General features: G+C 63.7%; 42 protein-coding genes (1 of these 42 cut by a window edge). 22 read left to right on the top strand and 20 right to left on the bottom strand.

Annotation, left to right across the window (positions count from 1 at the left end; all coding sequences use genetic code 11):
* Positions 1–95: 95 nt before the first annotated feature.
* Complete coding sequence (locus tag ACP7AD_RS05155) at positions 96–1,568, bottom strand: cryptochrome/photolyase family protein (protein WP_426146085.1); 1,473 nt, start codon at positions 1,566–1,568, stop codon at positions 96–98.
* 132 nt (positions 1,569–1,700) lie between these two features.
* On the opposite strand from ACP7AD_RS05155, the gene ACP7AD_RS05150 reads away from it, so the two are divergent.
* Genes ACP7AD_RS05150 through ACP7AD_RS05125 form a run of 6 tightly spaced genes read left to right on the top strand, consistent with a single transcriptional unit; the run spans position 1,701 to position 6,339 of the window.
* Positions 1,701–2,291 (top strand): YqgE/AlgH family protein, encoded by a 591-nt coding sequence (locus tag ACP7AD_RS05150; RefSeq protein WP_426146083.1) that lies wholly within the window; start codon positions 1,701–1,703, stop codon positions 2,289–2,291.
* Between the two features lie 34 nt (positions 2,292–2,325).
* A complete protein-coding gene (gene ruvX, locus ACP7AD_RS05145) occupies positions 2,326–2,754 on the top strand; it encodes a Holliday junction resolvase RuvX (RefSeq protein ID WP_426146099.1) in 429 nt (142 codons plus the stop codon).
* Entirely contained in the window at positions 2,747–3,265 is a 519-nt protein-coding gene (gene pyrR / locus ACP7AD_RS05140; RefSeq protein WP_426146082.1) for a bifunctional pyr operon transcriptional regulator/uracil phosphoribosyltransferase PyrR, read from the top strand. The genes ruvX and pyrR overlap by 8 nt, the downstream gene beginning before the upstream one ends.
* A gap of 27 nt (positions 3,266–3,292) precedes the next feature.
* Positions 3,293–4,255 carry an aspartate carbamoyltransferase catalytic subunit gene (locus ACP7AD_RS05135; RefSeq protein WP_426146080.1) on the top strand — a complete coding sequence of 321 codons (963 nt, stop codon included), beginning with the start codon at positions 3,293–3,295 and terminating at the stop codon, positions 4,253–4,255.
* Positions 4,252–5,547 (top strand): dihydroorotase, encoded by a 1,296-nt coding sequence (locus ACP7AD_RS05130; protein ID WP_426146078.1) that lies wholly within the window; start codon positions 4,252–4,254, stop codon positions 5,545–5,547. Before ACP7AD_RS05135 ends, ACP7AD_RS05130 begins: the two co-directional genes overlap by 4 nt.
* Before the next feature lie 54 nt (positions 5,548–5,601).
* Entirely contained in the window at positions 5,602–6,339 is a 738-nt protein-coding gene (locus ACP7AD_RS05125; RefSeq protein ID WP_426146077.1) for a lysophospholipid acyltransferase family protein, read from the top strand.
* A 13-nt stretch (positions 6,340–6,352) separates the two neighbouring features.
* Here the strand turns inward: ACP7AD_RS05125 and ACP7AD_RS05120 are convergent, their stop codons facing one another.
* A complete protein-coding gene (locus tag ACP7AD_RS05120; RefSeq protein ID WP_426146075.1) occupies positions 6,353–7,507 on the bottom strand; it encodes an ABC transporter ATP-binding protein in 1,155 nt (384 codons plus the stop codon).
* A 110-nt stretch (positions 7,508–7,617) separates the two neighbouring features.
* Between ACP7AD_RS05120 and ACP7AD_RS05115 the strand changes: the two genes are divergently transcribed.
* Both ACP7AD_RS05115 and ACP7AD_RS05110 read left to right on the top strand, forming a co-directional pair.
* Positions 7,618–9,243 carry an ABC transporter permease gene (locus ACP7AD_RS05115; RefSeq protein WP_426146073.1) on the top strand — a complete coding sequence of 542 codons (1,626 nt, stop codon included), beginning with the start codon at positions 7,618–7,620 and terminating at the stop codon, positions 9,241–9,243.
* Positions 9,244–9,522: 279 nt separating this feature from the next.
* The gene (locus ACP7AD_RS05110) at positions 9,523–10,092 is read left to right on the top strand and encodes a hypothetical protein (protein WP_426146071.1); all 570 of its coding nucleotides are present in this window, start codon (positions 9,523–9,525) and stop codon (positions 10,090–10,092) included.
* Between the two features lie 177 nt (positions 10,093–10,269).
* Here the strand turns inward: ACP7AD_RS05110 and ACP7AD_RS05105 are convergent, their stop codons facing one another.
* Positions 10,270–11,280 (bottom strand): Stealth CR1 domain-containing protein, encoded by a 1,011-nt coding sequence (locus tag ACP7AD_RS05105; RefSeq protein WP_426146070.1) that lies wholly within the window; start codon positions 11,278–11,280, stop codon positions 10,270–10,272.
* 411 nt (positions 11,281–11,691) lie between these two features.
* On the opposite strand from ACP7AD_RS05105, the gene ACP7AD_RS05100 reads away from it, so the two are divergent.
* Positions 11,692–13,956 carry an ATP-binding protein gene (locus ACP7AD_RS05100; protein ID WP_426146068.1) on the top strand — a complete coding sequence of 755 codons (2,265 nt, stop codon included), beginning with the start codon at positions 11,692–11,694 and terminating at the stop codon, positions 13,954–13,956.
* Positions 13,957–14,114: 158 nt separating this feature from the next.
* Here ACP7AD_RS05100 and ACP7AD_RS05095 read toward each other — a convergent pair whose 3' ends face one another.
* From ACP7AD_RS05095 to gspG, 12 genes are all read right to left on the bottom strand, one after another.
* Positions 14,115–14,300 carry a CsbD family protein gene (locus tag ACP7AD_RS05095; RefSeq protein WP_426146067.1) on the bottom strand — a complete coding sequence of 62 codons (186 nt, stop codon included), beginning with the start codon at positions 14,298–14,300 and terminating at the stop codon, positions 14,115–14,117.
* Positions 14,301–14,466: 166 nt separating this feature from the next.
* Complete coding sequence (gene gspF / locus ACP7AD_RS05090; RefSeq protein ID WP_426146065.1) at positions 14,467–15,705, bottom strand: type II secretion system inner membrane protein GspF; 1,239 nt, start codon at positions 15,703–15,705, stop codon at positions 14,467–14,469.
* A gap of 219 nt (positions 15,706–15,924) precedes the next feature.
* Positions 15,925–17,334, bottom strand: a complete 1,410-nt coding sequence (locus ACP7AD_RS05085; RefSeq protein ID WP_426146064.1) for a GspE/PulE family protein — start codon at positions 17,332–17,334, stop codon at positions 15,925–15,927.
* A gap of 6 nt (positions 17,335–17,340) precedes the next feature.
* Positions 17,341–19,548 carry a type II secretion system secretin GspD gene (gene gspD / locus ACP7AD_RS05080; protein ID WP_426146063.1) on the bottom strand — a complete coding sequence of 736 codons (2,208 nt, stop codon included), beginning with the start codon at positions 19,546–19,548 and terminating at the stop codon, positions 17,341–17,343.
* A gap of 6 nt (positions 19,549–19,554) precedes the next feature.
* Positions 19,555–20,364, bottom strand: a complete 810-nt coding sequence (locus ACP7AD_RS05075) for a type II secretion system protein N (protein WP_426146061.1) — start codon at positions 20,362–20,364, stop codon at positions 19,555–19,557.
* A gap of 7 nt (positions 20,365–20,371) precedes the next feature.
* Positions 20,372–20,872: a type II secretion system protein GspM gene (gene gspM, locus ACP7AD_RS05070; protein ID WP_426146059.1), complete on the bottom strand. Its 501-nt coding sequence runs from the start codon at positions 20,870–20,872 to the stop codon at positions 20,372–20,374.
* A complete protein-coding gene (gene gspL, locus ACP7AD_RS05065; RefSeq protein ID WP_426146057.1) occupies positions 20,869–22,101 on the bottom strand; it encodes a type II secretion system protein GspL in 1,233 nt (410 codons plus the stop codon). The genes gspM and gspL overlap by 4 nt, the downstream gene beginning before the upstream one ends.
* A gap of 35 nt (positions 22,102–22,136) precedes the next feature.
* Positions 22,137–23,135 (bottom strand): type II secretion system minor pseudopilin GspK, encoded by a 999-nt coding sequence (gene gspK, locus ACP7AD_RS05060; RefSeq protein WP_426146056.1) that lies wholly within the window; start codon positions 23,133–23,135, stop codon positions 22,137–22,139.
* Entirely contained in the window at positions 23,135–23,860 is a 726-nt protein-coding gene (locus tag ACP7AD_RS05055; protein WP_426146054.1) for a PulJ/GspJ family protein, read from the bottom strand. Before ACP7AD_RS05055 ends, gspK begins: the two co-directional genes overlap by 1 nt.
* Positions 23,861–23,862: 2 nt before the next feature.
* On the bottom strand, positions 23,863–24,240 hold the full coding sequence (gspI, locus tag ACP7AD_RS05050) for a type II secretion system minor pseudopilin GspI (protein WP_426146097.1): 378 nt from the start codon (positions 24,238–24,240) through the stop codon (positions 23,863–23,865).
* The gene (locus tag ACP7AD_RS05045; RefSeq protein WP_426146053.1) at positions 24,240–24,695 is read right to left on the bottom strand and encodes a prepilin-type N-terminal cleavage/methylation domain-containing protein; all 456 of its coding nucleotides are present in this window, start codon (positions 24,693–24,695) and stop codon (positions 24,240–24,242) included. The genes gspI and ACP7AD_RS05045 overlap by 1 nt, the downstream gene beginning before the upstream one ends.
* Positions 24,696–24,848: 153 nt before the next feature.
* Positions 24,849–25,298 (bottom strand): type II secretion system major pseudopilin GspG, encoded by a 450-nt coding sequence (gene gspG, locus ACP7AD_RS05040; RefSeq protein ID WP_426146052.1) that lies wholly within the window; start codon positions 25,296–25,298, stop codon positions 24,849–24,851.
* Between the two features lie 65 nt (positions 25,299–25,363).
* On the opposite strand from gspG, the gene ACP7AD_RS05035 reads away from it, so the two are divergent.
* From ACP7AD_RS05035 to ACP7AD_RS05000, 8 genes are all read left to right on the top strand, one after another.
* Complete coding sequence (locus ACP7AD_RS05035) at positions 25,364–25,777, top strand: type II secretion system protein N (RefSeq protein WP_426146050.1); 414 nt, start codon at positions 25,364–25,366, stop codon at positions 25,775–25,777.
* A 215-nt stretch (positions 25,778–25,992) separates the two neighbouring features.
* Entirely contained in the window at positions 25,993–27,729 is a 1,737-nt protein-coding gene (pilB, locus tag ACP7AD_RS05030; RefSeq protein WP_426146048.1) for a type IV-A pilus assembly ATPase PilB, read from the top strand.
* 85 nt (positions 27,730–27,814) lie between these two features.
* On the top strand, positions 27,815–29,032 hold the full coding sequence (locus ACP7AD_RS05025; RefSeq protein WP_426146046.1) for a type II secretion system F family protein: 1,218 nt from the start codon (positions 27,815–27,817) through the stop codon (positions 29,030–29,032).
* Positions 29,033–29,049: 17 nt separating this feature from the next.
* Entirely contained in the window at positions 29,050–29,889 is an 840-nt protein-coding gene (locus tag ACP7AD_RS05020; protein WP_426146044.1) for a prepilin peptidase, read from the top strand.
* Between the two features lie 3 nt (positions 29,890–29,892).
* Positions 29,893–30,504, top strand: a complete 612-nt coding sequence (gene coaE, locus ACP7AD_RS05015) for a dephospho-CoA kinase (protein WP_426146043.1) — start codon at positions 29,893–29,895, stop codon at positions 30,502–30,504.
* Between the two features lie 37 nt (positions 30,505–30,541).
* Positions 30,542–31,297, top strand: a complete 756-nt coding sequence (gene zapD / locus ACP7AD_RS05010) for a cell division protein ZapD (protein ID WP_426146041.1) — start codon at positions 30,542–30,544, stop codon at positions 31,295–31,297.
* 60 nt (positions 31,298–31,357) lie between these two features.
* Entirely contained in the window at positions 31,358–31,564 is a 207-nt protein-coding gene (locus ACP7AD_RS05005) for a DNA gyrase inhibitor YacG (RefSeq protein WP_029527645.1), read from the top strand.
* Positions 31,565–31,646: 82 nt separating this feature from the next.
* A complete protein-coding gene (locus tag ACP7AD_RS05000) occupies positions 31,647–31,910 on the top strand; it encodes a hypothetical protein (RefSeq protein ID WP_426146039.1) in 264 nt (87 codons plus the stop codon).
* Positions 31,911–31,965: 55 nt separating this feature from the next.
* Here the strand turns inward: ACP7AD_RS05000 and grxD are convergent, their stop codons facing one another.
* The 4 genes from grxD to hemA form a co-directional block, all read right to left on the bottom strand.
* The gene (gene grxD, locus ACP7AD_RS04995; protein WP_426146038.1) at positions 31,966–32,295 is read right to left on the bottom strand and encodes a Grx4 family monothiol glutaredoxin; all 330 of its coding nucleotides are present in this window, start codon (positions 32,293–32,295) and stop codon (positions 31,966–31,968) included.
* 112 nt (positions 32,296–32,407) lie between these two features.
* Positions 32,408–33,268 (bottom strand): peptide chain release factor N(5)-glutamine methyltransferase, encoded by an 861-nt coding sequence (gene prmC, locus ACP7AD_RS04990; protein WP_426146036.1) that lies wholly within the window; start codon positions 33,266–33,268, stop codon positions 32,408–32,410.
* Positions 33,269–33,364: 96 nt separating this feature from the next.
* A complete protein-coding gene (gene prfA / locus ACP7AD_RS04985; protein WP_426146034.1) occupies positions 33,365–34,486 on the bottom strand; it encodes a peptide chain release factor 1 in 1,122 nt (373 codons plus the stop codon).
* A gap of 93 nt (positions 34,487–34,579) precedes the next feature.
* On the bottom strand, positions 34,580–35,869 hold the full coding sequence (gene hemA / locus ACP7AD_RS04980; RefSeq protein WP_426146033.1) for a glutamyl-tRNA reductase: 1,290 nt from the start codon (positions 35,867–35,869) through the stop codon (positions 34,580–34,582).
* A 112-nt stretch (positions 35,870–35,981) separates the two neighbouring features.
* On the opposite strand from hemA, the gene ACP7AD_RS04975 reads away from it, so the two are divergent.
* Entirely contained in the window at positions 35,982–36,272 is a 291-nt protein-coding gene (locus ACP7AD_RS04975; protein WP_426146031.1) for a hypothetical protein, read from the top strand.
* 67 nt (positions 36,273–36,339) lie between these two features.
* On the opposite strand, the gene ugpQ is transcribed toward ACP7AD_RS04975, so the two are convergent.
* A complete protein-coding gene (ugpQ, locus tag ACP7AD_RS04970; protein WP_426146030.1) occupies positions 36,340–37,116 on the bottom strand; it encodes a glycerophosphodiester phosphodiesterase in 777 nt (258 codons plus the stop codon).
* A gap of 106 nt (positions 37,117–37,222) precedes the next feature.
* Here ugpQ and ACP7AD_RS04965 point away from each other — a divergent pair, with 106 nt between their 5' ends.
* The 4 genes from ACP7AD_RS04965 to ubiE all read left to right on the top strand — a co-directional run.
* Positions 37,223–41,140, top strand: coding sequence for a DUF3683 domain-containing protein (locus ACP7AD_RS04965; protein WP_426146028.1), 3,918 nt, complete (start codon positions 37,223–37,225; stop codon positions 41,138–41,140).
* Positions 41,137–41,565, top strand: a complete 429-nt coding sequence (locus ACP7AD_RS04960) for an HIT family protein (protein ID WP_426146027.1) — start codon at positions 41,137–41,139, stop codon at positions 41,563–41,565. Before ACP7AD_RS04965 ends, ACP7AD_RS04960 begins: the two co-directional genes overlap by 4 nt.
* 39 nt (positions 41,566–41,604) lie before the next feature.
* The gene (locus tag ACP7AD_RS04955) at positions 41,605–42,018 is read left to right on the top strand and encodes a gamma-butyrobetaine hydroxylase-like domain-containing protein (protein WP_426146025.1); all 414 of its coding nucleotides are present in this window, start codon (positions 41,605–41,607) and stop codon (positions 42,016–42,018) included.
* Positions 42,019–42,130: 112 nt separating this feature from the next.
* Positions 42,131–42,318, top strand: partial view of a bifunctional demethylmenaquinone methyltransferase/2-methoxy-6-polyprenyl-1,4-benzoquinol methylase UbiE gene (ubiE, locus tag ACP7AD_RS04950; protein ID WP_426146023.1) — the 5' end (the start) only. It continues 544 nt past the right edge of the window; the window shows 188 of its 732 coding nt (coding positions 1–188); its start codon is at positions 42,131–42,133; the stop codon falls past the right edge of the window.

Here is a 42,318-nt window from a genome sequence, read left to right as displayed (position 1 = left end):
CTGAAATACCGGTTTTTCTGAATCACGATAGGAACTTAGCTTAGCTGTCGATAAGCTCTGGTTCCTAAGCCCCTAAAGAAATAGCGTTAAAAGCCTCAGCCTTTTTTTATAACCGCGTAACGCTGCAGGGTCAGCGCCCGCGCTTCGGCATGGTCGACCACCGGTTTCGGATAATTGCCGCCCGGCGTCACGTCTGCAGCCATCAGTTCCACTGCATTCGCCAGCCAAGGGCTGTGCAGCGCAGCCTTGGGCAGCCGGGCCAGCACCGGCAGATATCTGCGGATGAACTTTCCGTCGGCGTCGAACTTCTCGCTCTGGCTGACCGGGTTGAAGATGCGGAAATAGGGCTGGGCATCGCAGCCCGTGCTGGCCGCCCACTGCCAGCCACCGTTGTTTGAGGCCAGATCGAAATCGTTGAGCTTTTCGGCAAAGTAACGCTCGCCCCAGCGCCAGTCGATGCCAAGGTCCTTGACCAGGAAGCTGGCCGTCACCATGCGCAGGCGATTGTGCATGTAGCCGGTCTGGTTGAGCTGGTTCATGGCGGCGTCGACCAGCGGATAACCGGTCCGGCCTTCGCACCAGGCAATGAAAAGCGACTCGGCCTTTTCGCCGCGCTCCCATTGAATTGCATCGTATTCGGGTTTGAAGGCATTGCCGGCAACACGCGGAAAGTTCGACAGGATCTGGGCATAAAAGTCGCGCCAGATCAGCTCGCCGAGCCAGGTGGCCGCGCCTTCATTGCCCGTTTGCTGCTCCAGTGCACAAGCCGCCAGTTTTCGGATCGAGACGGTTCCGAAGCGCAAATGGACGCTCAGATAACTTGGGCCCCGGATGCCGGGAAAATCGCGGGTTTCCCGGTAATCTTTCATTCGAATCAGGAAGTCTTCGAAAAGCGCATTTCCGCCCTGGCTGCCGGCCGGTAGCTTGAGTGCAGACAAGTTGGTGGCCTCAAACCCCAGTTCGGCCAGTGATGGCACGTCAGGCGTTTCGTTCGCGGGCAGGGGTGCCAGTGCAGCGCCGTAGGTTTGAACCGGATAGGGCTTGAGGTAAAAGGCATCGACCTTTTTCAGCCAGGCATTTTTGTACGGCGTGAACACGCTGTAGGGCTTGCCGGCCAGCGTCAGCACCTCCTGGCGTTCAAAAATGACATGGTCCTTGAAGGTGTGAAATGCCACGCCCTGGCCTTCGAGCGCGGCCTGCACCTGGGCGTCGCGCGCCAGGCCGTAGGGCTCGTCGTCGTGGTTGGTGAAAACGGCATCGGCCGACACTTGCCGTGCCAGCGCGGGCAGGGCGCTGCTTGCCGCCTCGTGCCGCACCAGCAAACCGGCGGTAGGCGCCGGTTCTGCGGAACGCAGTTGCGCCAGCTGGCCGTTCAGATCCACCAGCGATTCGCGGATAAATTCCACCCGCCGGTCTGCCCTGGGAAGCGCGTCCAGAATGGAGCGGTCAAAAATGAAGGCGCAATACACCTGTTCGCACGATTTCAGCGCATGGTAAAGCGCCGCATTGTCCTCGGCCCGTAAATCCCGTCTGAACCACATCAGGCCTGTCTTGTATTTCTTTTGCATGCAGCCGATGGTAGAGAAAAGAATCCAGACCTGAAGCCCGCATGCCTTTTCACCGGGAAAAATGATCTCGAACCCCGGATTCATGCAATTGGCGTGCTTCGCCCGCTGCAAGGCAACGCGTAAAATCCACAAATGGCCACGGAAACCCCACCTTCGATGAACCTCACGCACCACTTCCTCATTGCCATGCCCGGGCTGGAGGATGAAGGCTTTTCAAAAAGCGTGATTTATATGTGCGAGCACAGCGAGCGGGGTGCTCTGGGCCTGATCATCAACAAGCCCAGCGACATCAATGTCCAGGGCTTGTTCGACAAGGTCGAACTGACGCTGCGCCGCGAAGACCTGACAACCACCCCGGTGTTCCAGGGCGGGCCGGTGCAGACCGAGCGCGGCTTTGTGCTGCACGAATCCATGATGCCGGGCAGCGAATCGGTCTATGCCTCGACCATGTCGATCCCGGGCGGCCTGGAAATGACGACATCCAAGGATGTGCTTGAAGCGCTGTCCACCGGCGCCGGCCCGCGCAAGGTGTTTGTCTCGCTTGGCTATTCGGCCTGGGGCGAGGGCCAGCTGGAATCGGAACTGCTCGACAACAGCTGGCTGACGGTGGCCGCCGACCTGGGCGTGATTTTCGACACGCCGGTCGAGGAACGCTACGACAAGGCGCTCAAGCTGCTGGGCCTTGAAAGCTGGATGATTTCGCCCGTAGCCGGACATGGGTGAGCCGCAAGGCTTGGTGGAAACCGAGGGTTTTCAAATGGGCGAGCGGCAGGCGCCCGTGCCGCACCGGGTCGTGCGCCCACAGACCTTTCTGGCGTTCGATTTCGGTCTGAAGCGCACCGGCGTGGCGTCGGGCAACAGCCTGACCTGCACGGCTTCGGCGCAGGCGACCATCAACGCCGAAGGCGCAGCGCGTTTTCCGCCGATTCAGGCGCGCATCAAGGAATGGCAACCCGATGCGCTGGTGGTCGGCGTTCCGTTTCATCCCGACGGCGCCAGCCACGACAATACCGTGCGCGCGCAAAAGTTTGCGCGCCAGCTGCGCGGCCGCTTCGGCCTGCAGGTGTTCGAGGTTGACGAGCGTTACAGCACCACCGAGGCGCTGGCCAGCGGCGCCAAAGACGCCGATGCCGCGTCGGCCTGCATCATCCTGGAACAATTTTTAAGGAGTCTTCCCCATGAGTAGTCTGGTTCTCGACGCCGAGGCGCTGTATGCCGACTTGCTGCGCGGCATGCGCCAGCAGCTGGCCGCTTCCCAGCAGCCGCCGCGCTTGGTGGGCGTGGCGTCGGGCGGTGCCTGGCTGGCAGAGCGCCTGCAAAAAGACCTGGGGTTGAGCGAGGAAATCGGCATCTTGTCGTCGTCCATGCACCGCGACGATTTTTCGCAGCGCGGGCTGTCGTCTAGCGGACAGACCGTGCTGCCCTTCGATGTCAATGGCGCGCACCTGATCGTCATCGACGATGTGCTCTACACCGGCCGCACGATTCGCGCCGTGCTCAATGAACTGTTTGACTACGGCCGGCCCGCCAGCGTCCGGCTGATGGTGCTGGTGGACCGGGGCGGGCGCGAGTTGCCGGTGCAGGCCGACCTGGCCGTGGCGCGCGTCACCTTGCCGGCGTCGCAGACGCTGGAACTGGCGCGCACCGACGATGGCCTTTTCAGATTCCGGCTCCAGGACCAGTCCACCGCATCTTGAATTTAAAGCGAAACAGGAATTAACAGCGTGTTGTACCGACGAAACCCCCAGCTCAACAAGAACGGCGAACTGATCCACCTGCTGTCCACCGAAGGCCTGTCCAAGGCCCTCCTGACGCAGATCCTGGACACCGCCGCCAACTTTGTCTCGGTCAGCAGCCGCGACGTGAAAAAAGTCCCGCTGCTGCGCGGCAAGAGCGTGTTCAACCTGTTCTTTGAAAACTCCACCCGCACCCGCACAACGTTTGAAATCGCCGCCACCCGGTTGTCGGCCGACGTGATCAACCTGGACATTGCCCGCTCGTCGGCGTCCAAGGGCGAGTCGCTGCTCGACACCATCGCCAACCTGAGCGCCATGGCGGCCGACATTTTCGTGGTGCGCCACAGCGAATCGGGCGCGCCCTACCTGATCGCCCAGCATGTCGCGCCGCATGTGCATGTCGTCAATGCCGGCGATGGCCGCCATGCGCACCCGACGCAGGGCCTGCTCGACATGTACACCATCCGCCACTACAAGAAGGACTTCAGCAACCTGACCGTCGCCATCGTCGGCGATGTGCTGCATTCGCGCGTGGCGCGCTCCGACATTCACGCGCTGACCACGCTGGGCTGCGCCGAAGTGCGCGTGGTCGGCCCCAAGACGCTGGTGCCGTCCGACATGGCGCAGATGGGCGTTCGCGTCTGCAACACGCTTGAAGAAGGCATCAAGGACGCCGACGTGATCATCATGCTCAGGCTGCAGAACGAGCGCATGACCGGCGCGCTGCTGCCCAGCAGCCAGGAGTTTTCGAAAAGCTTTGGCCTGACGCCCGAAAAGCTGCAACTGGCCAAATCCGACGCCATCGTCATGCACCCCGGCCCGATCAATCGGGGCGTTGAAATTGACTCGGCCGTGGTCGATGGCGCGCAAAGCGTCATCCTGCCGCAGGTGACATTTGGTATTGCAGTCCGCATGGCCGTGATGAGCATAGTTGCAGGAAATGAGTCATGAAGTTGTTGATTAAAAATGGCCGCATCATCGACCCGGCTACTGGCTTCGACCAAGTCGGCGACCTGGCGATTGCCGCCGGGCGCATCGTCTCGCTGAACGGCGGGCTGGCCGATTTCACCCCGAATAAGACGATTGACGCCACCGGCTGCATCGTGGCCCCCGGCCTGATCGACCTGTCGGCCCGCCTGCGCGAACCTGGCCATGAGCATGAAGGCATGCTGGAAAGCGAACTGGCTGCCGCCGTCGCCGGCGGCGTGACCAGCCTGGTCTGCCCGCCCGATACCGACCCGGTGCTTGACGAGCCTGGCCTCGTGGAAATGCTCAAGTTCCGCGCTGAAAAGCACCACCAGTCGCGTGTCTTTCCGCTGGGCGCCCTGACACGCGCCTTGAAAGGCGAAGCGCTGACCGAGATGGTTCAGCTGACCGAATCGGGCTGCGTGGGCTTCAGCCAGGCCGAGGTGCCGCTGGCCAACACGCAGGTGCTGATGCGCGCCATGCAGTACGCCGCCACGTTTGGTTACTCGATCTGGCTGCGTCCGCAGGAGCTGCACCTGGGCAAGGGCGTGGCCGCCAGCGGAGCATTGGCCACGCGCCTGGGGCTGAGCGGCGTTCCGGTCGCCGCCGAAACCATTGCGCTGCACACGATTTTCGAGCTGGTGCGCGCCACCGGCGCCCGCGTCCACCTGTGCCGCATCAGCAGCGCGGCCGGCGTGGCGCTGGTCGCCCGGGCCAAGGCCGAGGGCCTGAACGTCACCTGCGACGTCAGCATCAACAGCCTGCACCTGACCGACGTAGACATTGGTTACTTCGACAGCCGGATGCGCCTGGACCCGCCGCTGCGCCAGCAGCGCGACCGCGATGCGCTGCGGCTCGGGCTGCTCGACGGCACCATCGATGCGCTGGTGTCCGACCATTCACCGGTCAGCGCCGATGCCAAGACCCTGCCGTTCGCCGAAGCCGAAGCCGGCGCGACCGGCCTGGAACTGCTGCTGGGCCTGGCCTGCAAATGGGGCCAGGACAGTGGCGCGGACATGCGCCGGGTGCTGGCCGTGCTGACCAGCGAGCCGGCGCGCGTGCTCGGCCCGGCGCTGGGCACGCTGCAGGCCAGCGCGGGCCGGCTGGTCAAGGGCGGCGTTGCCGATGTCTGCGTGTTCGATCCAGGCAGCGAATGGACGGTCGAACCCGCCGCCCTGCGCAGCCAGGGCCGGCACACGCCGTTCTCGGGTTATGCGCTGCCCGGCCCCGTGCGCTACACCCTGGTCGGCGGACAGCTCGCCTTCGAGCGTGCCTGAGCGTATGCGGACCACTTGTTTTGTGCGCAACGGCATGACGGCTGCCAGCGCCCGATGAGGGGCGTGCGCGCTGTCTGGCGCTTGTTGCGCATCCTGGGTCACATCCTGTCGGGCGTGTGGGTGGCAGCGCTGCACCTGCCACGCATGCAGCCGTCACAGCAAAGCGCACGGGTGCAGGTCTGGGCGCTGGCGTTCCTGGCGCATGCCGGCATCACGCTGGAAATACGCGGCCAGCCGCCAGTCACCGGGCCGGTGCTGCTGGTGGCCAACCACATTTCCTGGCTCGACATACCGGTGATGCATGCCGCCCAGCATTGCCGCTTTGTCTCCAAGTCCGACATCAAGGACTGGCCCCTCGTCGGCACGCTGGCGGCGGCGGCCGGCACGCTGTACATCGAGCGCAGTTCGCGCCGCGACGCCATGCGCGTGGTGCACCTGATGCGCGATGCGCTGCTGGCCGGCGACGTGCTGGCGGTGTTCCCCGAAGGCACCACCGGCGATGGACTGAGTGTGCTGCCCTTTCATGCCAACTTGCTGCAGGCCGCCCTGTCGGCCGATGCGCCGGCCCAGCCCGTGGGCCTGCGCTTCATCGACAAGGCCAGCGGCCAGCCCAGCCTGGCGCCGATCTATGTGGGCGATGACTCCTTGCTGGGCTCGATCTGGCGCACCTTGTCCGCGCCGCCACTGGTGGCCGTGGTGCATTACGGAGAGCCTGAACAGGCTGCAGGGCGCGACCGGCGTGCCTGGAGCGAGCAGTTGCGCGCCAGGGTCGATGGCCTGCGCAAGGGCTGACGCTTTGCCTGAATCAGGCGTTGCCGGTTTTTGCTGCTAAATTTATAGCTGTCAGCGCAGGTGGAATATGCGCAAAAGGCATATTTCGTTCTGAATTCGCAGCGGTTTCGCGAACGAAGGTCACCACATGGTCCACCTCGGCCCGGATGCCGACCCATTCGCCGACTGCATGGTCGTGGTGGCTGGGCACATGGGCCAGCAGCGCTTCGCCGCTGGCTAGCTGCATCGTGTACAAAAACTCCGAACCGCGAAACGCCTTGCGAACGATCCGCGCCTTTACCAGCGCGCTGTCGTCGTGCACGATGTCGTCGGCGCGCAGCAGCACGTCGCATTCGCCGTTGGGGTAGCTCGACGGCAGCGGGCATTCGTCCAGCCCGGCCAGGTCGCCCAGCGGGGTGCGCGCCACCACGCCGCTTTCCTGGTGCATCAAGGTGGCCGGCACAAACACGCCGTGGCCGATGAAGTCGGCGACGAATCGGGTGGCCGGCCGGTGGTACAGCGCATAGGCGTCGTCCCACTGGTGCAGATGGCCTTCGTGCATCACGCCGATGCGGTCGCCGATGGCAAAGGCTTCGAGCTGGTCGTGCGTCACGAACAGCGCGGTGGCGCCCGCCGCTTTCAGGATGGCGCGCACCTCATGCGCCAGCCGCTCGCGCAAATCGACATCGAGGTTGGAAAACGGCTCGTCGAGCAACAGCAGGCGCGGCCTCGGCGCCAGCGCTCTGGCCAGCGCCACGCGCTGCTGCTGCCCGCCCGACAGCTCATGGGGAAAAGACTTGTGGGCATGGCCCATGCCGACCAGTTCGAGCACCTCGTCCACGCGCCGGCTGCGGGCGGAAGCGCTCAGGCGGCTCAAGCCGAAGGCCACGTTGCGGGCCACGTCCAGATGCGGAAACAGCGCGTAGTCCTGGAACACCATGCCGATCTGGCGCGACTCGGCCGGCAGGTGAACCTGCGGGCTGCTGACGATTTGCCGGGCCAGCCGGATGCTGCCCGCATGCGCGCGTTCCAGCCCGGCAACGGCGCGCAGCAAGGTGGTCTTGCCGCAGCCCGACGGGCCGATCAGCACGCCAATCTCGCCGGCCTGCAGGTTGAAGGACACGCCATCGACCGCCGCATGGCGGCTTCCTGCGTATTGCACACCGAGTTGAGTGACTTCAAGAAACATAGGCTAATTGTAGATGCTTACAATTCTCATTTGCAGTGAATGGCTGCAGACACCACGGCGCGAGCGGGCAGGGCAGGAGCCGGCCGGCAGCCACCTTCTATCGGGTTTCAATGTTTCGCCGACTCTTTTTTCGCTTTGTTCCTTCCGCCTTTTTGCTCCTGCTGGTGGCATTCCTGACGCTGCCGGTGCTGGCCGTGGTGCTGTCCTGGCTCGAATTCGACGCCGGGGCGCGCTCCATCCTGGCGCAGATGCTGCAGACGGTGCTGCCCGACTACGCCTGGACCTCGCTGCTGCTGTGCCTGCTGGTCGGCGCAGGCGTCGCTGGCGTCGGCATGGCCACGGCCAGCGCGGTCACGCTGTTCGAGTTTCCGGGCCGCCGCACGTTTGAATGGGCCCTGCTGCTGCCGCTGGCCATGCCGGCGTATGTGGTGGCCTATGCCTACACCGACTTCCTGCAATACGGCGGGCCGCTGCAGACATGGCTGCGCGCGGCCTTCGGGCTGCAGGGGCGGCTGCTGCCTGAAGTGCGCAGCCTGGGCGGCGCGGTGCTGGTGTTCACGGTGTCGCTGTATCCCTATGTCTATTTGCTGGCGCGCACCGCGCTGTCGGAGCGCGCCGCGCACCTGATGGAAGCGGCCCGGCTGCTGGGCGCGCCGCTGTCCCGGCGTATCCGCGAGGTGGCCCTGCCGCTGGCGCGTCCGGCGGTGGCGGCCGGCGTGGCGCTGGCGCTGATGGAAACGCTGGCGGACTTCGGCGTGTCCAGCTACTTCGGCATCCAGACCTTCACCGCCGGCATCTACAAGGCCTGGCTGTCGATGGACAACCGCATGGCGGCCGCGCAGCTGGCAACCGTGCTGCTGGTGTTCGTCGCGGTGCTGCTGCGCATCGAGCACAGCGCCCAGCGGCGCATGCGCTTTGCCGCCGGCCGGGGCGCGCGCGCCGGGTCCGCTGACGCCGCCCCGGTGCAGTTGCGCGGCGGGCGGGCGGCGTTGGCCTGGGGCCTTTGCGCCGCGCCGATTGCCTTGGGCTTTGTGCTGCCGGTGCTGTTCATGCTGCGGCCGCTGGTGCTGGGCTGGGACAACCTGCTCTGGGACCAGTTTGCCAACTGGACGCTGAACAGCCTGTATCTAGCCTCCTTAAGCGCCGCGCTGGCCACCGCGCTGGCCCTGGGCCTGGCGTTCGCCGTGCGGCGCCAGCCCGACACGCTGACGCGTGGGGCGGTGCAGCTGGCCAGCCTGGGCTATGCCGTTCCGGGCGCCGTCATCGTCGTCGGGCTGCTGCTGCCGGTGGGCTGGCTGCAGGCGGCCGCGCCGCAGACCGGCGCGGGCTACTGGGTCACCGCCACCGTGCTCGGCGTGGTCTGGGCTTATTTGGTGCGTTTCAGCGCGGTGGCGCTGCAAAGCATCCAGAGCGGCTATTCGCGCATTCCGGCCAGCTTTGACGACAGCGCCCGCATGCTGGGCACCACCGGCGCCGGCCTGCTGGCGCGGGTGCACTGGCCGCTGCTGAAACGCTCGGTGGCGGTGGCCGGCCTGCTGGTGTTTGTCGATGTGATGAAGGAGCTGCCCGCCACGCTGGTGCTGCGGCCCTTCAACAGCGACACCCTGGCCGTGGTGACCTACCAGCTGGCGCGCGACGAGCGCCTGGGCGAGGCGGCCCTGCCGGCGCTGGCGCTGGTGCTGGTCGGCCTGCTGCCGGTGGCCTTGCTGAGCCGCACCTTGCGCGCCAGAAAATAGCCGCTTCAGACGCAGCCCAGCCCGGCTGTAGTCATCAGACTACCGCTTGAAAATCCGCCGGCCTACTCCTTTGCAGTGCTGCAGTGGCTAGCATCTTCCTTCTGGAAACAGGGACGGTTTCGCTTGCGGAGCGTCCAGGAACGCCAGACAGAGGGATAGGGAGGGCCCTTGGCACGACGGCCGGCTGGCAATTTTTTCTAGCCTTGCTGGACTGTCATCTGTCATCTGTCAACTTACCTGTTGAAAATCTAAAACCATCACACCTTCCAAGGAACCATCATGAAAACCAGACTTCTCATGCTCAGCGTCGCCATGTCATGCATTTTTGCCGGCAATGCCATCGCCCTGACCAAGGCCGAATACGACACCCAGAATAAGCAGATCAGCGCCGACTACAAGGTCAACCGCGACAAGTGCGGCAGCCTCAAAGCCAACGCCAAGGACATCTGCGTGTCCGAAGCCAAGGGCGCCGAAAAGGTCGCCAAGGCCGAACTCGAATCCCAGTACAAGCCCAGCGCCAAGCACACCCGCGATGTCGCCCTGGCCAAGGCCGACACGGCTTACGACACCGCCAAGGAAAAGTGCGATGACCTGGCCGGCAATGCCAAGGATGTCTGCGTGAAGGATGCCAAGGCCGTGCATGTCAAAGCCAAGGAAGACGCCAAGGTCGTCAAGGCCGCCACCGACGGCAGCGCTGACAAGACCGCCGATGTGAACGAAGCCAAGAAAGAGGCCAGCGCTGAAACACGCGAAGCCCAGTACAAGGCCGCCAGGGAACGCTGCGACAGCCTGTCCGGCAATGCCAAGGACACCTGCCAGGCTGATGCCAAAGCCAAGTTCAGCATGTGATGCTTGCCTGAGTGCAGGCCAGGGCAGTCTATGCCCGGGACGCCAATACCTTGAAAATCCCTGAACTGTGCAAACAGGCCGGGATTTTTTTGTTCGCAACAAAGACTCATTTTTTGATAGCTGGAACCGCACATGGAGCAAGCGCGCAAGGCTGTTTTGGTCAAGAATCCTGGCGGTTCAGGCGGCCATGCGCTGCTCGCCCGCCCATTCAAACGATGACGGATCGGGCAGCAGTCTTTCCAGCGTTTGCGCAATCCTCAGCAGGCGCGGATCGTCGCCCGCCGCTTCGTCGCAGGTGTCGTTGATGCAGAAAAACGGCAAGCGGCCGAAGTTCTGCTCCAGCGCGTCAAACTGCTGCGCCGCCTGGGCATCGCCCGTATCGATGTAAAGCGGATTGAGCACCTGCTGCTCGGCGTAGCCCATCTGCACCATCCAGCGCGGCGCCAGGTCGGGAACGATGGGTGGAATTCGCCAAGAGCGAAACACGGTGGATCTGACCTGCGCAAACCAGTCCTGCGCCAGATGCTCAAGCTCATGCATCACGCTTTTGCGCATGGCGCGCGGCGTGTGCGAATACACCTGGGCAATGTGCCGGTAGTGCGGATAACGTTCGCTGAGCCAGCGCCCGGACTCGATCGACGCATTGACCAGCGCCGTCTCGCCCGGATGCAGCGCCTCGGGGTGCGCCGCCGACGCAGGCTCCAGAAATACCTTGAGCCGGCCTTCGAACCACCAGGCCGGATTGACCTTCTGGCCAAAAAACACGTCGTCGTTCAGGTAAATGAAACGCTCGGACAGGCCGGGAATGTGGTGCAGGTAGGACTCGATATGGCCCGAGTCGAACACCTCCGGCGACGCCGGGGGCAGCAGGTGGCGGTGGTCCACCAGCGTCACCCGGCTCGAGGGCCGCAGCCAGGCCGGCGTTTGCCCGTCGGTCACGATGTAGACATGGCCGTGGTCCGGGAAAAAAAGTTCCAGCGCGCGCAGGTTGAAAAGCAGTTCCGAATTGTCCCGGTAGCGGCCGGCCACGTTGCCAAACGCCGCCAGTTCTTCGCCGTTCCGGCGCATCCAGGCGGCATAGGCGCTGTGGCGCTTGCTCAGCCAGACAGGATCGGCACCGTTCACCCAGAGGTAAACAATATCGATCCGGCCGGCATCTTCAGCTGGGCCATTGAGCGGATTTTTCAATTTTTGCTTGTCCTTACCATGGAGGGCGTGAGTGCGTTCGGCATTTTTGAAGGGGGCCGTGGCTTGGGAATGCCGGAGATTTTCGTCTAGGCCGTCATCCAGTAGAATTTGATGATCAGATATGCCTTTTGCGCTTGTCCTGCGTGCGTAAGCTGCTATTTAAATAATAGCAATTAATGCTGCCAGATTTTTCAATCCCGGCAGCGTTACATTTTAAGCAGATTTGATACATCACCATACTTGGTGACCAGGCGTCAATTCGATGCATCGTTGTCTGGCGACGAAATCCGGCCCGAAGGAAGGAATGTTTCAAAGCCAACAACAGAGTGAATAAATGTCACTATTGATGCAAAATGGCATTTGTCAGTCATCCTGAACAAGCCCCTGGATCAAAACCAACTCTTGTCTCGCATGCCCAAAAACTATCAAAATGACCCGGCAGATACGTCGCAGATGCCCGCTTTTCTGGCCAATGGCGGCGAAATGGGCGCACTGATCAACGCTCAGGACTGGCGCGGCACCGCTCTCGGCCCACCGGCCCGCTGGCCGCCCACCCTCAAGACCATGCTGGCCACGCTGCTCAGCAATCCCCAGCCCATGATCATGGGCTGGGGCCCGGAATTTCTCTCGTTTTTCAACGACAGTTACCGCCAGATGCTCGGTTCGCGCTTTAGCGGCCTGTCGGGCGTGCCTGCCGCCGAAAAGTGGAGCGATTCCTGGTTGAAAATCGAGCCTATTGCAACGAAAGCGCTTGGCGGCGAGGGCGCGTATTACGAAGACATGCCCTTGACCCTGACACGCAAAGGCTACAGGGAGCCGACCTGGTGGCGGCTCTTGTTTCTGCCGTTTCGCGACGAAACAGGGCACGTCGCTGGCGTGTACTGCCTTCTCGTCGAAACCACTGAAAAACGGCTGGCGGAACAGCGCCGGGCGCAAGCGCAAAAGCAGCAGGCTTTCCAGGTCGAGATCAGCGATGCCTTGCGCGATGCCCTTGACCCCGAGTCCATGATGACGCTGGCGGCGCAAAAGCTGGGCCGTTATCTCAACGCCGCGTGTGCCGGCTATGCCGAGGTTGACGAAGCGGGCGAATGGCGCCAGGCGGAGCCGATGTGGTCCGCTGGCCGGTTTTCCAGCCTGGCCGCAAGCTATCGGCTTGACGCTTACGGACCGGCCATGATTGCAGAACTCCGTTCGGGACGCACTGTGGCGGTCAACGACACGGCTGTCGCTCCACTCACCGCCGCAGCCGCCTGCGAGGCCGGCGACAAGCTCGTGCATGCCAGTGCCTTCATGGGTTCGCCGCATATTGCGAACGGCCGGCTGGCAACGGTGCTGTTCGTGGTCGATTCCCGGCCGCGTGTGTGGCTGGACTGCGAGAAAGCGCTGATCGAGGAAGTCGCGGCACGGACCTGGATTTCACAGCGGCGGATGCTGGCGGAAAACAACCTGCGCCTGACGAATGCGATGCTTGAACAGCGCACGACCGAACTGCTGCGCAGCGAGACGGCGCTGCGCCAGTCGCAAAAGCTGGAGGCGCTGGGGCAACTCACCGGCGGCGTCGCCCACGACTTCAACAACTTGCTGGCCGTGATCAACTCGTCGGTCGAGCTGCTGCGCAGTCATCGGCTCCCTGCAGAGCGTTGCGACTATTACCTGGACCTGATCCACGACACGGTGGGCCGCGCTGTCAAACTCACGCGCCAGTTGCTGGCCTTTGCCCGCCAGCAGCCGCTCGTCCCGACAGTGTTCGACGTTGACCGGCAGGTGCAAAGCGTGATTGACCTGGTCAAGCCGCTCATGGGGGCACGGATAGAAATTCTTCACCAGTCTTGCCGACCGGAGTGCTGCTTTGCGCTGGCCGACGTCAACCAGTTTGAAGCCGCCTTGTTGAACCTGGCGGTCAATGCCCGCGATGCCATGAATGCCAGCGGCCAGTTCATCATCGCGGTTCAAAAGGTTGACAAGATACCGGCCGGTCCAGGCAGTGGCCCCCGGCAGGGAAATTTCATTGCCATTTCGGCCAGCGACACAGGCTGCGGCATTGCTGCTGAAAAACTGGAAGTGATTTTTGAGCCTTTTTACACCACCAAGGAAGTCGGCAGGGGCACAGGGCTTGGCTTGAGCCAGGTTTTCGGTTTTGCCAAGCAATCGGGCGGAGAGGTGACTGTCAGGAGCGAGCCCGGCAAGGGCTCTGTTTTTACCCTCTACCTGCCACGCGCTGAAAGGACCGCCGAGCCGCAAGCACCGGTGGCAGCGCCAGAAGCGGCAATTTTTCATGACGCCATCGAAGTGCTGGTCGTGGAGGACAACGAAGCCCTGGGTCAGATCACCTGCGAGATTCTTGAGGTGATGGACTACCGGCCGGTCTGGGCTGCCAGCGCCGCCGCCGCGCTGAAAATTCTGGCCGATGAAGCCGGGCGGTTTGGCCTGGTTTTTTCCGATGTCGTCATGCCCGGCATGGATGGATTCGAGCTGGGTGAACAGGTGCGGCGCCAATATCCCGGCCTTCCGGTGGTGCTGACCAGCGGCTACAACTCGATCATGGCGGATGGGGGCCCGCATGCGTTCGAACTGATCCTGAAACCTTACACGTCAGACACGCTGGCGCGCGTGTTCCGGCAGGCCATTGCCAAGCAAAAAACGACTGGCTTTTTGTCCCCCGGCACTACTGGCTGAAACAAAAAACCCCCGCCATGCCCATGAGCATGCAGGTTGCAGGTGTCCGCACAAATCGCGGATTGGCCAGTACCCCGCCTTTCAGCGTTTTCTCATGGCCTAAAAAGCAAAGCGGCTGGTTCCAGGACCAGCCGCTTTTGTTCAGGATTGAATCCGAATCAGATTTTGTCGACAGCGTCTTTCAGGACTTCCTTGACGTCGCCAACGTTTTTCTGGATTCGTCCTTCGGATTGCTTTACAAGACCTTTTGCTTCTTGCTCGGGGCTGTCGATCAGTTCGCCAGTCTTGGATTGAACCTTGCCAGCTGCTTCCTTGAGCGCGCCCTTGACTTGATCTGTGTTCATAACTTAATCCTTTTGAGTTTTACGATGAATGACAAGGCTACGTTAGTGCCATCGGCACAGCATGGAAAGCGGTGCAAAGCTCAAGTAGACGTGGGTTGGTTCCTACATGCCGATTTTGCGCACGATGCATTTTCGGCAATGCCATGCCATGCCACCGGTGTCCGGTTTACCGCGCCAGCTGGTTGAGCTGGATGATGGGCAGCAGCACGGCAAGAACGATCAGCATCACGACCAGGCCCATCGCCACGATCAGCAGCGGCTCCAGCAAGGTGGCCAGTTGCATCGCGCGGCGCTGCACTTCGGTGCCGAGCTGTCGGGCTGCGCGGTCCAGCATCACCGGCAACTGGCCGGTTTGCTCGCCCAGGCGGGCAAACATGCTCAGCAGCCCCGGAAAACGCTTTTTATGCCCGATGGCTGACGCCAGAGGCGTGCCTTCGCGCACCAGCACCAGCGCATCCAGCGCGTCAGCGCGCATGGCCCGGTTCGACAACGTGTCGGCCGCTGCCTGCAAGGCTTTCAGGATGGGAACGCCGGCGCCCGCCAGCATGGACAGGGTGCCGGCAAAACGTGCGGCGTTGTAGCCGCGCGAGAGCTTGCCCAGCACCGGCAGCGTCAGCCAGGCCGCATCGAACCTTTCACGAAATGCGGCGCTGGTCCAGGCCAGCCGGAAGCCGCCCGCCACGGCGGCCAGCGCCAGCAGCACCAGCCAGCCCTGGTTGCGCACGAAGCCGGCCAGGCCGAGCATGATGACGGTCAGCACCGGCAAGGCTCGCTTGCTGCCGGCAAACACCTGCGCCACCTGCGGCACCACATAGCCCAGCAGGAAGGTCACGATGACAATGGCCACCAAGGTGACGATGGCCGGGTACAGCGCCGCGCCCACCAGCTTGGCCTTGAGTTCCTGGCTTTGCTCCAGGTCGTCGGCCAGCCGTTCCAGCACCATGCCCAGGTTGCCGCTGTGCTCGCCCGCGCCCACGACCGCGCAATAGGTTGCTGAAAACTCGCGCGGGTGCTGGGCCAGCGCGGTGGCAAAAGCGGTGCCGCCGTTGACCTCGGCGCGCAGGTTGGCGACCAGGTGGCGCTGGGGAATGTTTTCGGATTCGTCGGCCAGCGCCGTCAGCGCCCGCTCCAGCGGCAGGCCCGAGGTGACCAGACCGGCGATCTGGCGCGTCCAGATCGCCAGCGCGGTAGCATTGAAGACGCGTTTACTCCACAGCGTAGTGTTCCAGCCCGAAGCGCTGGCGGACTGCGCGCCCTTGCCCGGCGCGCCAACCGCCTGGACCGCCAGCGGCACCAGCGCCTGGGCCCGGAGCATGCTGCGCGCCGAGCGGGCGGTGTCGGCCTCGATGATGCCCTTGCGGGTCGCGCCGTCGGCGCTCAAGGCTTCGAATGAATAGGCAGGCATGAAGGCTCTCTTTAGACGCCCACCGGCATTGCATGCCAGTCAGGGCCGCGGAACCGGCTTTGCCGGGCCGCAGGCTGTAGGCTGCGGCTCCAAGCCCGCCTGCGCGGGCTTGGACAGCCTGCAGATGCGCCGCCTCTGGCGGCGTGGCGCCCTGCAAGGGCAGTGGCCCCCCCGGGGGGCAGCGCATTACACGAACTGAAAAGCGTGGGGGCCATATTTCTAGTCGCGTGTCACGCGGACCAGTTCTTCGCGCGTCGTGATGCCGCTTTGCACCAGCCGCTCGCCATCGTCGCGCATCAGCGTCATGCCGTTCTTGAGCCCCGCTTCGCGCAGGTCGGCTTCCGACGCCTGGTGGTGAATCTGCGCGCGGATGGCGTCGTTGGTCGCCAGCAGTTCGAACACGCCGGTGCGGCCTTGGTAGCCGGTCTGGCCACAGGTGGCGCAGCCGGCGCCCTGGCAGTGAACGCAGACCTTGCGCACCAGCCGCTGCGCCAGCACGCCGAGCAGCGACGAACTGAGCAAGAACGGCTCGATGCCCATGTCGGTCAGCCGCGTGACGGCGCTGGCCGCGTCGTTGGTGTGCAACGTGGCCAGCACCAGGTGGCCGGTGAGCGAAGCCTGGATGGCGATCTGCGCGGTTTCAAAGTCGCGGATCTCGCCAATCATGATCACGTCCGGGTCTTGGCGCAGGATGGCGCGCAGCGCCTTGGCAAAGGTCAGCTCGATTTTCGCGTTGACCTGCGTCTGGCCGACGCCGGCCAGTTCGTACTCGATCGGGTCCTCGACCGTCATGATGTTCTGGCGCCGGGTATCCAGGCGCTCCATCGCCGCGTACAGCGTGGTGGTCTTGCCCGAGCCGGTCGGGCCGGTCACCAGGATGATGCCGTGTGGCTGCGCCACCAGGTGCTCGAAGCTGCTCAGCACATCGCCCTGCATGCCGACGGCCTCCAGGTTGAGCCGGTCGCCGCTCTTGTCCAGCAGCCGCAGCACGGCGCGCTCGCCGTGGGCGCTGGGCAGCGTGCTGACGCGCACATCGACCGCCCGCGTGCCGATGCGCAGCGAGATGCGACCGTCCTGCGGCAGGCGTTTTTCGGCAATGTCGAGCTCGGCCATGATTTTCAGCCGCGAGATCAACGCGGCGTGCAGCGCACGGTTGGGCTGCACCACGTTGCGCAGCGAACCATCGACCCGAAAACGTACGCTCGAATGGCGCTCGTAGGGCTCGATGTGGATGTCGCTGGCGCCGTCGCGCGCGGCCTGCGTCAGCAGGGCATTGAGCATGCGGATGATGGGCGCGTCGTCCGACGTTTCCAGCAAATCCTCGATGGCCGGCAACGCCTGCATCATGCGCGACAGATCGACGTCGCTTTCGACCTCGCTGATGACGGTGGCCGCGCTCGATTCGCTCTGCGAATAGGCGGCGCTGATGCGTTGCTGGAGCAGCTCGGGCGCCTCGATGCTGATGCGCTGGACCTCGAACTTGCGCATCACTTCGCTGATGGCACCTGCCGTCGCGGGTGTGCCCAGGCTGTGCAGCCACAGCGTCAGGTCGCCGCCGAAGTCTTCCAGCAGCAATTGCTGGCTGCGGGCAAACGCATAGGGCAGGGGGTACTGGGCCGGATGTTGCATGGCTTGTCAGTTGGTGATCGGAGACGGCGATTCCGGCTGGAAAAGCTGCTGATTCACCGGCTGGGCAGGCGTCTGCGCTGGCCGGGCGGGAGCGATAGCGGGCAGCACCGGCGATTCATTGACCGGCACCAGGCTGCTGTTGACCGGCTGCGACTGCTGCTGGCTGGTGCGCATCAGGTCGTAGCGGTCCATCGACAGGGCGTTCGTCGAGGCACCGTCGCGCACCACCACCGGCCGCAAAAAGACCATCAGGTTGGTTTTCTTGCGGCTGCGGCTTTCGGACTTGAACAGGTTGCCGAACACCGGCACGTCGCCCAGGCCCGGCACCTTGTCCTGGTTGCCCGAATACTCGTCCTGCAGCAGCCCGCCGAGCACGATGATCGCACCGTCCTCGACCAGCACATGCGACTCGATCGAGCGCTTGTTGGTGATCAGGCCGGTGGCCGAATTGACCGAGCCCGGCTGCACGCTGGAGACTTCCTGGAAGATCGCCATCTTGACCGTGCCGTTTTCGCTGATCTGCGGCTTGACCCGCAAGGTCAGGCCAACGTCCTTGCGCTCGATGGTCTGGAAGGGGTTGACGCTGCCGTTGCTGCCGCCGCTGCCGGTGTTGGTGAACTGGCCAGTGACAAACGGTACGTTCTGGCCGATGATGATCTTGGCCTCTTCATTGTCCAGCGTGATGAGGTTAGGCGTTGACAGGATGTTGCCGGCGCCCGAGGTCTGCAGGAAGTTGGCCAGGAAACCGAGGAAATACACGCCATTGCTGCGTGGCGCCACGCCCAGGTTCAGGCCGGTTCCGGGCGCCACGGGCGTGCCGCTGGCAGCACCCAGGGCCGACTGGATGATGTTCTTGCCGCTGGCGCCAAAGTTGGTGCCCAGCAGCCCGATCAGGCTGTCGCCCTTGCCGCCGATCGGTCCTTGCCACTGAATGCCGAACTCGGCCGCCTTGTCCATGTTGACTTCGGCAATCAGGCTTTCCACGTAGACCTGCGCCCGCCGGGCATCTAACTTTTCAATCACCGCGCGCAGTTGCCGGTATTGCGGCTCGGAGGCGGTGATGATGAGCGAATTGGTCGCCGGGTCGGCCTGGATCTGCCCGCCGGTCGAAGGACCCGCGCTCGGCGTGATGGGCGCGGTCGCCGCGCTGCTGGGCTGGCCCATGCCGCCTGCCGTGCCCATCTGTCCCCCGGTGTTGATGGCCTGTGCATTGCCCATCTGCGGCGTTGCCGGGCTGGCCGTGTTGCCGCCGCCGGTCCCGGCCATGGAGGCGCGCAGCACCGTGGCCAGGTTGGTGGCGTCGGCATTCTTCAGGTAGACCACGTAGATGTTGCCGGCGTCGCCGTTCGGGCCGTTCATGGTCGGCGTGTCCAGGGTCCTGAGCAATGACTTCACCAGCTCCAGCCGGGCGCCGTTGGCGGCACGCACGATCAGCGAATTGCTGCGCGGCTCGGCGAGCACGGTGGTCTTGTAGCTGGCCTCGGCGACTGCCACGCCGCCGCCAGCGCTGTTGTCGAGCAGCCGCGTCAGCAGGGGCGCGAGGTCGGTCACTGACGCATAGCGCACCGGGATCAGCTCGACATTGGTGGCGTTGGACACGTCCAGCGCGGCAATGATGCGGCCCAGCCGGTTCAGGTTGTCGGCATAGTCGGTGATCACCAGCGAGTTGTTGCCGGGGTTGACGTTGATGGTGTTGTTCGGGCTGATCAGCGGCCGCAGGATGGGCAGCAGGTTGTTGGCATTCTCGAAACTGAGCTTGAAGATCGTCGTGGCGATCTGGCCGCCGCCGACCGGCACGTTGGTCGACACGGCGCCGCCCTGCAGCTTGGCATCGGCCTCGGGAACGATCTTGTCCAGGCCGGCGGCGTTGACCACGGTAAAGCCCTGCAGGCGCAGGATCGCCAAGAACTGGCTGTAGGCCACGGCCGGGCTGACCGGGCGTTCGGTCGTCAGCGTGATCGTACCCTTGACGCGCGGATCGACCACCACGTTGCGGCCCGTCAGCGTGGCCATGGTGCGGGCCACCGCGTCGATGTTGGCATTGACGAAGTTCAGCGTGATGGCTTCGCCGCGCCGGCCTTCGGCTGCCGGCGACGCGACTTGCGGCTGGGCCTGCAAATTTGAAGAAAAAAGGCCTGTTCCGCAAGCCAGAAGGGCACTTCCAGCTATTGAAAAAATAGCAAGCTGGTGTGGTTTGAAGTTCGGATGTTTCATGCGGCGTTAACCTACTTTGATGACGGCCGTTGCGCCGTTGCGCCGCCCGATGATGTTCAAAAGATTCGAGAGCGCGTCAACGCTCCCGGGCGTGGCGCTGGCAGCGCCATCGAATACCAGCCGCTGGCCGATCCACCGGCCCTGGCCGGTCAGCAGCAGGCTGCCGTCAAGGGTGCTCAGCTCCAGCGTGGACGGACTGCCGCCCGTCAGCGTGAGGCGGTAGCTGCCCATGGGCTGCAGCGTGGAAAGTCGCGAGGAAATCCGCACGGCGTCAAGCTGCAGTCGGCCAGCCAGCGCCAGCCGGCCCTGCGCCCAGCGGGCATTGAAGCCCTGGGTTGAAGCCGCCAGCTGGCCTTGCGCCTGTACCGTGTTCCACGGCGTTCCCAAGCCTGAGAGCAGGGCGGCGGGCCATTGCGACTGGCTGTCGGACAGCGCCAGCTGCACACCGCCCCAGCCCGCTGGCCTGGCCTGAAGCCGCCAGGCCTGTTGCATGCAGCATTCGGCGTCGAGTTGAAGGTCCAGTCCAGTCCAGGCCGGCCGGATGCGCCAGCCCACCAGCCCGGGCAAGGCCACGGCGTCGAGGCTGCCTGCGCCCCCCGACAACACCAGTTGCGCCGAGCCCTGCCAGAAACTGCCCCGGGGTGCCACCAGCACGGCATGACCGCCGCTGGCCTGCAGGACCAGCGCCGCTAGCCAGCGCGCCGGGGCAAACAGGCCCAGGGACAGCACCAGCCCGCCAAGCGCGCCCGCCGCTGCCCAGCGCCATGGGGCAGTGGCAAAGGCAGGGCTTGCGGCGGTGGGCGTCGGATAGGACATGGTCTGGCTAGCGGGCCGGCAGGCCCATCACAAGCACGCCATTCCAGACCGGGCCGCCTGGCGTCGAGGCACGCACGATACGGGCCTCGATCAGTGCCGAGCGGGCATTCAGGCGCGCCTGCGTCAGCCACTCCGCCAGCGCATCGGGGCTGGCGTCCTTGACGGTGATGCTGGCGCGCTCGCCTGCCAGCACCAGCTGGGCGCTGGCCCCCAGCGTCTGCTTGGTGGCGGCGGTCAGGGCGCGCACCGCCTCGTCAAAGGCCAGCGCGGGCTGCTTCTGGACGGCCTGCGCCTGAAGCTGCATGGCCTGCATGGCCTGCATCTGCGCGCCCAGCGCCCTGGCCTGGGCGTTGGCGGTGCGCAGCGTGCCCAGTGCCGGCCCGACACTGAATTGCCAAAGCAGGAATGACAGGACCAGCAGGCCGGCCAGCCGGATGCCGTTTTTTTCACGGCCCGGCAGCCCGGCCCAGCGCGCTCGCAGCGGCTCCAGGGTGGTCGTCAGGCTCATGGAAAACGCTCCTCTTTCATCGTCAGGCCATCGGCCTCCATGCGCAGGCTGTAACCCCGGGGCTGCAGCCGCGCCGCGATGGCGGCCAGATCGGAAGGCGAAGGGGCAGGCCCTTTCAGACGGAGTTCATTTGCTATGAATTCAATAGCTTCTGGCGCCGGCGCATCGGGCGCTGCAGCCTGAAAATGCCCTAACATGGTTTCCATGTCGGCGGACGAGGCGACGCCGTTGCGGCGTTGCAGGTCGGTCAGTGCGCGGGCCATCTGCACCGGCGCATCGACGACCACACGCACGTCAGGAAAGGTGGCGGTCAGCAGGTTGCGGATGGCGGCGCGCTGGGCGGCCTGCGCGGCCTCTTCTTTCCAGGCCCAGGCCTGCAGGCCCACCAGATTGGCCAGCACCAGGGCCACGCTGGCCCAGCGCGCAGCGCGCCAGCGCGGCGCCCTGAACAGCGAGGAAATCATTGCCGACAGGTGCTTGCGGGTGCGCGTGCCTCGGGTGTAGAGCAGGTCGAACTGTGCCAGGTCCCAGTCCGACTGCGCCGCCGCCAGCCAGCGTTCAGGCGGCGTTTGCAGCCGGGCGGGACGATTGAAGAAATGTTCCGCCAATGCGGCAACGCCGGGTTCGGCCAGCACTTCGGCTTCTTCCGGCCAAGCCATCAGCGCGGCGCTGGCCACCGACAGCGGCAGCAGCGTCACGCCCTCTGGCCCGGTGCGCATCAGCTGGGCCTGGTCGGGCGTACCGGTGACATGCAGTGAGGCGGGTGCATCGCCGGAAGGTGGCGCCAGTTCGGGAACGATGCGGCTGACCGGCCGGCCGGCCTGCGCCAGCAGCGCCAGCCAGGCATGCAGCCAGGCTTTGTCGCAGGCTGCGACCCACACGGGCTCGTCGGCGCGCGGCGCCGGCTCGATGGCGAAATGCAGCTGGCTGGTCTCGTCAAGCACGCTGTCTTCCAGCAGTCCGTCGAGCACGGCGCGCAGTCGCCCGGCATTGTTGCCATCCTGAAACAAGCCGCTCTTCAGCGCGCCCCGGGGCAGGGTCAGCCGGTGCCAGGACAGGCGGCAGGCGGGAACCACCGCCACGATGTCGGCGCCAGAGGGCGCGGGCAACAGCGCTGCGGGCGCCTGGACGGCGCGCGAAACGGTACGCCCGTCATCGCTCAGCACGCCTTCGCAAAGCATGGTGGCAGTCGGAAGCGCCCGGGAAAGGGTGACGATCAGGGTAGTCATGCTGGAATTAAGGGGGCTATTGTAGGGGGGTCATGTCAAGGCGCCGGAGCGCCCCGGTCGCGCCATAAGGTCTTCACCTCCGGCCCGTCGCGCTGCACCACCGAATGTTCCTCGACCACTGCCTGGTCCAGCCGCAGCCGCCCCTGGATCTCGAAGAAACGTGAATTGACGCTGTACTGCGCGAGGTCATCGAGCTGTACGGCGGTCTGGCCAAGCTGCTTTTTCACATCGTCCAGCGTCTTGAAGTGGTTGGCCTGGCGCGCGTTCACCAGCTGCTGGGCCTGCCCCATTTCCAGCGAGGGAATGCAGGCTGACAACACCGTGGCGCTGGCGGTGTTCAGGTTGACCGGGGTGCGCACCGGCAGCAGCGTGATGTAAGGCCGCAGGACGGCCAGACTCGGCGGCGACAGCCCCAGCCAGACCAGCTGGTCGATGCGCTGGGGCAGCAGGGGCGCCTGCGGGTTTGCCGCATTTTCAGGGCTGGCGTCCCGCGCGAGCCGCAGGTTGTCCACCAGCACCTGCAGTTCCCCGGGGGGAAGCCCGAGCAGTTCGAACAGTTTGGCAAAGGCTTTCACCGAGGGCTCGGACACCTTGCCGTCGCTTTCCACCAGGTTGGTGACGTTCAGGCGCGACTGCAGATCAGTGATCAGGCCCGACAGGAAGGTTTGCGAAGCATTGGCCTCGTCGTCCGGGTCGCTTTTCTTGTCGGTCGCCAGAAAGGTGGACAGCCGGGCTTCTTCCAGCGGCACGGCCCAGGGTTCGGCCAGGTAGTCGGCGCCGCCAGAGCGGGAATCCTCGCGCAGGATCAGGCGCGCCCAGTCGAGCGCCCCGGTCAGCAGCCAGAGCGACTGCACGCGCGCGCGCTCGGCGGCCTCGACTTCCACGCTGCGCCACTGCTGCCACAAGGCGCCGGCCGCCAGGCTGGCCACCAGTGCCACCGTCAGCATCGCCGTGAGCAGGGCCGCGCCGGCCTGGCGGGCATGACTTGCAGCCGCTGCCGCGCCGCGACGCGCCGGAGAAATGCCAGCCAGCATCACGACTTGGCGCCCGACAGCGCCGGACGCACCCAGTCGCGCGTGAGGGTGCCGTTGATAGCTTCGCCAGCGGGCAGCGTCAGCACCAGCCTGATGCCGTCGGGCAGCGCCAGGTCGGTGTCCACGGCCTGGGGCGCGCTGCGAACCGGTGCCACCGGCGTGTTGGCATTGTCGCTGGACAAGGGGTTGGTCCAGGCATTGCCGCGAAAGTAGAAGATCTGCCACTGTTCAAGCGGCGTGATGCGCACTTCGTCCCTCTTCTCGGCATCGCCCGGGTTCTGTGCCCACTGGGCGGCACGCTCCCACGCGGTTTGCAAGGCCCCCCGCGAAAACTGCGGCGGCGACTGCCAGCGCAGCCATTGGTCGGTGCCGTTCACACTGCGCCGTGACCACGCCACCACCAGCAGGCCGTCGCCAGGCTGTGACGTGCTGCGGCGGACAATCCGCAGCCCTCGCCCGTCCCAGTCCAGCGTTGGCGTGCGAGGCAGCTGCGCCAGTGCGTCCAGGTCGGCAGACCACTGCGTGAGGCCGGCCTGCAGGGTGAGCACCGCATCGGCCCGCTGCTGGATCTGCGCCTGTGCCCGCGTCATGCCGTCGAGCCCGCGCCAGCTCAGGCCGGCCATCACGGCCATCGCGGCCAGGGCCACCAGCAGTTCGATCAGGGTGAAGCCGCGCGCCTGCGCAGGGCGCGGACAACGGCGGAAAGCGGCACGTCGAAGCGCCATGTTCAGTACCGCCCCACGATGGTTGAAAGCGCGAGTATTCGCGCCGCGCCGTCCATCACCTGCGCTTCAACCCGCAGAAAATTCGGATTGGGCGTGGGCTGCACCCAGAGCCGCACGGAAAGAACGCGGCCGGCCTGTTCGCAAGGGCTGGTGTTGTCGCCAACCGCCGGCATTTGCCGCGATAGCCGCACATCGACCAGTGCATTTTCAGCGCACAGGTGGGCCAGCAGCAGGTCGGACTGGCGTTCTGAATTGCGCATCAGCGAGCCTGTGGCCCGCACGCCGGCCGCCAGCGCGACCGCCACGATGCCAAGCGCGACCAGCACCTCGATCAGCGTGAAGCCGCGAGAACCAAGGCGCCTGAGCCGGCTGCGCAGCATCATTGGCCACCGTCCGTCAAAACCGAAAAGGGCCGGATGCCGTCCGTGGCCAAGGTCAGGCTGCGCGAAGGGTCCGAAGTGGACACCAGGCGAATTTGCTGCGGCCCGATGACCGGTTCCGGTCCCAGCACCACGACGCTGGTGACGGCTGCGCGCACGTCCGGGCCAAGCCAGGCGGAAGGAAAGGTTGAGCCCTGCGCCAGTCCTTCAAAAACAAAGCCGGTGTCGGTCGGACGCCAGCGCACCGGATTGGCGGTCATGCGCGACTGCGCCCGGGCCGAATCGAGCAAGACCGCCAGCCGCTGCGCCTCGCGTTCCAGCGCCGTTCCCGACGTGTCGCGCAGCGCCAGCCCGACGCCTGCTGTCGCAATGGCCATGATGGCTACTACCATCAGCAATTCGATCAGCGTGAAGCCGGCCTGGCGAATCCGCGAGAACGACGAACCATGCCTCATGGCACCTCCGGAAGGCAGCGAACCCACATAGCCAGAAGCGTGGGCATGCCCGTTCCAAACCAGCCGGGGCCGAGGAACTGGCTTTGCCAGGCCGCAGGCGCAGCGGCCCCCTTGGGGGGCAGCGCAGCACACGAAGTGGCAAGCGTGGGGGCGTTATTCCCAGCTGCCAATATCCGCATTCTTGCCCTCGCCCCCTGGTTGCCCGTCGGCACCGAAGGACATCACGTCGATTTCGCCCTTGATGCCAGGGTTCAGGTACTGGTAGGGGCGGCCCCAGGGGTCGTTGGGCAGCTTGTCCACGTAGGATTTCCAGTTGGAGGGAATCGGCCCGGTGGTCGGCTTGGCCACCAGCGATTGCAATCCCTGCTCGGCGGCAGGATAGCGCTGGTTGTCCAGCCGGTAGAGCTTGAGCGCCTGCATCAGGTTGTTGACATCGGTTTTGGCGGCCGTGGCGCGCGCATCGTCCGCGCGGTCCAGCACGTTGGGCACCACCAGCGCGGCCAGCACGCCGATGATCACCAGCACCACCATCAGTTCGATCAGGGTAAAACCTGCGGAAAGGCGCCGCCGAAGGGACGGGGAGGGAGGGTGTTGTGTAGTCATATAGTCGCTTCAATGATAATCCTGCCATGCAGACAGATGCCTATCGCCTATGGTCCACCAGAATTGTGACATTCGCCATCTCCGCGCTGGCCGCTGCCAGCGTGGTGTACTGGGGTCTGAAGGTCTGGGGTCTGCCCACGCCGGCCGTGCCTTCCGCCGCGCTGGTCGAGCAAATGCCTCCTGTCAGTTCACAGGCCATTGCCCGAGCGCTGGGCGGCGGGATGGCCCCCGTTGCCATGGCGTCAACCGCAGCACCTGCGGCCAGCCGCTATGACCTGATTGGCGTGGTGGCAGGGCGAATTCGCGCCGGTGCCGCGCTGATTTCGGTCGATGGCCAGGAAGCCAAACCGGTTCGCGTAGGTAACCTGGTTGACAATGAGATGGTGCTGGAATCGGTAAACGGTCGGAATGCAGTATTGTCTTCGAGCACAGGAACCTCGGCAAAACTGACGCTGGAGATGCCCAAACTGACGCAGTAATACTGCTGTTTCAATAGCATGCAGTGCCTGATCCATAAGCTTTTCAAGGCTATCGGTATCGAAACAGTTCAGGCCGAAGTCGCCAACCACGGTTTGTTGCGTTATTGATTATTTTGTGAATTGTGTGCAACACGGGGACACTGTTGCCAAAACTCCAGGTTTACACCCTGTAATCATTAAGCGATGATTCTTTCTTTGACCCCGTATTGAACACCATGTCCGTTACCGAGACCGCGCTAAAAAATCCAGCCTCCACGGCATTGCCCGGACTCGGCAGAGCTTTGGTGTCGGCCGGCAAACTGGGCCAAAAGGCAGCCGAGGACATTTTTCTGAAGGCTCAGGGCAGTCGAAACAGCTTCATCGCCGAGTTGACAGGGTCTGGCGCGGTCTCGGCGTTCGACCTGGCGCACATCATGTCGACGTCCTTTGCCGCACCGCTGGTGGACATGGACGCCATTGACATGCAGCGTTTGCCCAAGGATTTGCTCGATGCAAAAATTTGCCTGGCCTGCCGCATCGTGGTGCTGGGCAAGCGCAATAACCGGCTCATCATTGCGACGGCTGATCCGTCTGACCAGGGCGCGGCGGAAAAGATCAAGTTTTCCACCCAGCTGGGCGTGGACTGGATCATTGCCGAATACGACAAGCTGTCCCGGCTGGTCGATGCGTCGAGCGCGACGGCGTCCGAGGCCATTGAAAACATCATCGGCGAGGATTTCGAGTTTGACGAGGATCTCTCGGAGGCTGCGGCTGCACAGGAAAATGAAGCGAGCGTATCGGAGGTTGAAGACGCGCCGATTGTCAAATTCCTGCACAAAATGCTGGTTGACGCCTTCAACATGCGGGCGTCCGACCTGCACTTCGAGCCTTTCGAGCATTCCTACCGGGTTCGATTTCGCGTGGACGGCGAACTGCGTGAAATTTCTTCTCCACCGGTGGCCATCAAGGAAAAGCTGGCCGCGCGCATCAAGGTGATTTCCAAGCTGGACATTTCCGAAAAACGGGTGCCGCAGGACGGCAAGATGAAGCTCAAGATCGGCCCCGACCGCGTAATCGACTTCCGGGTCAGCACCTTGCCGACCATGTTCGGCGAAAAAATCGTCATCCGTATCCTGGACCCGAGCAGCGCCAAACTGGGCATTGACGCGCTGGGCTACGAGCCGGTCGAAAAAGAGCGCCTGCTCGAAGCGATCAAGCGGCCCTACGGCATGGTGCTGGTGACCGGGCCGACAGGCTCGGGGAAAACCGTCTCGCTCTACACCTGCCTGAACATCCTGAACACCGCCGGCGTGAACATTTCCACCGCTGAAGATCCGGCCGAAATCACCCTGCCCGGCGTGAACCAGGTCAGCATGAACGAAAAGGCCGGAATGACCTTTCCGGTGGCGCTCAAAGCCTTCCTGCGCCAGGATCCGGACATCATCATGGTGGGTGAAATCCGCGATGTTGAAACCGCCGACATCGCCATCAAGGCGGCGCAGACCGGCCACCTGGTGCTGTCCACGCTGCACACCAATGATGCGCCCACGACCCTGACGCGCATGCGCAACATGGGCATCGCGCCCTTCAACATCGCGTCGAGCGTGATCCTGATCACGGCGCAGCGGCTGGCGCGGCGCTTGTGCCCGCACTGCAAGACGGCCATCGAGATTCCGCGCGAGGCCATGCTTCAGGCTGGCTTCAAGGACGATGAACTCGATGGTTCATGGAAGCCCTTTCACCCGGTGGGTTGCGCCAAATGCAACAACGGCTACAAGGGCCGGCTGGGTATCTACCAGGTCATGCCCATTTCCGAAGAAATCCAGCGCATCGTCCTGCGCGACGGCAGCGCCATGGAAATCGCGGCCCAGGCTGAAGCCGAAGGCGTGCGAAGCCTGCGCCAGTCCGGTTTGTACAAAGTTAAACTGGGAATGACCTCAATGGAAGAGGTTTTGGGCTGCACCAATGCCTAGCCTGGCGCATAGCAAGCCCAGGATAAGGGCATCAGGCGGCAGCGACAAGACGGCTCGAAAGCCGTCCACACAACGATAAGGCTTTATGGCAACCGCATTGTCCAAAGATATCAAGGAATTTGTCTTCGAGTGGGAAGGCAAGGACCGGGGCGGCAAACAGGTTCGCGGCGAAGTCCGTGCTGCTGGCGAAAACCAGGTCAAGGTATCGCTGCGCAGGCAGGGGGTGATGGCGACCAAGATCAAAAAGCGCCGCATGCGTTCGGGCAAGTCCATCAAGCCGCGTGACATTGCCATCTTCACCCGCCAGCTCGCCACCATGATGAAGGCCGGCGTGCCGCTGCTGCAGTCTTTCGACATCGTCGGCCGCGGCAATCCCAATGCCAGCGTGACCAAGCTGCTGAACGATGTGCGCACCGATGTTGAAACGGGAACGTCGCTCAGCGGTGCTTTCCGCAAATATCCGATGTATTTCAATGCGCTGTACTGCAACCTCGTCGAGGCCGGCGAGGCTGCCGGTATTCTGGAGTCGCTGCTCGACCGCCTGGCGGTTTATATGGAGAAAACCGAGGCCATCAAGTCGAAAATAAAATCGGCCCTGATGTATCCGGCCTCCGTGGTGGTGGTGGCTTTCGTGGTGGTCGCCGTGATCATGATTTTCGTGATTCCTGCGTTCAAGGAGGTGTTTTCATCCTTTGGCGCCGATTTGCCGGCCCCCACGCTGATCGTGATGGCCATCAGCGAGTTTTTTGTCGCTTACTGGTGGCTGATTTTTGGCGGTGTCGGCGGCGGTATCTATTTTTTCCTCCAGGCCTGGAAGCGCAGCGAAAAAATGCAGAAGGTCATGGACCGGCTGCTGCTGAAACTGCCGGTATTTGGCACCCTGATCGAAAAATCCGTCATTGCCCGCTGGACCCGCACCCTGTCCACGATGTTCGCGGCCGGCGTGCCGCTGGTCGAAGCGCTGGACTCGGTCGGCGGCGCATCGGGTAACTCGCTCTACGCTGACGCCACCGTGAAAATCCAGCAGGAAGTCTCGACCGGCACCAGCCTGACCGCCGCCATGGGCAATGCCAACCTGTTTCCCACCATGGTGCTGCAGATGTGCGCCATTGGCGAGGAGTCGGGCTCGGTGGACCATATGCTGGGCAAGGCAGCCGATTTCTACGAAGCCGAAGTCGATGAAATGGTGGCGGGCCTGTCCAGCCTGATGGAGCCCATCATCATCGTGTTTTTGGGCACGCTGATTGGCGGGATTGTGGTGTCGATGTACCTGCCGATCTTCAAGCTCGGCCAGGTCGTTTGATGCTGCTGGCGTCAAGCATGGACGCGGGACTTGTCGCCGCACTCGCCGCTATTTTGGGCCTGCTCATCGGCAGCTTTCTCAACGTTGTCATCTACCGCGTTCCCAGGATGATGGAGCGCCAGTGGGCAGCCGAATGCTCCGAGTTGAACAGCGCACCAGCGGAGCCAGCAGAAAAGTTCAATCTGCTGACGCCGCGTTCGCGCTGCTCGAGTTGCGGCCACTTGATCCGCTGGTATGAAAACATTCCGGTGCTCAGCTATGTTTTCTTGCGGGGCAAGTGCTCGGCTTGCCGCGCGCCTTATGGCATGCGCTATCCGCTGGTCGAGGCCGTCACGGGCGCTCTGTTCTTCTTTTGCGCCTGGCGCTGGGGCTGGACGATGACGGCGCTGGCCTGGTGCGGATTTTCTGCCGCGCTGCTGGCGCTGGCGGTGATTGACTGGGACACCACCCTGTTGCCCGACGACATGACCTTGCCTTTGCTGTGGGCGGGGCTGATCGCGGCGGCACTGCAGTGGAACCCGGCGGTCGATCTGCCATCAGCCCTGTGGGGAGCGGTGGCCGGCTATCTTTCATTGTGGGCGGTGTACTGGGCCTTCAAGCTGGCAACCGGCAAGGAGGGCATGGGCTACGGCGACTTCAAGCTGTTTGCCGCGCTCGGGGCCTGGTTTGGCTGGACTGCGCTGGTGCCCATGATCCTGATGGCTTCGGTGATTGGCGCGGCGATCGGCATCGCGATGAAGTTCTCCAGCGGCCTGCGCGAGGGCGGCTATGTGCCTTTCGGCCCTTTTCTGGCCGGCGCGGGCTTTACCGCGATGGTTTTCGGCCCCCAGTCTATTCTTCTGTTCATTGGTTTGTAAGCCATGCATCCGCCGGTCCAGCGTATAGGCCTGACAGGCGGCATCGGCAGCGGCAAAAGCACCGTGGCGCGCGTTCTGGTGGCGTGCGGCGCCGCGCTGATCGATGCCGATGCGATTTCCCGGCAGCTGACCGCGTCCGGAGGCGCGGCCATCGGCCAACTGGCCAAGCAGTTCGGGCCGCAGGCCATTACGGCAGAAGGCGCGATGGACCGCGACCGGATGCGCCAGCTTGCGTTCAGCGATCCCGCCATCAAAGGGCAGCTTGAAGCCATCATTCATCCCCTGGTCAGCCAGGAATCCACCCGCCAGGCCAGCGCAGCCGTGCAAGCCGGCCACTCCTGCATCGTGTTCGACATCCCCTTGCTGGTGGAGTCCGGGCGCTGGCGCCAGCAGCTCGACCGTGTGCTGGTGGTGGACTGCATGGAAGAAACGCAAATTGCCCGCGTTATGGCCAGAAATGCTTTGCCCCGTGAAATGGTCGTGAAAATCATCGCCGGCCAGGCCAGCCGCGCGCAACGGCTGGCGGCGGCTGACGCCTGTATTTGTAACGAGGGTTTGTCCCTGCAGGCGCTGGAGCGGCAGGTGCGAGAGCTGGCGCGCTGCTTCGGGCTATGATGACAAAAAATCTACTGAAGCCAGGAAAACCAGTTCCGTGATTCTTTACGAGCATCCCTTCAACGAACGCATACGTACCTACCTGCGGCTAGAGCACCTGTTTTTGCGCTTGGCCGAGTTGGTGAAACGGGACAGCCCGATTGACCACCACCACGCGCTGGCCACCATTTTTGAAATCATGGATGTCGGTGCGCGCGCGGACCTGAAAACCGATGTGCTCAAGGACATTGAAAAGCAGAAGCATGTGCTGAACGGCTACCGTGGCAACCCGGTCATTTCGGAACAGGTGCTTGACGACATCACCGCCGAGCTCGACGCCTGTTTTTCCAGCATGAATGAACTTTCCGGCAAGGTTGGCCAGTCATTGACCGAAAACGACTGGCTGATGAGCATTCGCAGCCGTATCGGCATTCCTGGCGGCACCTGCGAATTCGACTTGCCGGCCTACCACGCCTGGCAGCACTTGGGCGTCAACGTTCGCCAACACGACCTGCAGCGCTGGGTGGCGCCGCTGGTTCCGCTGGCCGAGTCGCTGAACCTGCTGCTCAGGCTGGTGCGCGATTCGGGAGCGCCGCAGAAGGTGATTGCGCCCGCCGGCCAGTACCAGCAAATGTTGTCGCAGGGGCGTACTTACCAGCTGCTCAGGTTGCGGCTGCGTTCGGGCGTGGCGGTAATTCCCGAAATCAGCTGCAACCGCCTGATGGTGTCGGTGCGTTTCATGTCCCACGACAACGACGGTCGCCAGCAAACCAGCAATGAGGAAACCGTGTTTGACCTGACGCTGTGCACCTGAGCCAGACCAGACCGAATCCGCATTGCGTTCTTCATTGACACCCGAACCTCTTTCCCTGACATGAAAAAAGACCCTACACCCGTGCGGCAGGTGGTGTGCCCCGGTTGCGGCGGTCCCAGTGTTTATGCGCCCAGCAATCCTTTTCGTCCTTTTTGCAGCGAACGCTGCAAAAACATCGACATGGGCGCTTGGGCGAGCGAAGATTTCCGCCTGCCCGCCGACACGCCGCCTGATGACCAGCCCTACGGCGATCCAAAACTGCATTAAGGCTTGTTCGCGCCATTCCAGGCTGCCAGGATGGGCGTTGCGGCGTAAGCAGGTAGAAGTAGGTAGAAACAGGGAGATAAAAATGAAAAATAGCGTACTCAAGCCATTTTGGACCGCCATGTTCCTGGCCGCCTTGCTGCTCGGCAGCGCGCACGCCGGGGCATCGTCGGCAGTTTCCGGCGAAAAGCCGGCAGCGTCTGCCAAGAAAAAGACCAAAACAGGCGCCAGCGGCCAGGTCCGGTTTCTGCCGGGTTCCGCCGAAACGACCAAAGAACGAAGCAGCCGCCTGAGGCGTGAATGCCATGGGCAGGTCAATGCCGGGGCTTGCGCAGGCTATACGCGCTGAAGCAGAAACGAAAAACGCCCGCGATGCGGGCGTTGCAGGCTCGGGTGGCTTGGCTTTAGTCCTTGGGCGCGCCGAGCATTTCCTGAAGTTCACCGTTCTGGTACATCTCCATCATGATGTCGGAGCCGCCTACGAACTCGCCCTTGACGTATAGCTGGGGAATGGTCGGCCAGTTGCTGTAGCTCTTGATGCCGTTGCGGATGCCTTCGTCTTCCAGCACATTGACCGTGGCCGGCTTGGTCACGCCGCAGGCCTTGAGCACCTGGATCGCACGTCCGGAAAAACCGCACATTGGAAACTGGGCCGTGCCCTTCATGAAAAGCACCACATCGCTGGATTTGACAAGCTCGTCAATGCGTTGCTGGGTCGGGTCGGTAGGGCTCATGTTGAAATCCTTCAGGTGAAATGGCGTTCAAGCCGGAATGTGGAGTACCTGGAATCTGAATGTACGAATTCCGAAGCCAGATTATCGCTGTCTGCCCGATGCCCTGTGCCCGTCAGGGATTGCCGGTCATGCCGGGCCATTGGCCGCCGGAGCAGCGCTCGATGCCTGCCAGGTCGCGGCGGCTCTGGACCTGCAAAAATCCTTGCCGAATCAGCAATTCACGGACCTGCTCCGCCTGATCGTAGCCATGCTCCAGCAGCAGCCAGCCGCCGGGCAGCAGGTGGCCGGGCGCCTGCCGGATGATGCGCCGGAGGTCATCAAACCCGTCGGCGCCGGCGGTCAGCGCCTGCCGCGGTTCATGCATCAAGGCCGCCAGGTGCGGGTCGGCGCTGGCGATGTAAGGCGGATTGCTGGCGATCAGGTGAAAGCTTGCGCTGACCTGCTCAAGCCAGCTGCTTTCAATGAAGACCACGGCCAGGCCCAGTCGCCGGGCGTTTTCACGCGCAACAACCAAGGCCGGGGCGCTTGCATCGACCGCCGTGACCTGCGCCTGGCGGCCTTGCGCTTGCAGGCTGTGGGCAATGGCCAGGGCGATCGCGCCGCTGCCGGTGCCCAGGTCCAGCACCTGCAGCGCCGGGCCTTGCGACTTCAACACGTCAAGCGACCATTCGACCAGAGTTTCCGTATCGGGCCGGGGCACCAGCACGCGCGCATCGACCAGCAGCGCCAGGCCAAAAAACTCCTTGCTGCCGACGATGTAGGCCAGCGGCTCGCCATCGACCCGGCGCAGGCTCAGCGCGCGAAACGATTCGATCACCCCTGGCGCGAGTTCATCGGTGTCGTGCGCCAGCAGCCAGGACCGGTCGCTGGCGGGCTTGCCCAGCGCGTGCAGCAGCAGCAACTGAGCGTCCAGCCGGTCGAGCCCAAGGTGTTGGGCCGCTGCCAGGGTTTGCGCGCAGGTGGAGTATTTCACGGTCGGGCTTTGATTTGCTATATAAATAATAGCTGCTTGCGCCCGTGGTTAGTGCGCAAGATGGCTATTTCTCTTAAAACTATGCGGTGCTCCAGGTCAGCCGCCGTTATTGGCGGTTTCCAGCTCGTTCAGCTGCTCGGCGCCGCGCGCCACCTGCAGCGCCGTGACCACGTCGTCCAGGTCGCCTTCCATGATGGTCAGGAGCTTGTACAGCGTCAGGTTGATGCGGTGGTCGGTCAGCCGGCCCTGCGGAAAATTGTAGGTGCGGATACGGTCGCTGCGGTCGCCGCTGCCGATCAGGCCCTTGCGCGTGGCGGCGTCCTTGGCGGCCTGGGCCGAACGGTCCTTTTCATGTATGCGCGCCGTCAGCACCTTCATCGCCTGGGCCTTGTTGCCGTGCTGGCTGCGGCCCTCCTGGCATTCGGCGACGATGCCGGTCGGCAAATGCGTGATGCGCACCGCCGAATCGGTTTTGTTGATGTGCTGGCCGCCGGCGCCGCTGGCGCGGTAGGTGTCGATGCGCAGGTCGGCCGGGTTGATCTGGATGGCGACGGCTTCGTCGGGCTCGGGCAGCACCGCCACGGTGCAGGCGCTGGTGTGGATGCGCCCCTGGGTTTCGGTCGCCGGCACGCGCTGCACGCGGTGGCCGCCCGATTCGAAGCGCAGCTTGCCGTACACGCCCACGCCCAGCATGTCGGGCGGGCCGTCGATGCGCAGCACCACTTCCTTGTAGCCGCCAAGTTCGCTCGGCGACTCGCTGATGATCTCGACCTGCCAGCGCTTGCGCTCGGCAAAGCGGGTGTACAGGCGAAACAGGTCGCCGGCGAACAGCGCCGATTCGTCGCCGCCGGTGCCGGCGCGGATTTCGATGAAGGCGGCGCGCTTGTCGTCCGGGTCCTTGGGAATCAGCATCAGCTGCAGCGCTTCGTCTAGTTGCGCGATATCGGCCTTGGCGGCCTTGATTTCCTCCTCGGCCATCTCCGCCATGTCTGCATCGCTTGCGGCTTCGGCCAGCATGGTTTCGGCGCTGGCCAGGTCGGCTTCGCGGCGGGTCAGGCGGTTGTACTGCTCTGCCACCACGCTGGCCTCGGCATGTTCGCGGGTCAGCGTGCGAAAGCGATCCAGATCGCTGACCACGTCGCTGGCGGACAGCAGGGCGTCGAGTTCATGCAACCGCAAAAGCTGGCGGTCCAGGGTGTGGCGAAGAAAGGGTTTCATGGACAAGGTCAAGAAAGAAGCAGGAGAAACTTCCGGCGGCTTACCGGGAGGAGGGCGCAGCGCGCTTTGGCGGCGGCAGTTGGAAAGCCGGCGCTAACGCTCTTTGTGATCGGCTGTGGCCCTGGGCATCTGGCCGCGCAGGAACAGCTTGGACACGGTGCGCGCCGTGGCTTCGCGGCTGCTGGCGTCGCCCGCGTGCAGCTCGGCCATGGCGCCGTGCAGCATTTTTTGCGTCAGGCCACGGCTCATGGCTTCGAGCACTTCCTCGATCGGTTCGCCTCGGGCCAGCAGTTTTTTGGCGCGCACGATCTCAAGCGCGCGCCAGGCATCGGCCTGCGCATTGAGCTGCTGGATCAGCGGCACGCTGCCGCGCTGGTCCAGCCAGTGCATGAAGTTCTGCACGCCCGCATCGATGATGACCTCGGCTTCGGCCACCGCTGCCTGCCGGCTGTTTCGGCCGGTCTGCACCACATGCGCCAGGTCATCGACGGTGTAGAGGTAAACATCTGACAGCGCCTTGACTTCGGGTTCGATGTCGCGCGGCACCGCCAGATCGACCATGAACATCGGCCGGTGCCGGCGCTGCTTCAGCGCGCGCTCGACCGCGCCCAGGCCGATGATCGGCAAGGTGCTGGCGGTGCAGCTGATGACCGCGTCGAATTCATGCAGGCGGCCAGGCAGGTCGCCCAGGCGCATCACCTCGGCGCCAAAGCGGCTGGCGAGCTTTTCGCCGCGTTCCAATGTACGGTTGGCAATCGCCATGGCCTTGGGTTTTTTGGCGGCGAAGTGGGTGGCGGTGAGGTCGATCATTTCACCGGCGCCGACAAACAGCACCTTGATGTCGGCCAGGTCTTCAAACAGCTGGCCGGCCAGCCGCACGCTAGCAGCGGCCATGCTGATGCTGTGCGCGCCAATCTCGGTGCTGGTGCGCACTTCCTTGGCAACAGCAAACGAGCGTTGAAACAGCTGGTGCAGCGTCGTGCCCATGGCGCCGGCGTCTTCGGCGGCGCGCACCGCGTCCTTCATTTGACCAAGGATCTGCGGCTCGCCGAGCACCATCGAATCGAGCCCGCTGGCGACGCGAAAGGCGTGGCGCGCAGCCTGGTCGTCGTGCAGCGCGTAAGCATGGGCGCGCAGCAGCAAAGGCGACACGCCGCCGTTGTGCGCCAGCCATTCGACCGTGCTGTCGAGGTCTTTGGCGTCGCCGGCGCAGTAGATTTCGGTTCGGTTGCAGGTGGACAGCAGCGTGGCCTCGGGCTGGCGCGCCAGCGAGGCGCGCAGGCCGCGCAGGGTGGGTTCGATCTGGTCGAGGGCGAACGCGAAGCGTCCGCGCAAATCCAGCGGTGCGGTGTGATGGTTTAGCCCCAGGGCCCAGACTGACATCTGCGCATTATAAAATTGAAGTGATGAGAACCGGGCGCCCGGGCGCAATCTCCTTTTTGCTCATTTCCACCGGCCGCTTCTAGCGCGTTCTCTTCAATCCCGACGCACTGCCATGACTGCTTATCTCCTTGCCGGGCATCTGCTCAACCTGCTGGCACCTGCCGCGCTGATCGCCTTGCTGCTGGTGGTATTTTCCCGCCTGTTTCCGGGATTTTTTGCATCAAATAAGGCTATTGCGCATAGTTGGCGGGCACAAGCAGCTATCAATTTTGTAGTCGGGTCGGCGGTGCTGGTCGCCGGCGTGGTCCTGCTGGGCCGTGACGGCAAGATGCTGACCTATGTGCTTTTGGTGCTGGCCATGGCGGCCAGCCAGTGGTGCCAGCTGGGCGGCTGGAAGCGCTAGCACCAGCTTGTCCAGGGCAAGAGCGGCAACCGGTTTGTTGACCTGGGTCAAGAAACGGGCTGCCGGATCAAGCCGGGCTGAACAAATCCACCCGGTCGGTGATGATGCCGTCGGTGCCCAGTTCCATCAGGCGCCGGGCGGCCGGCTCGTCGTTGACGGTGTAGCTCAAGGCGCGCAAGCCCGCGTCATGGGTTTTTTTAACCTTGGCGCTGTCCCACAACACATGCTTGCAGACCACTGCGACGCAGCCCAGCGCGAGGGCGGCTTGCAGCCAGCCATCAGGCAGCGTCTCGAGCAGCAGGCCGCGCGGCAAATCGGGCGCCGTTTCGCGCGCGCCCTGCAGCGCATCGTGTGAAAAAGACGTCAGCAGCGGCGCAACGCTGGCGCCTTGCCACCAGCGCAGGGCATGCGATGCCACCACCTCGCCGGTGCGGCGCTCGGTGCCGGGCGTCGGCTTGATCTCGATGTTCAGCGCATAGCCGTTGGCGCGGCAAAAGCGGGTGGCGTTTTCCAGCGTCGGCAGCGGCTCGCCGGCGAAGGTGCGCGAATGCCAGCTGCCGGCATCGAGCTGCGACAACTCGGCCCAGGCGTGGTCGCCGCCGGTCGCGCTGGCACCGGTCCCCAGCTTGTTAGCCGCGTTGGTCGTTCGGGTCAGCCTCGCGTCGTGCATCAGGAAGGGCACGCCGTCGGCGCTCAGCTTGGCATCGCATTCGAACATCCGGTAGCCGTGCTGCGCCCCCAGGCGGAAGGCGGCCAGCGTGTTTTCCGGCGCCAGCTTGCCCGCGCCCCGGTGCGCGATCCAGAAGGGATAAGGCCAGTGGGCGGTGGGGTTGTTGGGGGCCAAACGGAGGTTTTATAAGGGCTTGGACGGCCCGGATTGGGAAAATGAGGGGCTGCGATAATATAAGACCACCGCACAGGACGTGGGTCCGAAGCCGCCCAAACTCACGATGAACGCACCTACCACCCTTCAAGAACTGAATGTTTTCGCCGATGGCGCAAAGCATGCCGAACCCCGCATCCGCGAAATTCCCTACAACTACACCTCGTTTTCCGACCGGGAAGTGGTGATCCGCCTGCTGGGCAGCCGGGCCTGGGACCTGCTCAACCTGCTGCGCGGCGAGCGCCACACCGGCCGCTCGGCGCGCATGCTTTATGAAGTGCTGGGCGACATCTGGGTGGTGCAGCGCAACCCGTATCTGCAGGATGATTTGCTCGACAACCCCAAGCGCCGCAAGCTGCTGGTCGAAGCGCTGCAGCACCGGCTGGGCGAGATTGAAAAGCGCCGTACGCCGGACGCCGACCGCGAGCGCGATGCCATCGTGGGTGAGCTGATGCAGGGCGCGCGGGCAGCCGTAGGCCGCTTTTCCGCCTCGTTCGAGGAAGTCGCCGGCCTGCGCCAGCAGACCGAGCGCAAGCTGCGCAAGCTCACGCGCAAGGACAACATCAAGTTCGACGGCCTGTCGCGCGTCTCGCATGTGACCGACGCGACCGACTGGCGCGTCGAATACCCGTTTGTGGTGCTGACGCCCGACACCGAAACCGAGATGGCCGGGCTGGTCAAGGCCTGCATCGAACTGGGGCTGACGATTGTTCCGCGCGGCGGCGGCACCGGCTACACCGGTGGCGCGATTCCGCTGACCTGGAAATCGGCGGTCATCAACACCGAAAAACTCGAAGCCATGACCGAGGTCGAGATGGTCTTGCTGCCCGGCCTGGACCTGCCGGTCGCGACCGTCTGGACCGAAGCTGGCGTGGTGACGCAGCGCGTGGCTGATGCGGCCGAGCGCGGCGGCTTTGTGTTCGCGGTCGATCCGACCTCGGCCGAAGCGTCGTGCATAGGCGGCAACATCGCCATGAATGCTGGTGGCAAGAAGGCCGTGCTCTGGGGTACAGCGCTGGACAACCTGGCCTCGTGGCGCATGGTGACGCCCGATGCACAGTGGCTGGAGGTCGTGCGCGTCGGCCATAACCTGGGCAAGATCCACGATGCCGAAATGGCGAGCTTTGACCTCAATTATTTTGAAGCCGACGGCAAGACGCCGATCCGCAGCGAGCGGCTGGACATTGCCGGTAAGACCTTTCGCAAGGAAGGCCTGGGCAAGGACGTGACCGACAAGTTCCTGAGCGGCCTGCCGGGCATCCAGAAGGAAGGCTGCGATGGCCTGATCACCAGCGCGCGCTGGATCGTGCACCGCATGCCGGCGCACACGCGCACGGTCTGCATGGAGTTCTTCGGTAATGCCAAGGACGCCGTGCCGAGCATTGTCGAGATCAAAGATTTCATGTTCGCCGAGCAAAAGCGCGGTGGCGCGATTCTGGCCGGGCTGGAGCATCTGGACGACCGTTATTTGCGCGCCGTGGGTTATGCCACCAAGTCCAAGCGCGGCGGCGACGGTCGGGGCGGCGCGTCGGGTGTGCCGAAAATGGTCTTGATCGGCGACATTGCTGGCGACGACGCCGATGTGGTGGCCCGGGCCACGAGTGAAGTGGTGCGTATTGCCAATTCGCGCAGCGGCGAAGGTTTTATTGCTATTAGTCCTGAGGCGCGCAAGAAATTCTGGCTGGACCGCAAGAAAACGGCCGCCATTTCGCGCCACACCAATGCCTTCAAGATCAATGAAGACGTGGTGATTCCGCTGCCGCGCATGGCCGAATACACCGACGGCATCGAGCAAATCAACATCGAGCTGAGCCTCTCGAACAAGATCAAGCTGTGCGACGAGCTGGATGCGTTTTTTCGCAAGGGCAACCTGCCGCTGGGCAAGGCCGAGGACGCCAGCGAGATTCCTTCGGCCGAGCTGATGGAAGAACGGGTTGGGCAGGCGATTGCGCTGGTGGGCGAGGTGCGCGGTCTGTGGGCCGGCTGGCTGCAGGACGTGGCCACGCTGTTCCCGAAACTGCAGGACCACACGCTGCGCGCGAGCTGGAAAACGCAGATACGCGCGCCGCTGCAGGCGATCTTCAGCGGCGGCGCCTTCAAGCCGATCCTTGAAGAGTGCAGCGCGATTCACAAGCGCGTGCTCAAGGGCCGGGTCTGGGCCGCGCTGCATATGCATGCGGGCGACGGCAACGTTCACACCAATTTGCCGGTCAACAGCGACGACTACGAAATGCTGCAGGCCGCCCACGGCGCCGTGGCGCGCATCATGGTGCTGGCGCGCTCGCTCGACGGTGTGATTTCAGGGGAACACGGCATCGGCATCACCAAGCTCGAATTCCTGACCGACGAAGAGCTGCGCCCGTTCACCGAATATAAGCAGCGGATTGACCCGGAAGGGCGTTTCAATAAAGGCAAGCTGCTACGAAATACAGAGCTGCTTACGCCCGGCCAGCATGCGCTAACGGCTGATTTGACCAATGCTTACACGCCCAGCTTCGGGCTGATGGGCCACGAGTCGTTGATCATGCAGCAAAGCGACATCGGCGCGATTGCCGACAGCGTCAAAGACTGCCTGCGCTGCGGCAAATGCAAGCCGGTGTGCGCCACGCATGTGCCGCGCGCCAACCTGCTGTACAGCCCGCGCAACAAGATTCTGGCGACGTCGCTGCTGGTCGAGGCCTTTTTGTACGAGGAGCAGACCCGGCGCGGCATCAGCCTGAAGCACTGGGAAGAATTCGAGGACGTGGCCGACCATTGCACGGTGTGCCACAAGTGCCTGAACCCCTGCCCGGTGGACATCGACTTCGGTGAAGTGTCGATGAACATGCGCAACCTGCTGCGCAAGATGGGCCAGAAGTCGTTTCGGCCGGGCAATGCGGCGGCGATGTTCTTCCTGAATGCGACGAATCCGCAGACCATCAAGGTGATGCGAACGGCGATGGTCGATGTCGGCTTCAAGGCCCAGCGCCTGGCCAATGACGTGCTGGGAAGCCTGACGAAAAAGCAGACCGCGCTGCCGCCCGCCACCGTGGGCAAGGCGCCGGTCAAGGAACAGATCATCCACTTCATCAACAAGAAGATGCCCGGCGGCCTGCCCAAGAAAACCGCGCGCGCCTTGCTGGACATCGAGGACAAGGACTACGTCCCGATCATTCGCAACCCGAAAAACACCACGGCCGAAACCGAAGCGGTGTTTTACTTTCCGGGCTGCGGCTCCGAGCGGCTGTTCAGCCAGGTCGGCCTGGCGACGCAGGCCATGCTCTGGCACGCGGGCGTGCAGACCGTGCTGCCGCCGGGCTACCTGTGCTGCGGCTATCCGCAGCGCGGCAGCGGCGATTTCGACAAGGCCGAGAAGATGATCACCGACAACCGGGTGCTGTTTCACCGGGTTGCCAACACGCTCAATTACCTCGACATCAAGACCGTGGTGGTGAGCTGCGGCACCTGCTACGACCAGTTGCAGGGCTACCAGTTCGACAAGATTTTCCCGGGCAGCCGGATCATCGACATCCATGAATACCTGCTCGAAAAAGGCATCACGCTGCCGCCGAACCAGCCCGGTTTCCTGTACCACGAGCCGTGTCACAACCCGATGAAGCTCGGCGACTCGATGAAGACTGTGAAGGCGCTGGTCGGCGACAACGTGCTCAAAAGCGAGCGCTGCTGCGGCGAATCGGGCACGCTGGGCGTGACGCGACCCGACATTTCGACACAGGTGCGCTTCCGCAAGGAAGAGGAAATCCGCAAGGGCGAAGCCGAGTTGCGTGCGTCGGGCGCGGTCCTTGCCACCGGCAATGTCAAGATTCTGACCAGCTGCCCGAGTTGCCTGCAGGGTTTGACCCGCTACGGTGACGACCTGCAAAACGGCCTGCTGGAAGCCGATTACATCGTGGTCGAGATGGCCAACCAGCTCCTGGGCAAGGACTGGCTGCCCGACTACGTGGCCGCCGCCAACCATGGCGGCATTGAACGGGTGCTGGTATGACGAATACTGTCTGTCCTTTGTGCGAAGCCGACGGCGGCGTGCTGGTGTTTCGCAACGAAACCCTGCGCATCATCCAGGCCAGCGAGGCGGGCTTTCCGGCGTTTTACCGCGTGGTCTGGAACCGGCATGTGGCCGAGTTTTCCGACCTGTCGGCCACTGAACGCCAGGTTTGCATGCATGCCGTCGTGAAGGTCGAGCAGCTGCTGCGCAGCGAGCTGCGGCCCGCCAAGATCAACCTCGCCGCGCTGGGCAACATGGTGCCGCACCTGCACTGGCATGTCGTGGCACGGTTTGACTGGGACAGCCATTTTCCGGCGCCGGTCTGGAGTGCGCCGCAGCGTCCGGTGGACGAGGCGCAGGTGGCCGCTGTTGCGTCGCGGTGCATCGACGTCAACCGGCTGATCGCCGAAGCCATGGCGCTTTGAGCGCTCCAACCCATTTATTCAAAAAAGCGAGGCATTTTCATGGCAGGTCTTCAAACCGGGTCGCCGACCCCTGTGGCTCTGACGGTTCACAGCCAGTCGCGGCTTCTCGAGGTTGCCTTTTCAGACGGCGCGCAATTCAGGATTCCGTTTGAACTGATGCGCATTTATTCACCCTCGGCGGAAGTGCAGGGCCACGGTCCGGGGCAGGAAGTCCTGCAGACCGGCAAGCGCGAAGTCAATGTCGTGGAACTGGAGCCTATTGGCAATTACGCCGTAAAGCCGGTGTTTTCCGACGGCCACGAGAGCGGGCTCTTCACCTGGGATTACCTGTATCACCTGGGCGCCGACCAAAGCCAGCTGTGGGACGACTATGAGCGCAGGCTGAAGGTTGCCGGGGCTCTGCGCGACGCGCCCATGGTCGTGGCCGGTGGACACGGCTGCAGCAGCCACTAACTAGGCTTTGCCTTCGTTGCGTCATTGATTTTTCAGGCAATTTTCGCCAATGACCTGAGTCAGCGCAGGGTTGTCGCTGTCAACCGGCACTTTGCCATCTAGCATCCACCTTATGACAACTACCCACTTTGGTTTTGAATCGGTTGACGAGCAGGACAAGGCGCGCCGCGTGCGCGGCGTTTTCGATTCGGTCGCGCCCAAATACGATGTGATGAACGACCTGATGTCGATGGGCCTGCACCGCGCCTGGAAGGCCTACACCGTGATGGTCGCCAACGTCAAGGAGGGCCAGCAGGTGCT

Source organism: Polaromonas sp. DSP2-3-2b2, assembly GCF_049895905.1.
Lineage (GTDB): Bacteria > Pseudomonadota > Gammaproteobacteria > Burkholderiales > Burkholderiaceae_C > Polaromonas.
The sequence above is the reverse complement of the archived record's forward strand: the minus strand, read 5'-3'. Positions and strand labels throughout refer to the sequence as shown.

Bases quoted from the DNA above. Each gene is read 5' to 3' on its own strand.
- ACP7AD_RS05020 (WP_426146044.1), top strand. From the start codon at position 29,050: ATGGACGCGGGACTTGTCGCCGCACTCGCCGCTATTTTGGGCCTGCTC.
- ACP7AD_RS05000 (WP_426146039.1), top strand. From the start codon at position 31,647: ATGAAAAATAGCGTACTCAAGCCATTTTGGACCGCCATGTTCCTGGCC.
- ACP7AD_RS05095 (WP_426146067.1), bottom strand. From the start codon at position 14,300: ATGAACACAGATCAAGTCAAGGGCGCGCTCAAGGAAGCAGCTGGCAAG.
- gspF (WP_426146065.1), bottom strand. From the start codon at position 15,705: ATGCCTGCCTATTCATTCGAAGCCTTGAGCGCCGACGGCGCGACCCGC.
- prfA (WP_426146034.1), bottom strand. From the start codon at position 34,486: ATGAAACCCTTTCTTCGCCACACCCTGGACCGCCAGCTTTTGCGGTTG.
- coaE (WP_426146043.1), top strand. From the start codon at position 29,893: ATGCATCCGCCGGTCCAGCGTATAGGCCTGACAGGCGGCATCGGCAGC.
- gspK (WP_426146056.1), bottom strand. From the start codon at position 23,135: ATGCTGGCTGGCATTTCTCCGGCGCGTCGCGGCGCGGCAGCGGCTGCA.
- gspL (WP_426146057.1), bottom strand. From the start codon at position 22,101: ATGACTACCCTGATCGTCACCCTTTCCCGGGCGCTTCCGACTGCCACC.
- pilB (WP_426146048.1), top strand. From the start codon at position 25,993: ATGTCCGTTACCGAGACCGCGCTAAAAAATCCAGCCTCCACGGCATTG.
- gspD (WP_426146063.1), bottom strand. From the start codon at position 19,548: ATGAAACATCCGAACTTCAAACCACACCAGCTTGCTATTTTTTCAATA.
- ACP7AD_RS05120 (WP_426146075.1), bottom strand. From the start codon at position 7,507: ATGTTTCTTGAAGTCACTCAACTCGGTGTGCAATACGCAGGAAGCCGC.
- ACP7AD_RS05005 (WP_029527645.1), top strand. From the start codon at position 31,358: ATGAAAAAAGACCCTACACCCGTGCGGCAGGTGGTGTGCCCCGGTTGC.
- ACP7AD_RS05125 (WP_426146077.1), top strand. From the start codon at position 5,602: ATGAGGGGCGTGCGCGCTGTCTGGCGCTTGTTGCGCATCCTGGGTCAC.
- ACP7AD_RS05085 (WP_426146064.1), bottom strand. From the start codon at position 17,334: ATGCAACATCCGGCCCAGTACCCCCTGCCCTATGCGTTTGCCCGCAGC.
- ACP7AD_RS05075 (WP_426146061.1), bottom strand. From the start codon at position 20,364: ATGTCCTATCCGACGCCCACCGCCGCAAGCCCTGCCTTTGCCACTGCC.
- ACP7AD_RS05110 (WP_426146071.1), top strand. From the start codon at position 9,523: ATGAAAACCAGACTTCTCATGCTCAGCGTCGCCATGTCATGCATTTTT.
- ACP7AD_RS04960 (WP_426146027.1), top strand. From the start codon at position 41,137: ATGACGAATACTGTCTGTCCTTTGTGCGAAGCCGACGGCGGCGTGCTG.
- gspM (WP_426146059.1), bottom strand. From the start codon at position 20,872: ATGAGCCTGACGACCACCCTGGAGCCGCTGCGAGCGCGCTGGGCCGGG.
- ACP7AD_RS05045 (WP_426146053.1), bottom strand. From the start codon at position 24,695: ATGAGGCATGGTTCGTCGTTCTCGCGGATTCGCCAGGCCGGCTTCACG.
- gspI (WP_426146097.1), bottom strand. From the start codon at position 24,240: ATGCTGCGCAGCCGGCTCAGGCGCCTTGGTTCTCGCGGCTTCACGCTG.
- gspG (WP_426146052.1), bottom strand. From the start codon at position 25,298: ATGACTACACAACACCCTCCCTCCCCGTCCCTTCGGCGGCGCCTTTCC.
- grxD (WP_426146038.1), bottom strand. From the start codon at position 32,295: ATGAGCCCTACCGACCCGACCCAGCAACGCATTGACGAGCTTGTCAAA.
- pyrR (WP_426146082.1), top strand. From the start codon at position 2,747: ATGAGTAGTCTGGTTCTCGACGCCGAGGCGCTGTATGCCGACTTGCTG.
- hemA (WP_426146033.1), bottom strand. From the start codon at position 35,869: ATGTCAGTCTGGGCCCTGGGGCTAAACCATCACACCGCACCGCTGGAT.
- ACP7AD_RS05055 (WP_426146054.1), bottom strand. From the start codon at position 23,860: ATGGCGCTTCGACGTGCCGCTTTCCGCCGTTGTCCGCGCCCTGCGCAG.
- ACP7AD_RS05100 (WP_426146068.1), top strand. From the start codon at position 11,692: ATGCCCAAAAACTATCAAAATGACCCGGCAGATACGTCGCAGATGCCC.
- ACP7AD_RS04955 (WP_426146025.1), top strand. From the start codon at position 41,605: ATGGCAGGTCTTCAAACCGGGTCGCCGACCCCTGTGGCTCTGACGGTT.
- ACP7AD_RS04965 (WP_426146028.1), top strand. From the start codon at position 37,223: ATGAACGCACCTACCACCCTTCAAGAACTGAATGTTTTCGCCGATGGC.
- ACP7AD_RS05115 (WP_426146073.1), top strand. From the start codon at position 7,618: ATGTTTCGCCGACTCTTTTTTCGCTTTGTTCCTTCCGCCTTTTTGCTC.
- ACP7AD_RS04975 (WP_426146031.1), top strand. From the start codon at position 35,982: ATGACTGCTTATCTCCTTGCCGGGCATCTGCTCAACCTGCTGGCACCT.
- ACP7AD_RS05130 (WP_426146078.1), top strand. From the start codon at position 4,252: ATGAAGTTGTTGATTAAAAATGGCCGCATCATCGACCCGGCTACTGGC.
- ruvX (WP_426146099.1), top strand. From the start codon at position 2,326: ATGGGCGAGCGGCAGGCGCCCGTGCCGCACCGGGTCGTGCGCCCACAG.
- ACP7AD_RS05025 (WP_426146046.1), top strand. From the start codon at position 27,815: ATGGCAACCGCATTGTCCAAAGATATCAAGGAATTTGTCTTCGAGTGG.
- ACP7AD_RS05150 (WP_426146083.1), top strand. From the start codon at position 1,701: ATGGCCACGGAAACCCCACCTTCGATGAACCTCACGCACCACTTCCTC.
- ACP7AD_RS05155 (WP_426146085.1), bottom strand. From the start codon at position 1,568: ATGCAAAAGAAATACAAGACAGGCCTGATGTGGTTCAGACGGGATTTA.